The sequence below is a fragment of the Clostridium sp. genome (assembly GCF_016650035.1).
In the GTDB taxonomy this organism is placed as follows: Bacteria; Bacillota; Clostridia; order Clostridiales; family Clostridiaceae; genus Clostridium_AD.
This window is the reverse complement of sequence record NZ_JAENWM010000019.1, coordinates 1-50,647: the sequence shown is the minus strand read 5'-3', so window position 1 is coordinate 50,647 and position 50,647 is coordinate 1. Positions and strand designations below refer to the sequence as shown.

General features: G+C 32.5%; 48 protein-coding genes and 1 riboswitch. Of the genes, 45 read left to right on the top strand and 3 right to left on the bottom strand.

Features of this window, described 5'->3' with window-relative positions; all coding sequences use genetic code 11:
• The 7 genes from JJD95_RS06655 to cwlD all read left to right on the top strand — a co-directional run.
• A partial coding sequence (locus JJD95_RS06655; RefSeq protein WP_291641586.1) for an ATP-binding cassette domain-containing protein occupies window positions 1–538 on the top strand: 538 nt, incomplete at its 5' end.
• Between the two features lie 77 nt (window positions 539–615).
• Window positions 616–1,413 carry an energy-coupling factor transporter transmembrane protein EcfT gene (locus JJD95_RS06650; RefSeq protein WP_291641585.1) on the top strand — a complete coding sequence of 266 codons (798 nt, stop codon included), beginning with the start codon at window positions 616–618 and terminating at the stop codon, window positions 1,411–1,413.
• Between the two features lie 37 nt (window positions 1,414–1,450).
• Window positions 1,451–2,185, top strand: coding sequence for a tRNA pseudouridine(38-40) synthase TruA (gene truA / locus JJD95_RS06645; protein ID WP_291641584.1), 735 nt, complete (start codon window positions 1,451–1,453; stop codon window positions 2,183–2,185).
• Window positions 2,186–2,348: 163 nt separating this feature from the next.
• Window positions 2,349–2,783: a 50S ribosomal protein L13 gene (rplM, locus tag JJD95_RS06640; RefSeq protein ID WP_291641583.1), complete on the top strand. Its 435-nt coding sequence runs from the start codon at window positions 2,349–2,351 to the stop codon at window positions 2,781–2,783.
• Between the two features lie 24 nt (window positions 2,784–2,807).
• On the top strand, window positions 2,808–3,200 hold the full coding sequence (gene rpsI, locus JJD95_RS06635; RefSeq protein ID WP_291641582.1) for a 30S ribosomal protein S9: 393 nt from the start codon (window positions 2,808–2,810) through the stop codon (window positions 3,198–3,200).
• A 279-nt stretch (window positions 3,201–3,479) separates the two neighbouring features.
• Window positions 3,480–5,096 (top strand): Na/Pi cotransporter family protein, encoded by a 1,617-nt coding sequence (locus JJD95_RS06630; RefSeq protein ID WP_291641581.1) that lies wholly within the window; start codon window positions 3,480–3,482, stop codon window positions 5,094–5,096.
• A 180-nt stretch (window positions 5,097–5,276) separates the two neighbouring features.
• Window positions 5,277–6,002 (top strand): N-acetylmuramoyl-L-alanine amidase CwlD, encoded by a 726-nt coding sequence (cwlD, locus tag JJD95_RS06625; RefSeq protein ID WP_291641579.1) that lies wholly within the window; start codon window positions 5,277–5,279, stop codon window positions 6,000–6,002.
• A gap of 100 nt (window positions 6,003–6,102) precedes the next feature.
• On the opposite strand, the gene JJD95_RS06620 is transcribed toward cwlD, so the two are convergent.
• Window positions 6,103–6,882, bottom strand: a complete 780-nt coding sequence (locus JJD95_RS06620; protein ID WP_291641577.1) for a DUF3048 C-terminal domain-containing protein — start codon at window positions 6,880–6,882, stop codon at window positions 6,103–6,105.
• A 320-nt stretch (window positions 6,883–7,202) separates the two neighbouring features.
• Here JJD95_RS06620 and JJD95_RS06615 point away from each other — a divergent pair, with 320 nt between their 5' ends.
• The 18 genes from JJD95_RS06615 to JJD95_RS06530 all read left to right on the top strand — a co-directional run bounded on the left by JJD95_RS06615 (window position 7,203) and on the right by JJD95_RS06530 (window position 24,205).
• The gene (locus JJD95_RS06615) at window positions 7,203–8,141 is read left to right on the top strand and encodes a GntR family transcriptional regulator (protein WP_291641575.1); all 939 of its coding nucleotides are present in this window, start codon (window positions 7,203–7,205) and stop codon (window positions 8,139–8,141) included.
• A 33-nt stretch (window positions 8,142–8,174) separates the two neighbouring features.
• Window positions 8,175–8,588 (top strand): methylaspartate mutase subunit S, encoded by a 414-nt coding sequence (gene glmS, locus JJD95_RS06610; RefSeq protein WP_291641574.1) that lies wholly within the window; start codon window positions 8,175–8,177, stop codon window positions 8,586–8,588.
• 20 nt (window positions 8,589–8,608) lie between these two features.
• A complete protein-coding gene (gene glmL, locus JJD95_RS06605; RefSeq protein ID WP_291641572.1) occupies window positions 8,609–10,003 on the top strand; it encodes a methylaspartate mutase accessory protein GlmL in 1,395 nt (464 codons plus the stop codon).
• An 18-nt stretch (window positions 10,004–10,021) separates the two neighbouring features.
• Entirely contained in the window at window positions 10,022–11,479 is a 1,458-nt protein-coding gene (locus JJD95_RS06600; RefSeq protein ID WP_291641571.1) for a methylaspartate mutase subunit E, read from the top strand.
• 50 nt (window positions 11,480–11,529) lie between these two features.
• Window positions 11,530–12,771, top strand: coding sequence for a methylaspartate ammonia-lyase (locus JJD95_RS06595; RefSeq protein ID WP_291641569.1), 1,242 nt, complete (start codon window positions 11,530–11,532; stop codon window positions 12,769–12,771).
• Window positions 12,772–12,854: 83 nt separating this feature from the next.
• The gene (locus tag JJD95_RS06590) at window positions 12,855–13,697 is read left to right on the top strand and encodes a fumarate hydratase (protein ID WP_291641567.1); all 843 of its coding nucleotides are present in this window, start codon (window positions 12,855–12,857) and stop codon (window positions 13,695–13,697) included.
• Between the two features lie 73 nt (window positions 13,698–13,770).
• Window positions 13,771–14,328, top strand: coding sequence for a Fe-S-containing hydro-lyase (locus tag JJD95_RS06585; protein WP_291641565.1), 558 nt, complete (start codon window positions 13,771–13,773; stop codon window positions 14,326–14,328).
• 30 nt (window positions 14,329–14,358) lie between these two features.
• Window positions 14,359–14,622 carry a citrate lyase acyl carrier protein gene (gene citD, locus JJD95_RS06580; RefSeq protein WP_291641564.1) on the top strand — a complete coding sequence of 88 codons (264 nt, stop codon included), beginning with the start codon at window positions 14,359–14,361 and terminating at the stop codon, window positions 14,620–14,622.
• A 12-nt stretch (window positions 14,623–14,634) separates the two neighbouring features.
• On the top strand, window positions 14,635–15,507 hold the full coding sequence (locus JJD95_RS06575) for an aldolase/citrate lyase family protein (protein WP_291641563.1): 873 nt from the start codon (window positions 14,635–14,637) through the stop codon (window positions 15,505–15,507).
• Between the two features lie 53 nt (window positions 15,508–15,560).
• A complete protein-coding gene (citF, locus tag JJD95_RS06570) occupies window positions 15,561–17,099 on the top strand; it encodes a citrate lyase subunit alpha (RefSeq protein ID WP_291641562.1) in 1,539 nt (512 codons plus the stop codon).
• Window positions 17,100–17,283: 184 nt separating this feature from the next.
• Entirely contained in the window at window positions 17,284–18,327 is a 1,044-nt protein-coding gene (citC, locus tag JJD95_RS06565; RefSeq protein ID WP_291641561.1) for a [citrate (pro-3S)-lyase] ligase, read from the top strand.
• 6 nt (window positions 18,328–18,333) lie between these two features.
• Window positions 18,334–18,846, top strand: a complete 513-nt coding sequence (gene citX / locus JJD95_RS06560) for a citrate lyase holo-[acyl-carrier protein] synthase (RefSeq protein WP_291641559.1) — start codon at window positions 18,334–18,336, stop codon at window positions 18,844–18,846.
• Window positions 18,836–19,702 carry a triphosphoribosyl-dephospho-CoA synthase CitG gene (gene citG, locus JJD95_RS06555; RefSeq protein ID WP_291641558.1) on the top strand — a complete coding sequence of 289 codons (867 nt, stop codon included), beginning with the start codon at window positions 18,836–18,838 and terminating at the stop codon, window positions 19,700–19,702. Before citX ends, citG begins: the two co-directional genes overlap by 11 nt.
• Window positions 19,703–19,830: 128 nt before the next feature.
• Window positions 19,831–20,391: a sigma-70 family RNA polymerase sigma factor gene (locus JJD95_RS06550; RefSeq protein ID WP_291641557.1), complete on the top strand. Its 561-nt coding sequence runs from the start codon at window positions 19,831–19,833 to the stop codon at window positions 20,389–20,391.
• A complete protein-coding gene (locus JJD95_RS06545; protein WP_291641556.1) occupies window positions 20,381–21,382 on the top strand; it encodes a DUF4652 domain-containing protein in 1,002 nt (333 codons plus the stop codon). Before JJD95_RS06550 ends, JJD95_RS06545 begins: the two co-directional genes overlap by 11 nt.
• Before the next feature lie 135 nt (window positions 21,383–21,517).
• Window positions 21,518–22,765, top strand: coding sequence for a tetratricopeptide repeat protein (locus tag JJD95_RS06540; RefSeq protein WP_291641554.1), 1,248 nt, complete (start codon window positions 21,518–21,520; stop codon window positions 22,763–22,765).
• Between the two features lie 100 nt (window positions 22,766–22,865).
• Window positions 22,866–23,183 (top strand): thioredoxin, encoded by a 318-nt coding sequence (gene trxA, locus JJD95_RS06535; RefSeq protein ID WP_291641552.1) that lies wholly within the window; start codon window positions 22,866–22,868, stop codon window positions 23,181–23,183.
• Window positions 23,184–23,347: 164 nt separating this feature from the next.
• Window positions 23,348–24,205, top strand: a complete 858-nt coding sequence (locus JJD95_RS06530; RefSeq protein ID WP_291641551.1) for an NAD(P)/FAD-dependent oxidoreductase — start codon at window positions 23,348–23,350, stop codon at window positions 24,203–24,205.
• A gap of 89 nt (window positions 24,206–24,294) precedes the next feature.
• Here the strand turns inward: JJD95_RS06530 and JJD95_RS06525 are convergent, their stop codons facing one another.
• Together JJD95_RS06525 and JJD95_RS06520 are read right to left on the bottom strand one after the other, a co-directional pair.
• Window positions 24,295–24,816 (bottom strand): cell wall hydrolase, encoded by a 522-nt coding sequence (locus JJD95_RS06525; RefSeq protein ID WP_291641549.1) that lies wholly within the window; start codon window positions 24,814–24,816, stop codon window positions 24,295–24,297.
• A 34-nt stretch (window positions 24,817–24,850) separates the two neighbouring features.
• A riboswitch (cyclic di-AMP (ydaO/yuaA leader) is annotated at window positions 24,851–24,973 on the bottom strand.
• Between the two features lie 72 nt (window positions 24,974–25,045).
• On the bottom strand, window positions 25,046–26,074 hold the full coding sequence (locus JJD95_RS06520) for a hypothetical protein (RefSeq protein ID WP_291641548.1): 1,029 nt from the start codon (window positions 26,072–26,074) through the stop codon (window positions 25,046–25,048).
• A gap of 324 nt (window positions 26,075–26,398) precedes the next feature.
• On the opposite strand from JJD95_RS06520, the gene cdaA reads away from it, so the two are divergent.
• The 20 genes from cdaA to glmS (JJD95_RS06420) all read left to right on the top strand — a co-directional run bounded on the left by cdaA (window position 26,399) and on the right by glmS (JJD95_RS06420) (window position 49,062).
• The gene (gene cdaA, locus JJD95_RS06515; RefSeq protein WP_291641547.1) at window positions 26,399–27,247 is read left to right on the top strand and encodes a diadenylate cyclase CdaA; all 849 of its coding nucleotides are present in this window, start codon (window positions 26,399–26,401) and stop codon (window positions 27,245–27,247) included.
• A complete protein-coding gene (locus JJD95_RS06510) occupies window positions 27,217–28,473 on the top strand; it encodes a CdaR family protein (protein ID WP_291641545.1) in 1,257 nt (418 codons plus the stop codon). Before cdaA ends, JJD95_RS06510 begins: the two co-directional genes overlap by 31 nt.
• Entirely contained in the window at window positions 28,454–30,055 is a 1,602-nt protein-coding gene (locus tag JJD95_RS06505; RefSeq protein ID WP_291641543.1) for an NAD(P)/FAD-dependent oxidoreductase, read from the top strand. The genes JJD95_RS06510 and JJD95_RS06505 overlap by 20 nt, the downstream gene beginning before the upstream one ends.
• Window positions 30,056–30,095: 40 nt before the next feature.
• Window positions 30,096–31,181 carry a butyrate kinase gene (gene buk, locus JJD95_RS06500; protein WP_291641541.1) on the top strand — a complete coding sequence of 362 codons (1,086 nt, stop codon included), beginning with the start codon at window positions 30,096–30,098 and terminating at the stop codon, window positions 31,179–31,181.
• Between the two features lie 21 nt (window positions 31,182–31,202).
• Complete coding sequence (gene ptb / locus JJD95_RS06495; protein ID WP_291641539.1) at window positions 31,203–32,123, top strand: phosphate butyryltransferase; 921 nt, start codon at window positions 31,203–31,205, stop codon at window positions 32,121–32,123.
• 46 nt (window positions 32,124–32,169) lie between these two features.
• The gene (gene buk, locus JJD95_RS06490) at window positions 32,170–33,240 is read left to right on the top strand and encodes a butyrate kinase (RefSeq protein ID WP_291641537.1); all 1,071 of its coding nucleotides are present in this window, start codon (window positions 32,170–32,172) and stop codon (window positions 33,238–33,240) included.
• Between the two features lie 32 nt (window positions 33,241–33,272).
• Window positions 33,273–33,935 (top strand): ATP-binding protein, encoded by a 663-nt coding sequence (locus tag JJD95_RS06485; RefSeq protein WP_291641536.1) that lies wholly within the window; start codon window positions 33,273–33,275, stop codon window positions 33,933–33,935.
• A 112-nt stretch (window positions 33,936–34,047) separates the two neighbouring features.
• Window positions 34,048–34,257 (top strand): 4Fe-4S binding protein, encoded by a 210-nt coding sequence (locus JJD95_RS06480; RefSeq protein WP_291641534.1) that lies wholly within the window; start codon window positions 34,048–34,050, stop codon window positions 34,255–34,257.
• Window positions 34,258–34,276: 19 nt separating this feature from the next.
• The gene (locus tag JJD95_RS06475) at window positions 34,277–35,347 is read left to right on the top strand and encodes a 3-methyl-2-oxobutanoate dehydrogenase subunit VorB (protein WP_291641532.1); all 1,071 of its coding nucleotides are present in this window, start codon (window positions 34,277–34,279) and stop codon (window positions 35,345–35,347) included.
• Window positions 35,347–36,096 (top strand): thiamine pyrophosphate-dependent enzyme, encoded by a 750-nt coding sequence (locus JJD95_RS06470; RefSeq protein WP_291641530.1) that lies wholly within the window; start codon window positions 35,347–35,349, stop codon window positions 36,094–36,096. Before JJD95_RS06475 ends, JJD95_RS06470 begins: the two co-directional genes overlap by 1 nt.
• Before the next feature lies 1 nt (window position 36,097).
• The gene (locus tag JJD95_RS06465) at window positions 36,098–36,628 is read left to right on the top strand and encodes a 2-oxoacid:acceptor oxidoreductase family protein (RefSeq protein WP_291641528.1); all 531 of its coding nucleotides are present in this window, start codon (window positions 36,098–36,100) and stop codon (window positions 36,626–36,628) included.
• A gap of 673 nt (window positions 36,629–37,301) precedes the next feature.
• Window positions 37,302–37,670: a DUF2089 domain-containing protein gene (locus JJD95_RS06460; protein WP_291641526.1), complete on the top strand. Its 369-nt coding sequence runs from the start codon at window positions 37,302–37,304 to the stop codon at window positions 37,668–37,670.
• 48 nt (window positions 37,671–37,718) lie between these two features.
• On the top strand, window positions 37,719–38,123 hold the full coding sequence (locus JJD95_RS06455; RefSeq protein ID WP_291641524.1) for a hypothetical protein: 405 nt from the start codon (window positions 37,719–37,721) through the stop codon (window positions 38,121–38,123).
• Window positions 38,124–38,382: 259 nt separating this feature from the next.
• Window positions 38,383–39,732 (top strand): phosphoglucosamine mutase, encoded by a 1,350-nt coding sequence (gene glmM, locus JJD95_RS06450; protein ID WP_291641522.1) that lies wholly within the window; start codon window positions 38,383–38,385, stop codon window positions 39,730–39,732.
• A gap of 335 nt (window positions 39,733–40,067) precedes the next feature.
• Window positions 40,068–42,215, top strand: coding sequence for a transcription antiterminator (locus JJD95_RS06445; RefSeq protein WP_291641520.1), 2,148 nt, complete (start codon window positions 40,068–40,070; stop codon window positions 42,213–42,215).
• Window positions 42,205–44,088, top strand: a complete 1,884-nt coding sequence (locus JJD95_RS06440) for a PTS mannitol transporter subunit IICBA (RefSeq protein ID WP_291641519.1) — start codon at window positions 42,205–42,207, stop codon at window positions 44,086–44,088. Before JJD95_RS06445 ends, JJD95_RS06440 begins: the two co-directional genes overlap by 11 nt.
• Before the next feature lie 26 nt (window positions 44,089–44,114).
• Window positions 44,115–45,044, top strand: coding sequence for a 1-phosphofructokinase (pfkB, locus tag JJD95_RS06435; protein WP_291641517.1), 930 nt, complete (start codon window positions 44,115–44,117; stop codon window positions 45,042–45,044).
• A gap of 64 nt (window positions 45,045–45,108) precedes the next feature.
• Window positions 45,109–46,365, top strand: a complete 1,257-nt coding sequence (locus JJD95_RS06430; protein ID WP_291641516.1) for a zinc-binding dehydrogenase — start codon at window positions 45,109–45,111, stop codon at window positions 46,363–46,365.
• A 19-nt stretch (window positions 46,366–46,384) separates the two neighbouring features.
• Window positions 46,385–46,645 (top strand): HPr family phosphocarrier protein, encoded by a 261-nt coding sequence (locus tag JJD95_RS06425; RefSeq protein WP_291641514.1) that lies wholly within the window; start codon window positions 46,385–46,387, stop codon window positions 46,643–46,645.
• Window positions 46,646–47,235: 590 nt separating this feature from the next.
• Window positions 47,236–49,062: a glutamine--fructose-6-phosphate transaminase (isomerizing) gene (gene glmS, locus JJD95_RS06420; protein WP_291641513.1), complete on the top strand. Its 1,827-nt coding sequence runs from the start codon at window positions 47,236–47,238 to the stop codon at window positions 49,060–49,062.
• The last annotated feature ends 1,585 nt before the right edge of the window (window positions 49,063–50,647 follow it).

The window sequence follows — 50,647 nt, the reverse complement described above, 5'->3', positions numbered from 1 at the left end:
TTTTGGACCACACAATTTAGGTCTTGATAATGATGAAATAAATAAAAGAGTTCAAAGAGCTATGAAAATAGTAGGACTAGATTACGAAGAATACAAGGATAAATCACCTTTTGAAATAAGTGGTGGTCAAAAGAGAAGAGTCGCCATTGCAGGAGTAGTTGCTATGCAGCCAGCAATTTTAATTCTTGATGAACCAACAGCAGGACTTGACCCAAAAGGAAGAGATGATATATTAAGTAAAATTGTTCAGCTATACAAAGAGAATAATATGACTATAATTTTAGTGTCTCACAGTATGGAAGATGTTGCAAAGGTTGCAAACAGAATTATAGTAATGGACGAGGGAACTTGCATTCTAGATGGAACTCCCGCGAAGATATTTAAGGAAATACAAGTATTAGAAAATGTAGGGCTTGCAGTACCACAGGTTACCTATCTAATTAGAGAACTACGTAGCAAAGGATTCGATGTATCCGAGGATACATTTACTGTAGAAAAAGCTAAGCGAGAATTGCTTAGAATATTAAGGGCGGACTAGTATAAATTCTTTTATCCCAATAAGATGCCATTTATAACAGTAGTATTCGGGTCTTTCAACACATTGGAGGAATTTGTATGATTAAAGATATTACAATAGGTCAATATATGCCAGGAGATTCTTTTGTACATAAATTAGATCCAAGGTTTAAAATACTCATATCTCTACTATTTATTGTTAACCTATTTCTAGTAAATAATTTTTTAGGTTATCTATTTATATTTATATTTATTTTGTCAACCATAATGATAGCTAATTTATCTCCTAAATATATATACAAGGGGCTAAAGCCTATTTTTGTATTGTTACTTATTACAGCGATATTGAACATTTTTATGACTAGTGGAACTGAAGAAATTTGGAGATGGAAATTTATAACTGTATATAAAGAAGGTTTAATAATCGCAGCCTTTATGATAATTAGATTAGTGTTTTTAATTATTGGAACATCAATACTAACACTCACAACGTCTCCTATAGAGCTCACTGATGGTATAGAGAGACTGCTTAATCCATTTAAAAGAATAGGTGTGCCAGCCCATGAGCTTGCAATGATGATGACTATTGCACTTAGATTCATTCCTACTCTTATGGATGAGACTGATAAAATAATGAAAGCACAAATGGCAAGAGGTGCTGATTTCGAGTCTGGGAATTTAATAAGTCGAGCTAAAAGTTTAATTCCTATTTTAGTACCCTTGTTTATAAGCTCATTTAGACGAGCAGATGAACTTGCAATGGCTATGGAATCAAGGTGCTATAAAGGTGGAGAAGGAAGAACAAGAATGAAAGAGTTAAAGATAACAACAAAAGATTTTGTAGCAAGTTTTGCATTCGCAATTCTATTTGTTATTACTATTGTTAGCAGAACATAATATTCTGTTTCCTATAAATAGAAAAGGATGTGAAATCTTGAGAAATATAAAGATTATAATAGAATATGATGGAACTAATTATTCGGGTTGGCAAATACAAAAGAATGCCATAACTATTCAAGAAAAAGTAGAGATTGCTATTTACGAAATTACGCGGGAAGAAACTAAAATAATTGGTTCTAGTAGAACAGATGCAGGAGTTCATGCAAGGGGCTATACAGGTAACTTTTATACCAGTAGCATTATATCTGCGGAAAAGTTTAGAGGAGCTATTAATAGTAAACTTCCATTAGATATTGTAATTTTACATTGTTCTGAGGTTCCACATGAATTTCATGCAAGGTATGATTCTACAGGTAAAATCTATAGATACTCTATACTTAATAGGCGTGAGTCTATTGCAGTAGGACGCAATTACATATATAATCATAAAAGAATATTAGACCTAGGGGCCATGAAACTTGCTACGCAGTATTTTATGGGCACTCATGATTTTTCTGCATTTAGAAATCTAGGTAGTTCTGTGAAAACTTCTGTAAGAACTATCACAAGGCTAGATATTATAAAAAATGGAGATTTAATAGAAATATATATTGCCGCTGATGGTTTTTTATATAATATGGTTAGAATAATAGTAGGTGCACTAATTCGAGTTGGAGAAGGAAAAATCAAACCTGTTGAAATTAAAGATATAATCGAATCAAAGCAGAGAGCAAAGGCTGGAAAATCAGCACCGGCCTGCGGATTATGTTTAGAAGAGGTTTTTTATTAAATAAATCACTAAAAAGGGTAATATCCTGCGTAAAAGCATTGACACACCCGGTAGAATGTATTATACTTATTAATGTTTGTATATGTTATCGTGTAATAAGATCCACTAGCCCCGGATCTTTAGCATAGAAATTCAATTGTTAAAAGTTCAGGGAGGGAAAATAATGAAATCATACTTAGCAAAACCGTTAGAAGTAGAAAGAAATTGGTTCGTTGTAGACTTAGAAGGATTAGTTTTAGGAAGAGCAGCTAGTCAAATAGCTTCAATCCTCAGAGGAAAGCACAAACCAACATTTACACCAAGCGTTGATACAGGTGACTTTGTCATTGTAATAAATGCTGAAAAGATCGTTTTAACTGGTAAGAAATTAGACCAAAAAATGTTAAGACATCACTCTTTTTATCCAGGTGGATTAAAAGAAGTTCCATATAGAATAGCAATGGTTAAAAAACCAGAGTTTATATTTGAAGAGGCAGTAAGAAGAATGCTTCCAAAAGGACCATTAGGCCGTCAAACAATTAAAAAAATGACAGTTTATAGAGGACCAGAACATAAAAACCAGGCACAAAATCCACAAACACTAGTTCTTAAATACTAATCAACTTAGAGGGGAGGAAATATAATGGCAAAGGTTCAATATATAGGAACAGGAAGAAGAAAGAAATCAGTTGCTAGAGTTAGACTTATACCTGGAGAAGGTAAAATTGTTATAAATAAAAGAAACATAGAAAATTATTTTGGATTAGAAACTTTAATGCTTATAGTTAATCAACCACTAGTACTCACAGGAACTAAAGATAAATTTGATATTTTAGTAAATGTGCACGGTGGTGGATATACAGGTCAAGCTGGAGCAATAAGACACGGAATTTCTAGATCACTACTTAAAGCTGATGAAACTTTAAGACCAGAACTTAAAAAAGCAGGATTTTTAACAAGAGATCCAAGAATGAAAGAAAGAAAGAAATATGGTCTTAAAAAAGCAAGAAAAGCATCTCAATTCTCAAAGAGATAATAGTCTTGTACATAGGAAGGGATATACACTTGGAAAAGGCGTATATTCCTTTTTTTTTGTTTAGATTAATAAAATTAGCACATAAGCTCCTAATAGTAATACAATCAAAAAGTAAAGAGTTTCTATGTTATGTTTGTGTTAAGAATAATAAAGTTCATGTTAAATATGATATAAATCACTTAACATAGACTTTAAAGCTATAGTATTATATATACGTATTACTAGGACATTTGGGATAGATAAAAATACTCGCGATAGATAAAAATATGGAGGGGTTTTATGTATGTTATAAATATGATTATAGGTCTTTTTGGTGGACTGGGGTTATTCTTATATGGAATGAAACTTATGGGTGATGGTTTAGAAAATGCCTCAGGTGAAAAACTTAAGAAGATATTTGAAAAAATAACATCTAATCCAGTCAAAGGGGTAGCTACAGGAGCTATAATAACAACGGTTATCCAAAGTAGTAGTGCAACCACGGTAATGGTAGTAGGTTTTGTTAATGCAGGGCTTATGAATCTTTATCAAGCTGCAGCGGTTATTATGGGAGCTAATATTGGAACTACTGTAACAGCACAATTAATTGCATTTAAGCTTGATGCTGTAATACCAATATTTTTAGGTATAGGATCTTTAACAATACTATTTTCAAAAGGTAAGAAATCTAGGGAAATAGGTAATATTATATTAGGTTTTGGTATTTTATTTCTAGGCATGGAATTAATGAAGAATACTATGGCCCCACTAGCAGAGTCTTCAGCATTTACAACTTTAATAATGAAATTAGAAGGTAATGCTTTATTAGGAATATTAACAGGTGCTTTGATGACAGCGGTGATTCAAAGTTCTTCCGCATCGACTGGTATTTTGGTGGCATTAGCCTCTACAGGAGCGCTTCCACTTGCTGTAGCAGTGCCGATTTTATTTGGTAATAATATAGGTACATGTATAACAGCTTTATTATCAAGCATAGGAACTTCAAGAACTGCTAAAAAAGCAGCTCTAATACATATAATGTTTAATATATTTGGCACGATAATTTTTATACCATTAATGCATCCTCTAATACAATTTGTACAGTCCATATCTCTAGGTGGAGCTTCAGATGTAAAAAGACAAATAGCAAATGCTCATACTATATTTAACATAGCAAATACAATAATTATGGTTCCATTTATAAGATATTTTGTTTTCCTTGTTAATAAAATAATACCTGGAGAAGATGAGGTTCAAACAATGGGTGTTAAGTATATAGATGACAGATTACTAGAAACACCAGTTATTGCAGTTGGTCAAACTACAAAAGAGGTTGTTAGAATGGCTAATTTAGCAAAAGATAATGTAAAGCTTGCTATGATGTGTTTTGTAAATAATGATGAAAAGAAGTTAAAAACTGTTTATAAAAATGAAAAATTAATAAATTTACTTGAAGATGAAATTACTTCATATTTGGTAAAACTTTCTACGATTCAATTGTCAGAACAACAAACTATAATAGTAACCTCTATGTTTAATGTTGTAAATGATATAGAGCGTATAGGAGACCATGCTGAAAACATAGCAGACTTGACTAGTGAAAAGCTTCAAAAGAATTTAAAGTTCTCTGAAGAGGCTTTAGATGAGCTAGATGGAATGTATAAATACGTGGTGAATGCACTAGAGTTTAGTATTGAAAGTTTTGAAAATAATGATATTAAAAAAGCAGAATCTATGGTTGCAATAGAAAATAGGATTGATAGCTTAGAAAAAGAGCTAAGAGCTTCGCATATAAGAAGATTAAATAATCATTCCTGCGGTGCAACGGTTGGGACTATGTTCCTAGACCTCATAAGCAATTTTGAGAGAATAGGAGATCATTCAACCAATATAGCTGAAGTAGTATTATACAAATAAGACAATTTAATATATAAATAAAAACACCAACTAATTTTTTAGTTGGTGTTTTTATTGTGCCTTGAAACGTGTACTTAAATTTATTTATTCCCATTACACTTGAGTATTCATATAAATAATAATAAATCATGTGTAACTTGAATAAAATTAATGATAGCAATAAATAAAAGGGTGGGTAGATTGAAATATAGAAACAATAAATTAACAGCTGTTGTGGTAGTAATTATTATAGCGATGGCAAGCTTTATAGGTGTAAATATAAATCTTTCAAAAGAAACTATGTATACTAACAGGAGAGTACAAACAGGTATTAAAAAAATACTCATTGATGCTGGTCATGGAGGGATGGATGGTGGAACAAGCTCTAAAAATGGTACTGTAGAAAAGAATATAAATTTAAGCATAGCAACAAAACTTAAAGTTTATTTGCAAAAATCCGGTTATGAGGTAGTAATGACAAGAGAGGATGACACAGGACTTTATTTAAATAGTGGAACAATAAGAGGTAAATATATTGAAGACTTAATTAACAGGTGTAATTTGAAGGAATCTACTAGTTGTGATATGTTTATCAGCATTCATTTAAATTATTTTACTCAGAGTAAATATTATGGGGCGCAAGTATGGTATTCGGATTATAAGGACAGTGTGATATTAGCGGGGGTAATTCAGAAGAACCTTAGGGAGGATTTAGATGGTAGCAATAAGAGAGTGCAAAAACCTGCTAAAAATGCTTATAGGATATTAAGAGAAAATGACAATATGCCAAGTGTGATTGTGGAGTGTGGATTTTTATCAAATTACGAAGAGGAACAAAAATTAAAATCTGATATATATCAAGAAAAGATAGCAGAATCCATAAGTAAATCCGTAGGGGAATTTTATATTAATGGAACTACTGAGTAAATAATTAAATAATATCTATAGTAAAAACACATATTATGTTAATAATATGTGTTTTATTTTGAATTGAACTTTATATATAGTGCCAATTTGTAGCGTGGTATTAATCGTAAGCCACAGAGCGGTCTTTATTAACAAAAATCCACCATGTTGCACCGGGATTCAGCAAAACTTCACCACCTGTTTCAGTTTTAAGACTTATTTCAGAATATTTTTGCCTAGACCATTTAATTTGTGAAACCTTTCCACCACGAAAAAGTAGTCCGTCACCGTAATTTTCAGAGAGAGTTAAAGTTTCGTCATTAGTAATGTTACCATTAATAAATTGTACTATAACATTAGAAAGCTTTACGGGGGTATTATTATCTTTATCCACTTGAAGTCCTCTATAATGATAATATTCTCCATTTTCATATAAAAAATTTGAGGAGGCATCATCATTAAAAGTTATAAAGATTGAAGTTGCATTACTGCCACTAGTGGGGGTTATTAAAGTATCTTTTGAAAAATTAAATTTCGGAAGATACGAATTAGAATATTCTTCTAAGGTAACTCTGGAACTTATATTTTTAGCTTCATCTTCGTTAAATATAGCTTTATAAGTAATCCCATAAGAGTTACTTAGGAATTCAAGAACTACATCTGCACTACTAAGGCCCACACTAAAGGGGTCATTATTAGTGTTGGTGTAAGTTGCTATTTTTGAAGGTTTATCAGTGTAATCATTATAGACTTTCTCCGCATTATATTTTGATAAAGTTAATTCATCATCTGCCTTTAAATTAGGATTATTTCTAATGATTGTATAAATAAATAATGAAAGAGTTAGCACTAAAATAGAACTTAAAATATATATAATAACAGAGAAATTTTTATTTGCCATATGGGCCCCCTTTGCATCTATATACTATTTTAATATTATTAATTTAAAATTATAACCATAAAATCAAAACCTTATAACAAAACTTTTCATAAAAAAATCAAAAGATTATCATTATAGATTGAAATTGAATTATGTGTAAGGATAAGCTAGATAATGAAGCTTAATTCACTTATAACACTAAAGACAGTTACAAACACTCTATAAGGGATATTGATGTGCATTGGACCGCATGGTACTATATATATGAATGGATTAGTCCATTAATCCAATTTGCTTAGGAGGGGGTTTCTATTAATATCGAATTAGATAAAAAAAGTGGAGTGCCACTTTATATTCAAGTTAGAAAACAGATTAGAAATGAAATAAAAAAAGGGGTTCTAAGCGTTGGAACAAAAATGCCTACAGAACGTGAATTGTCTCAAAGGTTAAAAGTAAGTAGAAATACTGTAAGTGCAGCATATAATGACTTGGAACAAGATGGGGCACTTAAATCTTATCAAGGTAAGGGAACCTTTGTAGTTGAAGAAACTGATGTCTTAGAAAAGCAAGACATAAAAAATAAGATATTGAAATTTGTTGATTTAGGAATAGAGCAAGCTTTTGAAACTGGAATGAATCCAGAAGAGTTCTTAGACTTAGTAACTCAAAGGATAAATGAAAAAAAAGAAATTATGGACAAAATCGAAGTAGTATATATAGAGTGCAATATAGAACAATCTAGAGCGTTTAGTAAGCAACTTAGTATTAATAGCAATATGAACGTAGTTGCCTTAACCATCACTGATCTAATACAGATGAATGAAGAATCGAAAGAAAAGATTAAATCTGCTGAGTTTATAATAACTACTTTTAATCATATTAATGAGGTTGCAAATTTAACGATTGGTCTTAACAAAGAAATATTAGGAGTTGCTATAACTCCAGATTTGCAACCGATAGTTAAAATTGCTAGATATGGTAACAGTACAAAGTTTGGATTTGTATGTATATCTAAAGAATTTATGATTAAAATAAAAGGAGCATTAGAAAAAGCTGGATTATCCGAAATTCAAATAGAATACTCCAACACGAGTGAGCATAATGAACTTGAAGATTTAATACAAAGATCGGATGTAATGATAGTATCCCCAGGTAGATATAATGATGTTAAAAGTTTAAATTCTAGTAATAAAGAAATAATCAAATTTTTATATAGTCTAGATGATGGCTCAGTAAAAGCGCTTAAATCAAAGATTATTGAGATAAAATTCAAAAAATAATTTATTAAAAATCATTTAGGAGGCTTTTTATAAATGGAAAAAAAGACTTTAATTCTAGGAGTAATAGGATCAGATTGTCACGCTGTTGGTAATAAGATTTTAGATTATGCTTTAACGGAAGCGGGTTTCAATGTTATAAACATAGGGGTTCTTTGTCCACAAGAAGATTTTATAAATGCAGCTGTAGAAACTAATGCAGACGCTATAGTGGTATCTTCATTATACGGACATGGAGAAATAGATTGCAGAGGCATGAGAGATAAATGTGATGAAGCGGGACTAAAAGGTATATTGTTACTTGTTGGTGGAAACATAGTAGTGGGAAAACAAAATTGGGAAGAAGTTTACAAGAAATTTATCTCAATGGGATTTGATGGAGTATATCCACCAGGTACTACACTTGAAACTACAATACATGATTTAAAAGAAGCATTAGGTTTATTATAAAATAGTTGGGAGTGATATAGGTGGATGCGTATTTACTTATAGATTTTGGTAGTACATATACAAAGTTAACTGCAGTAGACATAGAAAAAGAAGAAATAATTGCTACTGCTAAGGATATAACTACAATTGATGACGATATAATGATAGGCGTTGAAAAGGCCTATTCAAAAATTGAACAAATTTTAAAAGATAAAAATGTTAATTTTATTAACAAATTGGCATGCTCCTCAGCTGCGGGTGGACTTAAAATGATAGCTATTGGACTAGTGCCAGATTTAACTGCAGAAGCTGCTAAAAGAGCGGCCCTTGGAGCTGGTGCTAGAGTATTAAAAGTATATAGCTATGAACTAACACTTGCTGAAATTCAGGAAATTAAAAATTCGGATTTAGACATTTTATTGCTTGCAGGTGGAACTAATGGCGGCAACAAGGAATGTATTATACATAATGCTAAAATGTTAGCCAAAAATGATGTTAAATTGCCAATCGTTGTAGCAGGAAATAAAGTAGCAACTGATGAGATACGACAAATATTTACTGATGCTAAAATGTATTTCAGTATTACAGAAAATGTAATGCCTAAATTGAATGAACTAAATGTAGAACCGGCCAGAGAAGAGATTAGAAAAGTCTTTATGGAAAAAATAGTAGAGGCTAAAGGGCTAAGTAATGCAGAGAAATTTGTAAAGGGCATTTTGATGCCAACACCAGCAGCGGTTCTAAAGGCAGCAAGATATCTAAGCACTGGTAGTGACGAAGAAAGTGGACTAGGTGATTTAATAATTATTGACATTGGGGGGGCTACCACAGATGTACATTCAATTGCAGTTGGTGAACCTACTAAGGCTGGCGTCAATGTACGCGGCCTTGAAGAACCTTTTGCTAAAAGGACAGTTGAAGGTGATCTTGGTATGAGATATTCAGCAGTTTCATTAAGAGAAGCAGCTGGTAGCAGAAAAATGAGAAAATATTTAGGAGACACAGAAAGAAAAATTGATATAGATGAAAATTGTAAATATAGAATAGAACATATAATGATGATTCCAGAAACTGTGGAACAAATTCATTTTGATGAAGCTATGGCAAAAGTAGCAACTGAAATATCTATGGAACGTCATGTAGGTACTATTGAAAGTGCATATACACCTATGGGAGCTATGTATACTCAAATAGGAAAAGACCTTATGGATGTAAAATACGTCATTGGTACAGGTGGGGTACTAGTACACAGTGAGAATCCAAAAGATATTTTAAAAGCAGGAGCATTTGATGTATCAAACCCAATGTATTTAAAGCCAGTTGATTCAATGTATTTTATAGATAAAACTTATATATTATCCGCTATGGGGTTATTGTGTGAAGACTATCCAGATAAAGCTGTTCGAATTATGAAAAAATATTTAGTCAAAGTATAATCACTAGGAGGAATACCAATGGAATTAAAAAATCGAAAATGGACTAATGATGAGTTCTTTGAGGTTAGAAAAGAAGTATTAAACCAATGGCCAACGGGAAAAGAAGTAGATTTAGACGAGGCTATAGAATACAATAATCAAATTCCTGGTCACAAAAACTTTGCAAAAAAATTAATAAAAGCTAAAGAAGAGGGAATGACATTAGCACAGCCAAGAGCTGGTGTTGCGTTAGTTGATACGCATATCGAACTTCTAAACTTCTTAGAGCAAGTAGGCGGAGCAGATTTACTACCGACAACAATAGATAGTTATACAAGACAGAACAGATATGATGAATGTGAAATTGGGATTAAAGAAAGTAGAAAAGTAGGAAGGTCACTTTTAAATGGATTTCCAGGAGTTAATCATGGAGTTAAAGGTTGTAGAAAAGTTTTTGAAGCAGTAAATGTTCCATTAGAAGCAAGACATGGGACTCCAGATGGAAGATTACTCGCTGAAATTACCCATGCTTCAGGGTGGACTTCAAATGAAGGTGGCGGTATTTCTTACAATATACCATATGCTAAAAATGCAACTTTATCAAAATCAATTTTAGATTGGCAGTATTGTGATAGACTTGTTGGATTTTACGAAGAAAATGGAATATCAATAAACAGAGAACCATTTGGACCTTTAACTGGGACATTAGTTCCACCTAGTACATCAAATGCCGTTGCGATAATTGAATCATTACTTGCAGCTGAACAAGGAGTTAAAAACATTACAGTTGGATATGGTCAGTGTGGAAACTTAATACAAGACGTAGCGGCTATAAGAGCTTTAGAGCAGCAATGCGATGAATACTTAAAAGCTAGTGGATATAAAGATATATATATAACAACAGTAATGCATCAATGGATGGGAGGATTCCCAGCTGATGAAGCAAAAGCATATGGAGTAATATCTACGGGAGCAGCAACTGCTGCACTTGCAGGAGCAACAAAGGTAATAGTTAAAACTACTCATGAAGCTATAGGAATTCCTACTAAAGAAGCTAATGCTCAAGGGATAAAAGCTACAAAGATGACTTTAAACTTATTACAAGGTCAAAAAATGCCTATGTCTCCAGAACTTAAAACAGAGATAGAAGTAATAAAAGCTGAAACAAAGTGTATGATAGACAAGATATATGAAATAGGTAAAGGCGACCTTGCTATAGGATCAGTTAAAGGATTTGCTATGGGAATAATTGATGTACCATTTGCACCAAGTAAATATAATGCTGGTAAAATGATGCCTGCAAGAGACAATAATGGAGCAATAAGATACTTAAAATTTGGTAACGTTCCATTTACACAAGAACTTATAAATTTCAATACTAGGAAACTTTCAGAGAGAGCCAATTTTGAAAATAGAGAAGTAAGTTTTCAAATGACTATAGATGATATATTTGCAGTAGGAAAAGGAGTACTTATAGGAAGACCGGAGAAAAAATAATCAAATGATTAATATCACATTACAAATTTATATAAGGATAGGTGTAGAATATGAAAATTATTGATGTAGTATGTTCAACTGGAAGCACAGGATTTTATTTTGACGATCAAAGGGCTATAAAAGCTGGAGCAGAACATGATGGCTTCGCATATGTTGGTAAACCAGCAACAGAAGGATTTAAATCAATTAGACAAGCTGGAGAATCAATATCAGTAATGATTATACTTGAAGATGGACAGGTCGCTTATGGAGATTGTGCAGCAGTACAATATTCAGGAGCTGGCGGACGTGATCCATTATTCCTTGCAAGTGATTTTATGCCGATTTTAGAAAAAGAAATAATTCCAAAATTAATAGGTAGAGAACTAAATAGCTTTAAAGAAATGGCAGAAGAATTTGACCATATGTTAGTTAATGGTAAAAGACTTCATACAGCAATGAGATACGGAATAACTCAAGCTATACTAGACGCTGTAGCAAAAGCTAATAAAGTAACTATGGCAGAAATCGTACGTGATGAGTATAAAACTGGGGTAGACATTAAGAGAATTCCAATTTTCACACAATCAGGCGATGATAGATATAATAGTGCAGATAAAATGATTATAAAAGGCGTAGATGTAATGCCTCACGCACTTATAAATAACGTAGAAGAGAAATTAGGACTTAAGGGAGAAAAATTACTTGCTTATGTGCAGTGGTTAAGAGCTAGAGTAATAAAACTCCGAACTGATGAAAATTATAGCCCGGTATTCCACATAGATGTTTATGGAACTATAGGTCTTGCGTTTAACAATGATGTAAAAGCTATGGGTGATTATATAGCAACACTTGAAGAAGCAGCTAAGCCTTTCAAATTAAGAATAGAAGGACCAATGGATGTTGAGCATAGAGAAAAACAAGTTGATGCATTAGCTGCACTAACAGCTGAACTTGATAATAGAAAAATAAATGTAGAACTTGTTGCGGATGAATGGTGTAATACATACGACGATGTAGTGCTATTTGCAGATAAAAAATCAGGTCACATGCTCCAAATAAAATCTCCAGATTTAGGTGGAGTTAACAATATAATTGAATCAGTGTTATATTGTAAAAAATTAAAAGTAGGAGCATACGTTGGTGGAACATGTAACGAAACTAACAGATCTGCAGAAGTTTGCACAAACATAGCTATGGGTTGTGGAGCAGATCAATGTCTTGCTAAACCAGGTATGGGCGTAGATGAAGGTTATATGATAGTTAACAACGAAATGAATAGAGTTGTAGCTCTAGTTAATAGAAAGAAATAAATGAAACAAAAATCTGGGAGGTTACATTAAGGCGGTTTATTTAAACTGCCTTTTCCCATATTGAAATAAAAAGGAGAGTAATAATGAGAGAAATAAATGTATCTGAAATAACAAAAACTATTAAGAAATTATGTATAGATGCTAATTACGATCTTCCAGAAGAGATGAAAAATGGAATAATAAAATCTAGAAAAAATGAAACATGGGATATAGCTAAAGGTGTTTTAGATAAGATTTTGGTAAATGCAGATATAGCAGCAACTGAAAGAATGCCAATGTGCCAAGATACTGGAATGACTTGTGTTTTTATAGAGATTGGGCAAGATGTTCATATAATAGGCGGTAGTCTAGAGGACGCAATTAATAGTGGTGTAGCATCAGGATATGAAGAGGGTTATTTAAGAAAGTCAGTAGTTAAAGACCCCATCAATAGAGTGAATACAAACGATAACACTCCAGCGGTTATATATTATGATATAGTTGTAGGAGAAAAATTCAAAATAACTGTAGCTCCAAAGGGTTTTGGTTCGGAAAATATGAGCCAAATTAAAATGTTAAAACCTTCAGATGGGCTTAAAGGTGTTAAAGAATTTATTATAAAAGTAGTAAAAGAAGCTGGTCCTAACCCATGTCCACCAATAGTTGTAGGAGTAGGGATAGGTGGAACGTTTGATAAGGCGGCGAATCTTGCTAAAAAAGCAGCAGTTAGAGAAATTGATAAAGCAAATCCAAATCCTTACTATGCAGATCTTGAAAAAGAACTTATAGAAGAAATAAATAAGCTAGGTATAGGACCTCAAGGATTTGGAGGAAAAACAACAGCGTTAGGTGTTAATATTGAAACTTATCCAACCCATATAGCTGGTTTACCTGTGGCAGTAAATATAAACTGTCATGCTGCAAGGCATGCAAAAGCAGAGTTATAGCACCATAGGTGATAAGCAGCACCATAGGTGATGAAGCACCATAGGTGATAACATAATAAGGAGGGAAAACGTTATGGAAAAAAGAATAACTACGCCACTTACAAAAGATGTGATTAAAGATTTAAAAGCTGGAGATAGTGTGCTATTATCTGGTGTTATATTTACGGCTAGAGATGCAGCTCATAAAAGAATAGTTGAGCTTATTGATAAAGGAGAAAAACTTCCTATAGATGTTAAGGATGCAGTTATATATTATGTTGGACCAACTCCTGCAAAACCAGGAAATGCATTAGGATCGGCAGGCCCAACTACTAGCTATAGAATGGATGCTTATGCACCACAGCTTTTAGAAAAGGGCTTAAAAGGAATGATAGGTAAGGGACTCAGATCACAAGAAGTTGTAGATTCCATGATTAAAAACGGTGCGGTGTATTTTGCAGCTATTGGTGGAGCAGGAGCTCTAATAGGCAAATGTGTGAAAAAAGCAGAAATAGTAACTTATGAGGATTTAGGATCTGAAGCTATAAGACGACTTGAAGTTGAGGATTTACCTATAGTTGTAATAATAGATAGTGAAGGTAACAATTTATATGAACTGGGACAAAACGCTTATTTAGAAAGTATAAAATAAATATAACTGAAATTAGTGTGAGGTGATACCATGGAAATAAATAAACCATCCAAAGCTGGAACAATGGAATCTAACGATATATATGTAATGCTAATGCCAAATCCTAAGGGCGGTATTGAAATAAATCTTCAAAGTATTGTTATGAAACAGTTTGGAGAAGAAATAGAAAGAGTAATGCTAGAGGGATTTAAAGAACTTGGAGTAGAAAATGTTATAGTAACTGCACAAGATAAAGGTGCATTAAATTATACAATAAAAGCTAGAATAGAAACTGCCATAAAAAGGGCTCAGTAAGAGGTGATTAATATGAAAAAGTTAAGAAGAACAATGCTTTTTATGCCTGGAAATAATCCAGGAATGCTTCAGAATGCAGGGATTTTAGGTGCAGACTCAATTATATTAGATTTAGAGGATGCTGTAAGTATAACAGAAAAGGATAGCGCTAGAATCTTGGCACGAGAAGCAATAAAAATAGTAGATTATAGTAACGTAGAACTAGTAGTAAGGGTAAATCCATTTACTACCGAATATGCAAGTGAAGATATTAATGTAATTGCAAGAGTGAAGCCTGACGCACTAATGATACCAAAGGCTACAGAAGAAGAACTTATAGCTATAGATGAAATGCTTATAAAAATTGAAGTGGAAGAAGGATTCCAAAAGGGAAGTATAAAATTAATTCCCATAGTAGAAACAGCTTACGGCCTGGAGAATGTTTATAGCATAATAAAATCCTGTGATAGAATAGTAGCGATTTTACTTGGAGGAGAGGATTTGACTTCAGATTTAGGTATTGTGAGAACAAAAGAAGGCGAAGAAGTTTTCTATGCAAGAAATAGAGTAGCAGTTGCATGCAGAGCTATGAAGGTGGATTCTATAGATACACCATTTACAGATACCAATGATTTCGAGGGTTTAGAAAAAGACACTAGGAAAGCTAAAAGTTTAGGTCTTACAGGTAAAGCTGCCATAAATCCAAGACAAATTTACACCATTCGCGATGTATATGCGCCAACAACAGAAGAAATAAAATACGCAAAGAGGGTCCTTGAATCTATGGAAGAGGCAGAAAGTGAAGGAAAGGGAGTATTCTCCTTAGATGGTAAGATGATAGATGCACCAGTTATAAATAGAGCTAAAAATACAGTAGAACTTGCAAAGCTTTTAGGTCTTGTATAAGAGTATCTTTAAAAATTGTGAGTTTTGCTACTAAGTTAGTTGAGGTGATATTAATGAAAAATATATTAGGAAGAGAAATACCCGAATACATAGAAGGCTATGGCACGGTGACTCCTTTTGAAGGTGCATTTAAGCATAATGGCGTGAAAGTAAAAAGGGAAGTAAAAGTAAATTCAGTAACTCCTATGGGCAAGAAAGTTTTAAATGATATAGAGGAAGTTTTAGATAAGGTAGAAATTAAAGATGGGATGACTGTATCTTTTCATCATCATTTAAGAAACGGTGACTACGTACTAAATCTAGTTCTAGAAGCTATTGCAAGTAGAGGTATAAAAAACATTGCTGTTGCAATAAGTTCTATTTTCCCAAATCATACACCACTTATTCAGCACATAAAAAATGGTGTAGTTACTAAAATATATACAAATTATATGTCAGGTCCTGTGGCACAGGAGATTTCAAGAGGATTATTAAAAACACCAGTAATAATGCATACACATGGTGGACGCTCTAGGGCAATAGAAAGCGGCGATTTACATATAGATGTAGCTTTCATTGCATCGCCTACAGCAGACACTTATGGAAACATTAATGGCTTGTATGGTAAGTCAGCTTGCGGAGCGCTAGGCTATGCAGTATCAGATGCCCAGTGTGCAGACAGGGTTGTAGCAATAACTGATAATTTAGTGCCCTACCCAACTTGTCCAATAGAAATTAATCAGATATATGTAGATTATGTAGTGAAAGTAGATTCAATTGGCGATCCAGCTGGAATAGTATCTGGAACTACACAAATTACTAATGATCCGGTAGGAATTAAAATAGCTAAAATGGCATCCGATGTTATGGTAGCAACAGGTCTTGTTAAAGATGAGATGTCTTTCCAAACAGGTGCAGGTGGAATTTCTTTAGCTGTAGCTGCAGAACTTAGAATCTATATGAAAAAGAATGGCATAAAAGGAAGCTTTGCGTCAGGCGGAATAACTGGATATATTGTGGATATGTTTGAAGAGGGATTGTTCAGAAGTTTATTTGATGTACAGTGTTTTGATTTACAGGCAGTGAAGTCTTATGCAAGTACTCATAAACATCAGAGAATGTCTGCTTCAATGTATGGAAATCCGGATAACAAAGGTGCAGTTGTAAACAACCTGGACATAGTTATCTTAGGTGCTACAGAAATAGATACTAATTATAATGTTAATGTAACTACAGGATCAGATGGCGCTATTATGGGGGGCTCAGGTGGCCATAGTGATACAGCAGCAGGGGCTAAGCTTACAATAATTGTTACGCAACTCACGAAAGCGAGACTTCCAATTATAGTGGATAAAGTAACTACTATAACAACTCCAGGAGAGAGCATTGATGTTATTGTAACAGAAAGAGGAATAGCGGTTAATCCAAGAAGACAGGATATAATCGAAAAATTAAAGAAAACAAATCTTCCAATAATGACTATTGAAGAGCTGAAAGAAATAGCTGAAAATATGACAGGTAAACCAAAGGCAATTGAGCTTTCAGATCAAATAGTTGCAGTTATAGAGTACAGAGATGGTTCTGTAATTGATGTAGTTAGAAGACCATTATAAAACTTTATAAGGACTTATAAGGTAAAGCTGAAAATAATGATTTTCAGCTTTATTTCATTTTATCTTTAAAAGAACAGTAATGGTATATTAGCTTTTAGTCAATAATGAATATATAATAGGTTAAAGACATAAATGAAATATAATATATTAGTTATTATTAGCAATTAACGTAAGGAGGCTCCCTATGTATGAACTTAACGTTGAAAGAATTAATTTGAAAGATAAAGATAGAGTTAAAGAAGTAAAAGATTTTTTACTAAAGTTCAACCTAAAATTTGATGATAACGCAGATTATACTATAGTTATTAGGCAAAACGATGAAATTAAAGCCACTTGTTCTAAGGCTAAAAACGTTTTTAAGTGTTTTGCAGTATCGGATGATTTAAGAGGAGCAGGAGTATCCGCTATGCTTATGGGAGCAATATCGGATAGGCTTTTTGAGGAAGAAATCTATCATAGTTTTATTTTTACAAAGGTAGGAAACATAGATATATTTTCATCACTTGGGTACAAACTCATACAGAAAGTAGAAAATGTAGCTCTCCTTGAGAGTGGAATATATGATATAAGAAGATATTTAGAGGATATACAAGTGGAATATAGCATTGATAAGACCACTGAAAAAGCAGCTATAGTTATGAATTGTAATCCATTTACTTTAGGACACAAGTATTTAATAGAAGAAGCTGCATCTAAAAGTAAAGAGGTACTAGTATTTATAGTAGAAGAAGATAAATCATCATTTCCATTTAATTATAGATACGATATGGTTAAAAAAGGTGTTTCTCATCTTCCTAATGTGAAGGTAATAAAAGGTGGCGAATATATAATTTCAGCGGCTACTTTCCCATCCTATTTTTTAAGAGTGGAAGATGAAAGACTAAAGGCATATACAACACTTGATGCAACGATTTTCGGAAGATATTTTTGTGAAAGGTTAAATATAACAAAAAGATTTATAGGAGAAGAGCCTTATTGTAAAGTTACAAATGCTTATAATAACGCTTTAAAGAAAATACTACCTGCTTATGGGGTTGAGGTTGTAGAAGTAAAGAGAAAAGCTTTGATGGGTGATATTATAAGTGCTTCAAAGGTTAGAAAATTAATCAAAGAAGATAAAATATCAGAAATTGAAAATATAGTTCCTAGTTCAACATGGAAATTTTTAAATACTAAAGTAGGAAAGGAGATAATGGGGGAAATAAGGTCTAGCGATTCTCCACATTAATATAATATGTATACAGCAGAAGATATATTTTTAGAGAGAGAAAGAAGAATTGAATATCAAGAAAAATTACTGGAACAATTTAAAATGCCTCTATTGGTTATAAGGGTTAACTATCCGGGTATAAAAAAAGATAATAGCTTTACGCAAGGTATAATAAAAATTATAGAACTTGTAATTTGTGAAACTTTTTGTGAGTCTATTCATAATAAAATAATTACTACAACGGCAGAAGGTCCGCTTGTGATTATGTCTATAAACAAAAGTGCGAGAGATATTAAATTAATTACGCTGGGTATAGAAGAAAAGCACCCTTTAGGAAGATGTGTAGATATAGATGTATATGACGTGCAAGGCTTAGGTATTAGCCGTAGTGATTTCGGTTTAGGTATGAGAAAATGTTTTTTATGTGATGACATAGCTCATAATTGCGTAAGAAGTGAAAAACATAGCAAAAAAGAAGTGGAAGAATTCATTAAAATAAGATTCACAGAATATATGGAGAAAGTTTATGAAAAATAAATATATAATAACAGAAGAAGCTTTTGTTATAGCAGGGTATGCAATAGAGGCGATGCTATATGAAGTGGCTGCATATCCGTCGCCAGGATTAGTATCCTCTATATCAAAAGGAGCTCATAGGGATATGGACCATTACTGTTTTATTAAAAGCACCTCTATTCTAAGTAAGTATATGGTTTTATTTGCTGAAGAGGGGTACTCAGATAAAACTCCTAAAGAGATATTTATGGCCATTAGAAATATAGGAATAGAAGCAGAAAATGAAATGTTTAAAGCAACAAAGGGTGTAAACACTCATAAAGGCATGATTTTTCTTTTGGGTATAAGCTGCGCAGCTGTGACCAAAGCTATTTATGAAAAGAAAAATTTCAGTGAAATACAAGGATTAATAAAAGAGATGACTAGAGGGCTTGTTCAAGATGAACTATTCTATATGAATAAAGATAAAGCGACAAGCTATGGAGAAAAATTATTTGTAGAATATAAGATAGAGGGAATAAGGGGTCAAGTAGAAAGAGGTATTCCCCTTGTTTTTGACTACGCTACTGGGGTGTATAAAGAAAATAAATCCCTAAATTTAAATGATAGGTTAATTCATACGCTTATATCCATTATGCAGCATTGTGAGGATTCTAATGTTCTCCACAGACATTCAATGATAACATTAAAAGAAGTACAACAAAAGGCAGTTAACATAATTTCTTTAGGCGGAATGACCACAGACTGCGGGAAAGACGCAATCGAGGGTCTTGATAGTGAATTTATAGAACAAAATATAAGCCCAGGAGGATCAGCAGATCTCTTGGCTGTAACAGTATTTTTTAATTCCATAGAGGAATATTTAAGTGATAAATAACAAATGTGTATTATTTATGTGGATAAACTAATTTTAATATCTAAACTGGGGATAACTTTATCACTATTAATTTTTTGAAACGTATATAAAGTAGAAATAAAATATATTTTAGGGAGCGAGGAATAAAAGTGCAGGAGGACTCAAATCTAATTCAAAGTATATTAGACGGAAATATTGATAGTTTTAATATATTAGTTAATAAATATGAATCTATAGTTTTAAAATTTATTTATAATATGATAAAAGATAAAGAAGCAGCAGAGGATATAACTCAAGAATCATTTATTACCATATATAACAAGCTATATCTTTATGATAAAAACCATAAGTTTTTAAATTGGCTGCTTCAAATTTCTAAAAATAAATGTATTGATTACATACGTAAATATAAAAGAGTTTATGAGTCGAACATAGAAGATATACCAAACGTTACATCAAGAGAGATGTCACCAGAACAAGCAGCAGAATTTAAAGAAACTAAAGGATATGTAGAAGCTTACTTAAGTAGTTTGAGTGAAATAGATAGGCAAATATTAATCATAAGATATTTGCAAAATCTAACATTTCACGATCTAGCTGAAATTTTAGAAATTACAGAATCTAACGTAAAGCGTAGATATTATAAGAGTAGACAAAATTTCAAAACTTTCATTTCTAAAGTGGAAAGGGGTGTAAACAATGAATTGTAATATATTTAAAAAGAGATTAGAGGACTATGTATTAGGAAATATTTCAAATGATCTTAAGATTGCATTAGAGAATCACATGGATGGATGTGAGAGCTGCAGGATGATGTATGAAGAAGAGTCTAGTATAGATTCATCATTTAAGATGGCTCTAGCAATAGAGGGTATTGAGTTTAACAGTTCAAGAACGAATATAATTAATGCTATAGATAAAAATAGATATAGTAAAAAGACATCAAATAAGGTCTTATATAATTTTAAAAGATATAAGAACAAGTATTTATCTTATGCAGCGGCAGTTATAGCTATGATAGCATTCATTCCAATGCTTCTAAATAATTTTTATGGAGGATCCTATAAGAGTGAAGACGCTATTCAAAATAAAGTAGCTATGTATAAAGCAGAAGAGAGAAGCGGTGAGGGGACTAGTATGGAAGAAAGCATCCAAGATATTACCAAAGAAGATAATCCTCCAATGGAATTTAAGAGTATAGTAGTTTCAACTAAGGAACTTCCAACTTATGAGATGGTTTGGGAAAACTCTTTAGACGGTAAAAAATCTGCGGTTATAGATACAATGAAAGAACAAGATGTAGATTTTGGAATTCATGCAATTTATGTTAAAGATATAAAAACTAATGAAATAGTCAAATATGAAGTTATTAATGATTCGCTGTCTACAACAAGAAATATAGAATGGTGGGATAATGAGAATTTAATAGTTGTGACAGGTTTTGCATATGGCACTGTAGCTAAAGGTTCTGACGTATATAGTTTAGAGGTTAATACAGGCGAATTTACTACATTATATCAAGTTAAAGATCAAAAACAACAAATAGTTACTGCGGAAAAAGTTAAGAATGATTTAATACTTCAATTGTTAATATATGAGGACGATAACTATAATATTTCTCATAAAGCTGTGGGTAAGATGACCTTGCTAGAACCTTCTAAACCAGTAGATATGCAAATTGTAAGTGAAGAGAAAAAATAAGTTCATCCTCTTAGACAGAAAGAAAATTATTTTAGAATTAGTCAGCGAAGTGAATGAAATTGTAATAATATATACTTTTCTAATTTATGTTATAATTAGAATAAGCATAAATATTAGAAAATAAAAGGTGAAAACATGGATAAATCAGGAAAAATATATGTGAAAGCAATGAATAAATATAATGATGGTTATATAGACAGATCATTAGCTCTTTGCGAAAAGTGTATTTCTGTAAATATTACAAATGCTGCAGCTTTGAATTTGAGGGGTATTTTATATTATCTAAAAGGTGACTTAGAAAACGCTAAAAGAATGTGGAATATAAATTATAAAAGAAACCATGATGAAGTATCAAAAAAATATCTAAAGGATAGTATAAAAGATGTGGAAAAATTACATATGTACTACAATGCATTGGATTTAATAGTAGAGTTTAATATATCCGGCGCTCTAGATATACTAAAACAATGTGAAAATAGCCACTTTAATTTTATAAACGTGAATAATAGTATTAGCCTTTGCTACATAAAGCGTGGGGAATATGATAAAGCACTACAGCATATAAATGAAGTTTTAAAAGTAGATAAAAAAAATATGAAGGCTATTACAAACAAAAAAACATTAATAAAATATGGTAACATAAAAAGAGAGATAAATTATAAAAAGAGTTTTATAATTGCTGGCAGTATACTTTTAGCTATAACTATTTTTCTCCTAGGTAAAACATATTGGTATAAGTTGCGGAGTGCTTCCATGACTGTTTCAACAACTGATATGAAACAAGGTCAACCAAAATTAAAACTAAATAAGAATAAAGATAAAGAAGAAAGTGTAAGTGTAATAAAAACAGTAACGGAGGAAAAATTTCCAAAAGAGCAATTTGTGGAGAGTATAAAAAATAATAATATGGAGAAAATAATTGAATGTGTAAACTTGTGGAAAGATGCGAAGGATGCTAATTTAGCAATTAATGATAAACTACTCATGGTAGAAGGGGAAGAAATTATTAAAAAGGATGGAATAGCATATTTTTATGAAAAAGGTATGAGCTATATGCATAGTGAAAAATATACTGAGGCGCAGAAATATTTTTTATATGCTCTGCCTTATTCTAAAGACAATTATTTGAATCAGCATATTATTTATATGTTAGCATTATGTTACAAATATAATTCGGACTTCGAAAATGCTATTAAGTACTATGAACTTACTCTAAATAAGTTTCCTAGTGGAAGTTACACTGAAGAAGTGTTATATAATCTTATTCTTATAAATAAAGATGTAGATTTAAATAAAGCAAAAAATTATGCGAAAAAACTGATGAAACAATTTCCAAGTTCAGGGTATAATAACAGTATAGTTAAAAATATTATAGATTCATAAAAAAACAAACCGAATCATGTTGACTAGTCACAAAATAAGGTATACAATAATAGTATAGAACATACCCGGCAGGGGTAGTATAAAAATTGGAGGTAAGAATATGATTAAAGAAGTTAATGACAATAATTTTAATGAAGAAATTACAAAATCAGATAGCATTGTGGTAGTAGATTTTTGGGCACCTTGGTGTGGACCTTGTAAAATGTTAAGTCCTGTAATTGAAGAATTAGCAAAGGAAATGGGCAAAGAAGTTAAATTTGCAAAAATAAATGTTGATGATAGCCCAATGATATCATCAAAGTATAAAATTGCAAGTATTCCAACTGTTATGGTTTTTAGTAAAGATAAAATAAAAGATACTATGGTAGGATTTAGACCTAAAGCAGATATAAAGAAGATAATTCAAAGACATTTATAAAATCTGTACATTAATGTTATGTTATTAAATTAAATGTTTAAAGATAGTTATTTAAATTTTATAATTTAAATAACTATCTTTGTTTTATTTATTATAAGTTAAATATGAGTAATAACAGTTAATAATTGTTATTTACCCGCAAAGAGTGACGAGGAGGAAAAATAATGAGTGAAAGATATGACATTGCTATAATAGGAACAGGTCCAGCAGGGCTTGAAGCAGCAATCAATGCTAAAATTAGAAACAAAAAAATAATACTTTTTGGGAATAAAGAGCTTAGTTCTAAACTTGTAAAAGCGCCAAGAGTAAATAACTTTTTAGGCTTTTATAACATTACAGGAAATGAACTTAAAAATCAGTTTGCATCTCATATTAAAGCTATGGGGATAAGTATTATACCTGAGAGAATAAATAACGTTTATGCTATGGGAGAGTATTTTGCACTGATGGTAAATGATAAGATTTATGAAGCTAAATCAATAATTTTAGCTACGGGCATAGAATACAGCAAACCATTAAAAGGGGAAGAGAAATTTTTAGGAAGTGGGGTAGGGTACTGTGCTACTTGTGATGCTCCATTATATAAGGGGAAAACAGTAGTTATAGTTGGATATAACAAAGAAAGTGAAGAAGAAACTAATTACGTAAGCGAACTTACTTCTAAAACATATTATATTCCTATGTACAAAGGTGAATATAATTTAAACCCTAATGTAGAGATAATAAAACACAAGCCAGTAGAAATAGTTGGTGACGACAGAGTAACTAAGATAATTTTAGACCATGGTGAAATAATTACAGATGGAGTTTTCATGCTAAGAGATAGCCTATCCCCAGATAATTTAGTACCAGGCCTTCAAATAGAAGATGGACATATAAAAGTAGACAGAAACATGAAAACCAATATAGAAGGATGCTATGCTGCAGGAGATTGTGTTGGTAAACCATATCAGTATATTAAGGCTGCAGGTGAAGGTTTGGTAGCAGCCCTTAGCTCAGTTTCATATTTAGACAAGAAATAAAAACAGGCAGCTAACCCTTGTTAGCTCTAACAGGGTTAGCTCTAACAAGGGTTAGCTGCCTAGACTGTAGTCAAATACTACAGTCATTTTTATTTGACGACAAAAAATACATGGTTTCCTATAGTTTTTATATTGGCCTTTTTTATATCCTTCATCCACGTAGAAGTAGCTATTTTAGGATTATAAAAGAAAACAGCCTGATAGGTAGGATCTTTACCTTTTAATGCATCTAATACTGCGGTGTAACTAGAAGAATCAGGAATGATATTCGCCTTACCACCGTGAAATACCTTCCCGTCTTTAACACAAGAAAAGGCATTCTTCTGATAAATAACACCAGAAATTGATTTTGGAAAACCAATATGGTTAGCGCGATTTAGTATAACAGAAGCTACAGCAAGTTTCCCACTATAAGATTCCCCACAGCTTTCGGCATATACCACTTGGGCCATTAAATAAACATCATCGTCAGTAACATAAATTGAGCCGTTTGCATCGTTAAACACAGCTACTGCCTCTATTTGTTCATTATATAGGTTCTTAGCTTCTGAACCCGGTTGATTTAAAGACGCTCCATTTACACTTAAACTAGGTAATATTGTTAGTAACATTAAAATACAGGACAAAAAAGCAAGTTTTTTAATACAATCCTCTCCTTTTGCCTACGGAGTTAGCTGACGGGTTCGGAAAAGGTCTAACCTACACTAATAGTGATTCACCCCAAATGATTGGTTCCTCCGCGTTTTTTTACTTAGGCTAATAGTAGTGTTACCAACAGTGTAAAAAAAATACACTATTTTTTAAAACATTGATATAAAAACCCGATATAGTAATATATAGTTATTTATAATTTCGAAGGTCTGTACAGACTTTAATAAAATTATTATAGGAATTTTCTACTTCAACAAATTTTGCATTAGATGAATCATAGAGTGGATCTAATGTAGTTGAATCTACCCCCATACTTAAGGTTTGAATCTTTTCATTTGTTAAAGCTAGTTTGAAATCAGATAAATAGCTTTCATATATCTGGAATAGTGGTCGGAAGGTTTCATAAGTAGGAATAGCTGGGCTTGGTACAGAAAAATTTTTATTGAATTTAGTATTTAAACTATTTAATTTTGTAGAATTATCCTGAATCAGCGACAAAAGTTCATTATATTGCATTTCGTTTTTTCTAACTTTTATTGCATAGGAGTAATAATTAGTTTTAATATCTGAAAAATCCTTGGTCAAGATATCGATTTTATTTATAAAATCTTGAACTTGTAGGTATTTAATATCTGCTTCTTTTTTTATCATGAAGGCACTGTAACTGTAATTAAGGAGGTTATCAATAAATGATAGTGAAGTTTGAGGTAGTGTTATTTTAGTGTCAGCGATATTTATAGTTGTGTAAAAATCTATGCAATCATCCCTATAGGTTTTAAGGTTTTCTATAGAAACGTCTACGTCACTACTAGAAGGGTTACTTAAAATAACTAGAGCCCGTCTATACATTAATAGGTTATTATCTAAGCCAAACATAAGGTTTTCATATTGATTTTCGTATTTAGATGCAGGTTCTGAAGCCCACAATTGGGCCCTAAGAGTAGATAAACTTTCAATAATATTAGGTAGCTTTTCTTTTGCATAATCAACATCTATTGTTTGGTTACTATTAAATGTAGCTATAGTTTTATTAACTTTGGTTATATCATTCATGTTATTTAGTAAGGAATCTTCGTAAGAATTGTATACCTTATTTATAGACGTATAGTAACTAGTTGCAAAAATACCTATGGAGACTATGACAATAGATAAAAAAAGTATAATTCTAAATTTTTTCCTACTCCGATGGGCATTTACAATATGTTTTTCTTCATTCACAAAAACTCACTCCTTTGTTATTCGTTTTATAAAATTTGGTGTAAAATCATATCCTTTTATGTTAGTGTATATAAACCCATAGTATTCTTATGTAGTTATAGTATGTATTAAAATAGTATATACTATATTCTAGATAATATAGTAAATTAATTTGATTAAAGTTAGTTTATGTAAAATCATATTATATTATTCCTAAAAATGTAATAGACTTACTGTTAATATAAGATGTATTGTTATAATAAAATTAACTTATAATATGTACAATAAAGCAACTGTATAGTGTATAATTGTAAATAGGAGTTATAGCAGGAGGTTGTGAGATTTATGGAAGTAATTAAGTTAATGTTAAGTACAATTAAGAATATAAGTATATTTTCAATTTTAGATATATTAGCGGTGGCGTTCATATTCTATAAAAGTTACATGTTAATTAAAGAGACAAGGGCTGAACAATTATTAAAAGGAATAGTCCTTATATTTTTACTTATTCCAATAAGCCAATTGCTTAATTTGACGGTATTAAATTGGATATTAGTTAAGACAATAACAATTGGTGTTTTGACTATTGTTATAATTTTCCAACCAGAAATAAGAAGAGCTTTAGAACACATCGGAAGAACAGCATTTATAGATAAACACGTATTTGCGGACGAAGAGACAATGGATAGGGTTATAACTGAAATAGTTAATGCTGTTGAGAATTTAGCGAAAGATAGAACAGGAGCTCTAATAGTAATAGAACAAAGAACAGGTATTGGGGAAATAATTAAAACGGGTACTATCTTAGATTCTGTAATATCTGCAGCATTATTAGAAAATATATTTGTAGTAAACACCCCTCTTCACGACGGGGCTACAATAATTAGAAATGATAGAATAATAGCGGCAGGTTGCTTTCTTCCCTTAACAAATAATGAAAAAATAAGCAAGAAGCTAGGAACAAGGCATAGAGCGGCAATAGGAATAACGGAAACTTCAGATGCTTTAACCATAATAGTATCAGAAGAAACAGGGAATGTATCACTAGCAGTTAATGGGAGACTTGTAAGAAACTACGACAGGGATAAGCTTAAGAGAATACTTGTTCAAATAATAAAGAGCAGACAGAGTAAAAAATTAACTATAAAGGAGAGAGTAAAGTCATGGATAAAGGCGGAAAACAAGAATTTATAATTAGAGTATGCTGTATAATAGCTGCCTTTGTACTATGGCTTTTTGTAACAAGTACAGAAAATCCGATGTCTGATTACAAGATTAAAAATATACCTGTGCAGCTTGTTAATATGGAGACGTTATCCGATTCGAATTTAATCATAGAGCCAGGACAAGATTTAAACATAGACCTAAGTATTAAAGGCGCTAATACTAGCATACTTCTAGATAAGAAAGCAGAAGATTTTACAGTGGTGGCAGATTTAAGTGCATATGCGCTTAAAGTAGGCGAACAAAAAATTCCTATCGAAATAAGACGAAGTCCTGATAATATAACCGTGTTAAACAGTGATAGTCTTTTTATAAAAGTAAGTGTAGATAAACTCATTGAAACTAAGCTACCTATAAAATTCAATATAAGTGGAGAGCCAAAACAAAGTTTTTATGCATCTGAACCAAAATTATCACAAGAGGATGCTACAGTTATAGGCGGTTCAAAGTATGTAAATACAGTAAAAGAATTAGTCATATCAGAGAATATACAAGAATCTGATAGCGACATTATAAAAAGCTACAAGATAACGCCTGTAGACTCAAATGGTAAAGAAATAAATGAAGTTACTGTAAATCCTTCTAACATAGACGTTACCATTCCTATAAGAAAGACTAAAGCTGTAGGTATAGAAGTAAAAACTATAGGAAAATTAAACACAAGCTTGATTCTAGGGAGTATAAAAGTGCTGCCAGAAAGATTTAGTGTAACAGGAAGTGCAGATGCGCTTAATAATATAGAAAGTTTAAATACGGAACCCATTGATTTAAGTAAAGTAAGTAAAACAACTACAATAGACGCAAAAGTGACTATGCCTAACGGGTTAAGTTTGGTTAGTAATACTAGTGATGCTCTAGTTAAGGTTGAAATAAATGTGATAAAAGTAGTGCAAAAGAGTATAAGTATTGAAACTAAAAATGTTAACTTAGACACAAATTATGAAGTTAGCCCTTTAAATATCAAGAGTAAATTAGTTGTTTCAGCGCCTGAAACAGTTATCAATTCTTTAGATTTAAGTAAATTTAGCGCCACAGTAGATTTAATTAATTTGGTTGAAGGGGAACACACGATTATCGTAGTAGTGACCATGCCAGAGGGGGTAAATCTTATATCACAGACCCCAGATAAAATATTAGTAACTATTACAAAGAAACAAACGGAGGTACCTGTAAATAATGACAATACAAGTGAATAATATAGTTTTAGATATAGATGAAAACATAGAGGATGTTAAAATAAAGGCAGCAAGAAAAATGAGAGTATCTGAAAATGCAATAAAAGAATTCAGAATAGATAAAGAATCCATAGATGCTAGGAAGAAAAATAATATTAAGTTTAATTATTCTGTACTTATTAAAATGGATAATGAAATAAAGGTAGTTGCATCCGCAGATGATAAGGATGTTAAACTACAAAAAATTATATATGATTCTGAGTTTGAATTTGGAACTGCTTCTATGAATCATAGACCTGTAATAGTAGGAATGGGACCAGCAGGTATGTTTGCTGGCCTTCTTATGGCACAAAAGGGATATAAACCACTAATTATAGAAAGAGGTGAACAGGTAGAGCGTAGGACAAATAGTATAAATAAGTTTTGGACTAGGGCAGTATTAAATACAGAATCAAATGTGCAATTTGGCGAAGGGGGAGCTGGAACATTTTCAGATGGAAAGTTAACCACAAGAATAAAAGATACTAGATGTGATTACATATTAGAGGAATTTGTTAAGGCTGGGGCTCCTGCTGAAATATTATATATGGGAAAACCTCACATAGGTACGGATATACTAAAAGAAGTTGTGAAAAATATAAGAGAAACTATTATTAAGCTAGGTGGAGAAGTAAGATTTAATAGTAAACTTGTGGATATAAAAATTAAAGATAAAAAGATAAAGTGCATAGTAGTGAATGAAGAAGAAATACCCTGTGATAATTTAATATTAGCACCGGGGCACAGCTCAAGGGATACGTATGAAATGTTATATGAAAAAGGTATTTTCATGTCAAGTAAGCCATTTGCAGTTGGAGTTAGAATAGAACATCCACAAGATATGATTAATGAAAATCAATATGGAAAATATGCAAACCACGAAAGATTAAGTGCAGCAGATTACAAACTTACGTATACAAGTGTAAAATTAGGTAGATCAGTATATAGTTTTTGTATGTGCCCCGGCGGAGAAGTAGTAGGGGCTTCATCGGAGCAGGGACACCTTGTAATAAATGGTATGAGCGAATATAAGAGAGATAAGCACAATGCAAACTCTGCACTTGTGGTATCTGTAGGACCTAAAGATTTTGAGTCTAACAGTCCACTATCTGGTATAGAATTTCAAAGGCATTATGAAGCACTAGCTTACACTATTGGAGGTTCAAATTATAACGCTCCAGTACAATTAGTTAGCGATTTTCTTAAAGGAAATGTAAGTAGTAAACTTGGAAGTGTAAAACCAAGCTATAAACCGGGCTATAAATTTGCTGATCTTACTGAGTGTTTGCCTGGCTTTGTAACAGATGCTATAAAAGAGGCATTGCCTAAATTTGATCATAAAATAAATGGCTTTGCAGGAGACGATGGAGTTATGACCGGTATTGAAACAAGAACGTCAGCCCCCGTAAGAATCGATAGAAATGAGAAACTCCAAAGCATATCTCTAGAAGGGTTATATCCTGCAGGAGAAGGAGCAGGATATGCCGGTGGAATAATTTCTGCAGCGGTGGATGGATTAAAGGTTGCAGAGTGTATAATGAAAGAGTGGAAACATATTAAATAAAGTTTATTAACTATTGCATAAAAATAAGGGAGATGTTTAAATGAGTACAAAAGGATATATATTAGTAGTTAATCCCGGTTCTACATCAACTAAACTATCAATATTTAAAAATGAGGACCTTATAGTAACATCAAATTTAACCCATAGCTCGAGTGACATTAAAAAATTTGAGAAAATTTATGACCAAAAGGACATGAGAACTAAACTGATTCTAGATTGGTTAGAGGAAGAAAATATAGCCCTTGAAGATTTAATAGCAGTAGTTGGTAGAGGAGGACTGCTAAGACCAATGCCTGGTGGTACATATACAATATCTCAAAAGATGTTAGAAGATTTAGAAATAGGATTTCAGGCTGAGCATGCTTCTAACTTAGGTGGGGTGATAGCACATGAAATCGCAAAAAAAGTTAATATACTAGCATTAATAGTAGACCCTGTAGCAGTAGATGAAATAGTGGACGTTGCAAGAATATCGGGACTTCCAGAGATTGAAAGACGTTCCTTGGTTCATGCACTAAATATAAAAGCAGTAACAAGGAGAGTTTGCACTAAACTAAATAAAAGTTTTGAAAATAGTACTTATGTAGTTGCACATATTGGTGGAGGTATCTCTGTGTCTCCAGTTAAAAACGGGAGGATTTTAGACGTGAATAACGCCAATGAAGAAGGTCCTTTTTCACCTGAGCGAACAGGAGGACTTCCAGTAGGAGATTTAGCTAAACTTGCTTTCAGTGGGAAATATACTCTAAAAGAGTTAAAGAAAAAGATAACAGGGGAAGGTGGCCTTGTAGCTTATCTAGATACTAACGATGGAAGAGTTGTTGATAAGATGATAGACGAGGGGAATGCTAAAGCAGAGCTTGTACTTAAAGCCATGGCATACCAAATAGCTAAAGAAATAGGTGCTATGGCAACAGTGGTTAGTGGGAAAATAGATGCTATAATTCTTACAGGAGGACTTGCTCATAACAAGAGGCTTACTACGTGGATAAGTGACATGGTGTGCTTTATAGCCCCAGTAGAATTAGTGCCAGGAGAGGATGAAATGTTAGCTTTAGCTCAGGGTGCTCTGAGAATAATCAATGGAGAAGAGAAAGCAAAAGTATATGAGGAAGAAATAAACTAGTTAAAAAAGGAGCGTAATAAAATGAGTAAAAATTTGAGTGAAGTATTAAACGCAGTAAAGGCCATAGGAATGAAAACTGTAGTAGTAGCTGTTGCACAAGACCTACCAGTACTTGAAGCGGTACGAGATGCTAAGGAAAATGGTATAGCAAATGCAATACTGGTAGGAGACAAAGAAAAAATAATATCAATTGCAAGCAGTATAGGTATGAATATAGACGAATTTGAAATTATAGATGAGAAAAACGTTAACAGCGCGTCTCTTGCTGCAGTTAAGCTTGTATCACAAGGCAGAGCTGATATGCTTATGAAAGGCCTTGTGGATACGGCTACCTTTTTAAGAGCAGTACTCAACAAAGAAGTAGGACTTAGAACTGGAAAACAAATGTCTCACGTAGCGGTATTTGAAGTGCCAGGGTATGATAGATTATTATTCTTAACTGACGCTGCTTTTAATATGTATCCAGAACTAAAAGAAAAAATAGATATAATAAATAATTCCGTAACAGTTGCAAAAGCATGTGGTATTGAGATTCCTAAAGTTGCAGCAGTTTGCGCAGTAGAAGTTGTAAATACAAGTATGCAAGCTACACTAGACGCAGCAATGCTTTCAAAGATGAGTGATAGAGGTCAAATAAAGGGTTGCATTGTTGATGGACCACTAGGGTTAGATAATGCATTATCAGAAGAAGCTGCAAGACATAAAAAAATTGAAGGCCCAGTAGCAGGTAAAGCGGACATTCTTTTAATGGCAAATATTGAAGCGGGCAATGCTCTATATAAATGCTTAACGTATACTACGGAAGCTAAAAGTGGAGGACTACTCGTAGGTACTTCTGCTCCAGTTATAGTAACTTCTAGGGCAGATACTCCTGAAACAAAGTTAAACTCTATAGCACTTGCATCATTAGTTGCAGAATATAATAAAGTTATTGAGGAATAATAAATAACTTACTTACTTGTTATTTATTGCCAAAAGGAGGAACAATATGTCATATAAATTATTAATGATTAATCCAGGTTCAACTTCTACTAAAATAGGTGTATATGAAGATGAAAAAGAAGTTTTAGTAGTGACATTAAGACATTCAATAGAAGAAATAGGGAAATATAAAAGTATATTTGAACAGTTTAATTTCAGAAAAGAAGTTATATTAAATGCACTTAAAGAAAAAAACTTTGATATAAGCACCTTGGACGCCATAGTAGGAAGAGGTGGACTTCTAAAACCTATTGAAGGTGGTACATATGCTGTAAATGAAGCTATGCTTAATGATTTAAAAGTTGGAGTGTTAGGTCAGCATGCTTCAAATTTAGGTGGAATAATTGCAAACGAAATCGCTAAATCTTTAGATATACCAGCATTTATAGTTGACCCAGTAGTTGTGGATGAAATGATGGATGTGGCTAGAATATCAGGCATGCCAGAGATAGAAAGAATAAGTGTTTTCCATGCGCTTAATCAAAAGGCAGTGGCTAAAAAGTATGCAAAAGAAAATAATAAAAAATACGAAGAAGTAAATCTAATAGTAGCTCATATGGGTGGTGGGATTTCAGTAGGAGCTCACAAGGCAGGAAAGGTTATTGACGTGAATAATGCACTAGATGGAGAGGGCCCATTTTCACCAGAAAGATCTGGTGGACTTCCAGCAGGTGATTTAGTTAAAATGTGCTTTAGTGGAAAATATACAATAGAGGACATTAAGAAAAAGATAAATGGGAAAGGCGGATTAGTTGCTTATCTTAATACCAATGATGCTAAAGAAGTACTGGATAAAGCAGAAGCAGGCGATGAAAAATGCAAATTAATTTCTGAGGCTATGGCATATCAAGTTGCGAAGGAAATTGGAAAATGCGCAGCAGTTCTTAAAGGCGAAGTAGATGCTATAATTTTAACCGGTGGAATAGCTTATGGAAAGTCTACGGTAAGTTACGTAAAAGAGAGAGTTGAATTTATATGTCCCGTAGTAGTTTACCCAGGTGAAGATGAACTACTAGCGTTAGCTCAGGGAGGGCTCAGAGTCTTAAGTGGCGAAGAAAAGGCGAAAGAGTATAAATAAATAAATAAATAAGTGGAAGGATGAGTGATGGCATGAGTAGGATTAGAGTCTTTACAGGTCATTTTGGTTCTGGAAAAACTGAAATAGCAATAAATTATGCAATAAATCTTGCAAAAGAAGGTAAAAAAGTTGTAATAGTTGATTTAGATATAGTAAATCCTTATTTTTGTGTAAGAGATGTAAGAAAACAATTAGAGGATCAGGGAATAAGAGTTATAGCATCAAATCCAGAGCTAGTGAATGCAGAACTTATGGTAGTTCCGGCAGAAATAAGAGCTGCGTTTAATGATAAAAGCTATGAGGTAGTAATAGATGTAGGCGGAGATGACTCAGGCTCAATAGCTCTTGGTCAGTACAATAAGTATTTTAAAGAAGAAGCTTATGATATGTTTTTTGTTATAAATACCAATAGACCATTTACACAAGAACCTGTAGTAATTGTAGAATATATAAAAGCGATAGAAAAGGCCTCAAGGCTTACTGTAACGCATTTAATCTCTAATACTAATTTGTCTTATGAAACTGTACCTGAGCATATAATTTATGGAGATAAGGTAGTGGCAAAGCTGTCCAAAGAATTAAATATACCACATGAATATACCGTTTGTAGTAAGGATTTAGTGGGAGAATTGAAGGGAAAATTGCAAGGTGACATATTTGGGATTGATATACATATGTTACCGCCTTGGAGATAGAAAGAATATAGTCAATTAAATAACAATGTTGACAGTTTAAGCTTCAAGGGGTAAGATAAAGAAGTAAACGTTTTTATTCTATATAAACAGAATTTTTAAAGGAGGTCTGAACATGCCAAGAGTGAATTTTCGAGAAGATAGATGTAAAGGGTGTGGACTTTGCATAAATGTATGTCCTAAAAAAATAATAAGTTTTTCAAAAGGATTAAACATAAAAGGATATCATCCAGCCACAGTTACAGAGGAAAAGATGAAAGAATGCATAGGTTGTGCATCTTGCGCAAAAATGTGTCCTGATTGTGTAATAACAGTTGAAAAGTAAAGAATAGGAGGATGTACTTATGAGTGGAAAAGTGTTAATGAAAGGTAATGAAGCGATAGGAGAAGCGGCTATTAGAGCTAACTGTCTCGGCTTTTTTGGATATCCAATAACACCTCAAACAGAGATATCTGCATATTTATCAAGAAAAATGTGTAAAATTGGAAGAGTTTTCTTACAAGCAGAAAGCGAAGTTGCAGCTATAAATATGGTGTACGGTGCTGCAGGTACAGGAGCAAGGTGCATGACATCTTCAAGTTCACCAGGAATAAGTTTAAAAGCAGAGGGAATATCATACATAGCAGGAGCTGAGCTTCCTTGCGTTATTGTAAATATAGTTAGAGGTGGTCCAGGGCTTGGTAGTATTCAACCAGCTCAATCAGACTATTTTCAAGCAACAAAAGGTGGAGCACATGGCGATTTTAATATGCCTGTATATGCACCTGCATCAGTACAAGAAATGGTTGATTTAGTTCAAGATGCATTTGATACTGCAGATATGTACAGGACTCCTGTAATGGTAATGGGAGATGGAATGCTTGGACAAATGATGGAGCCAGTTGAGTTCAAAGAAAGAAAGCCAAAGGTATTACCAGAAAAAACTTGGGCATCAAATGGTCTAAAAGGTAGAGCAAAGCATAATGTTATAAATTCACTTTATCTTCAATCAGAAGATTTAGAAAAGCATAACGAAAAATTACAAGCAAAATATGTAGAGATAAAGAAAAATGAAACAAGATATGAATTATATAAATGTGATGAAGAAGTTGATTTAATAATGGTTGCATATGGAACTACATCAAGAATATGCAAAAATGTTATTAAAATGGCTGAAGAAGAAGGTATAAAACTAGGACTTATAAGACCAATTACACTTTGGCCTTTCCCATTAGAAGCTTTTGAAAAAACAATAGATTCTACTAAACATGGATACATATCAGTAGAAATGAGTTGTGGACAAATGGTTGAAGATGTTAGATTATCTGTTGAAGGAAGAAAGCCAGTAGATTTCTACGGAAGATCAGGCGGAATGGTTCCTACTCCAGAAGATATATTAGATAAAGTTAGAGAAATAGTAGGAGGTGCAAAATAATGGCAATAGTATTTAAACCAACTAAAGCATTATTAGATGTTCCTACTCATTATTGTCCAGGATGTACTCATGGATTAATTCATAGATTAGTAGGAGAAGTACTCGAAGAACTAGATATAATAGATAAAACAATAGGAGTGGCACCAGTTGGATGTTCAGTTTTAGCATATGACTATTTTGCTTGTGATATGTTTGAAGCTGCTCATGGAAGAGCACCAGCAGTTGCTACAGGAATAAAAAGAACTAATCCTGATGCTGTAGTATTTACATATCAAGGAGATGGAGATCTTGCAGCAATAGGTACGGCTGAAATAGTACATGCTGCAACTCGTGGAGAAAATATAGTTACTATATTCGTGAATAACTGTATTTATGGTATGACAGGTGGTCAAATGGCTCCAACTACACTTCCAGGTCAAATAACAGAAACTACACCTTATGGAAGAGATGTAAAAGTGCAAGGACACCCTATTAGAGTATCAGAGATGTTATCAACTTTAGATGGGGCTTGTTATGTAGAAAGAGTATCAGTAGATAATGTTCCTAATGTTAATAAAACTAAAAAAGCAATTAAAAAAGCTTTCCAAAATGCAATTGATGGAAAAGGATTCTCGATGGTAGAAGTACTATCAATATGCCCAACTAATTGGGGATTATCACCTGAGGAGTCTATGGTATGGCTCAGAAATAATATGATGCCATTTTATACTCTTGGAGTTAAAAAAGATACAACTGCGGAGGTGGAATAAAATGGGTATGCAACAAATGATATTTGCAGGGTTTGGTGGTCAAGGTACACTTTCCATGGGAAAATTTTTAGCATATGCAGGTATGGATGCTGACATGAATGTTTCATGGTTACCATCATATGGGCCAGAAATGCGTGGAGGTACTGCTAACTGTGCGGTTATACTTTCTGATGAATTAGTAGGTTCTCCAATAGTTACAGCGCCCAATACACTTGTAGTTATGAATAGACCTTCCCTTGATAAATTTGAAGATAGCTTAGTTAAAGGTGGATTATTACTGATGGATTCAGATCTTGTAGACAGAATGCCAACTAGAGATGATATCGAAGTAATAAGCATTCCAGCTCAAACAGAAGCTATGAAAATTGGAAGCAAACAAATTGCTAATATGGTACTTCTAGGAGCAATAGTAAAGAAAACTGGAATAGTATCAATGGAAGCAATAATCGCTGCTTTAAAAGATCATGGTAAAGAAAAATTCTTTGAAATAAATAAAAAGGCTCTGGAAGTAGGAGCTTCATACGTTAAATAGAAAATAAAAGAGTATGTATTACTACACCTTCATTCGCTTCGCTAAGTAATTCTACACGAATTTTAATGGAGTATGCTAAAAATTATAACTCGCTATCGCTCAAACATGTAATTTTATTAACGCATACTCCATTAAAATCAGTGTGAATTACTAAGGCTTGCTCAATGAAGGCTACGTAATACATACTCTTTTTTGCGTATTAAAACATTAGAGGAGTGCTAAAAATTACAACTCGCTATCGCTCAAACATGTAATTTTATGGGCGTATTACTCCATTAAAATCAGTGTGAATTACTAAGGCTTGCTCAATGAAGGCTACGTAATACATACTCTTTTGCATCTTTAAATAAGTTTAAAAAGTTCATGCTAAGTTCATATTGGGATTTTATAATACTTTCATAATCTAAATTTATGGAGGTATTATTTATAGGGCTAAGAATAAAAAGAAAAGGGGTTTAGTAATAGTAGCAATGGTCACGCCAAATCTTATATCACAAAATTAAATATATTGAATATACTAGAAGTGATGTAATAATATTAAAATATTAATAATATTAATATTTTAATTAAGATAATCAATATATATATAGAAAATATTAAAATATATTGATTTATATATTGATTATTTTAATAAATGGTAATATAATGGATATAAACAAAGGTGGTGGTATAAATGACCTATAAAATATTGTGCAAATGTCCAGTATGTAGCTCTAAATTAAAAGCAACAAGACTTAAATGTGATGAATGTAATACAGTGGTGGAAAATGAATTTGAATTATCAAAATTTGATTACTTGAATAATGAACAGCTATATTTTATTGAAATATTTTTAAAGTCTAGAGGAAATATTAAAGATGTAGAAAAAGAACTTGGCATATCATACCCAACCGTTAGAGCAAAGCTTGACGAGGTTATTACAGCAATGGGGTATAATGTTATAAAGCAAAAACCTTCCGTTGATAAAAAGGATGTAATAGATATGTTGGAAAAAGGTGAAATAACTGCTGATGAAGCATTAATCATGTTAAATGGTAAATAATGAAGCTGTATATTTAGAGCTCCCAGCTTTAGAAAAGGAGGAAATATAATGAATGAAGAGATGTTAAAGATATTGAAAATGGTCCAAGAGGGTAAAATTGATTCAGATAAAGCTATGCAGCTTATAGAAGCTCTAAAGGGAGAAATTAAAGAACCATTTACTTTAGAAAAAACAGTATATAATACGAGTAGTAAGAAGAAACCCAAAATGCTAAAAATAAGAATAAGATCTACAGAGAATGACATTTTAAATATTACTCTGCCGTTAAAATTTGTTAGTGGGATGATAAGAACCTTTGGGAGGATTCCAAGCCTAAATGTAGATGGTATGGAAGGTGTAGACATAGATGAAATGACTCAATCAATATTAGAAGCTATAGACGCTGGAATGGATGGAAAGATAGTAGATATAAAAAGCGGAAACGGAGATATAATTGAGGTTGTTATAGAATAGTGATAAGAGCCAACCAAACTGATTCAGTTTGGTTATTTTTTTGCAATGAAAATAGCAAAACACTAGTGCTTTTTTACAAAAACTCGTTATTGTAGTATAATTATTATTGTGGATTATTTAGGCAATAGCTTTGTGAAGTGTGAAAATAGACTAATATGAAAAAATAGATAAATTTAGGTTCCAAAAGTAAAATAATAGTTATTTCGCTTTTGGATGCCCTGAAATAACTCTATAAAATATTGAGAAAGAGGTAGAAGATATGAGTAGAATGTTCGGGACAGATGGAGTACGTGGTATAGCAAATACAGAATTAACAGGTGAGCTTGCATATAAACTCGGAAGATCAGGAGCTTTTGTGTTAACACAAGCAGCTCATAAACCTAAAATAATAGTAGGAATGGATACAAGAGTTTCAGGAGATATGTTAGAATCCGCATTAGTAGCAGGGATTTTATCTGTAGGGGCTGAGGCTATATGCCTTGGAGTGATTCCAACACCTGCCATAGCATATTTAACTAGAGAATATGGAGCAGATGCAGGGATAGTTATTTCAGCGTCTCACAACACAGTAGAATATAACGGAATAAAGTTTTTTAATAGTCAAGGTTTCAAATTATCTGATGAACTAGAAGATACAATACAAGCAGTTATAGAATGTGATTTTGAAGGAGTACCATCACCAATAGCAGGAGATTTAGGTAAAAAAACAGTTACGAAAAATGCTACAGAGGATTATATAGAATTTGCTAAATCCACTATTGCAGGAGACTTAAAAGGACTTAAAATAGCACTAGATTGTGCTAATGGAGCTGCTTATATTACTTCCGTAAAGGCTGTAAGAGAACTTGGAGCAGAGGTTTTAGTTATTAACAATGATCCAGATGGTATAAATATAAATAAAGATTGTGGATCTACTCATCCTGAGCATTTAATGGCTTTTGTTAAAGAAAATCATTGTGATTTAGGACTAGCTTTTGATGGTGATGCAGATAGGTGTTTAGCTGTAGATGAAAAAGGAAATCTTGTAAATGGAGATTTTATGATTGCTATTTGTGCCAAGCACTTAAAAGATATGGGTAAATTAACTAAAGATGCAGTAGTAGTAACAGTTATGAGTAATTTGGGCCTTGATATTGCAATGAAGAGTGAAAATATAACTACAGTGAAAACTAAAGTAGGAGATAGATATGTACTTGAAAAAATGAAAGAAGAAGGTTATAGCCTAGGTGGGGAGCAGTCTGGTCACGTAATTTTCCTGGATTTTAATACTACAGGTGATGGGCTCGTATCAGGAATTCAATTAGCCACTGTAATTAAGGAATCTGGAAAGAAATTATCAGAACTTGCAGCAATGATGACAGAACTTCCACAAATATTAGTTAATGCAACAGTGCCTAATGATAAAAAGGATATACATGAAACTGATAGTGAAATAGCAGAAGAAATTAAAAAAATGGAAGCAAAACTGAATGGCTGTGGAAGAGTACTTATTAGGCCTTCAGGTACAGAACCATTAGTTAGGGTAATGCTAGAAGGTAAAGTTCAATGTGAATTAAATGAAATGGCACATGCTCTTGCGAAAATGATTCAAGAAAAAGCAAATAAATAGGTTCCAAAATGAATTTTTTAAACTCTAAAATAACGTATGAATTTCGTATTTATGAAATTCATACGTTATTTTTTATTTTGAGTAAATATATAATTATGGATACCGAATGAAAATCTTGCTGAATTGATACTGCTATAGAGGATATACTATAATCGGTGAGAAATATCTATACAGAGATAATTCTCACTGGATTTTAAACTGTATCACAATAATGTCATTAATGGTTAATGACAAATTAGATTATCTTTGAGTTGAATACAATGTTTATACAGCATATAATTAAAATATAGATTTTAAATATATAAAAATGTCATCAATAAGTAAGGAGGTGGATTATGAGAGATGTTGTAATAACGTCCCGTGTAAAAGAAATACTTCGTTTGTTAATTGGAGCAGATCTAGCTAATTTCATTACTGTAAACGATATAGCGAAAAAGTTAGACTTGAGTTCAAGGACAATACTTAGAGAGATGCCTCAAGTAGAAAAATGGTTAAAATACAATCATTTCAAATTTATAAAAAAACCTGGAGTAGGACTTTTGATAAATGAAAATTTAGAAGGTAAGAATAGACTACAGCTGTTATTGGATGGATATTATGTAGAGAAGCATTATAAGCCCGAAGAAAGACAGTATTTAATAATTAGTGAGCTTATACAAATGAAAGAGCCTGTAAAATTGTATTATTTCACATCAATATTTGGGGTTACTGAAGGAACGCTCAGTAATGATCTAGATAAAGTGCAGGAGTGGTTTGAAAAGCATAATTTGAAGCTTGTTAGAAAACCGGGTCTTGGAGTATACATTGAGGGGAAAGAAAAAGAATTTCGGCAGGCGCTTATAAGTTTATTATATGAAAATCTAGATGAAAATCAATTATTACAAATCATAAAGGATAATGTGGGCAGCAGTGAATTTAGTAAGGGTAGGATTGAAATCAATACTAGAAATAGATTACTAAATTTAATAGATAAAAGTGTAATTAAAGAATTAGAAAAGTCAGTATATAAAGTGGAAGAAAGAATGAAGTTGAAATTGGCTGATAGTGCATATGTAGGTCTTATAGTTCATTTAGCAATTGCGATTCAGCGTATAAAAAACAATGAAAGAATAAGTATAGATCCACTATTTCTATCAGAACTGAAAAAAACAACTGAGTATGGGATAGCAGAAGGGTTAGCAACTGATATTTCAAATAATTTCAATTTGGAAATACCTGAAGATGAAATTGGATATATAACTATGCATTTAAAAGGTTCAAAGATGCAGGCAAATATTAAATATGAAGAAAAGCATATGATGGGAAAATATGAACTTATAAAAATAGCTAAGAAAATGATTGCTATTGCAGAACTTGAAACGCAGTGCTCACTTCTACAAAATAAAAATTTGCTCATGGGTCTGGTAAATCATTTAGAACCAGTAATTAGTCGTCTGAAAATGAATTTAGACATACGAAACCCCTTGCTAACTAAAATTAAAGAAGCCTACCCGAAGGTATATGAAACTAGTAGGAAGTGTTGTGTGGTTTTACGGGAACTATTAGACGTTGAAATACCTGAATCAGAGATAGGATATATTGCAATGCATTTAGGGGCGGCAATACAAAATGAAGATAAATTAGAGCATCGTATTTATAGGATTGCCGTTGCTTGTGCAAGTGGCATAGGCACATCGAGACTACTTGCTACAAGACTTCAAAGGGAATTTAAAAACATTCAGGTTATAGATATAATTTCAACCATTAATATTAAGGATGAGTGGCTAAAAGAAGAAGGAATAGAATTAATTATATCTACTGTAACAATTGATATTCCTTTTAAAAATGTTATCGTCAATCCACTACTTTTAGAAGAAGATAAGATTAAAATTCAAACAGTTTTAGGTGAAATAAAAGATAACATCTATATTAAGACGGTAAAGGCAAGTAACCATGATAATTTAAAGGAAAATATTATGACCCTTATGGAATATGGTGGAGCATTTATAGAGATTATGAATAACCTTTATTTTGATGAAGATGACACTATAAATAGTAAGTTAGGTTTAATAGAGAAAATAAGTAAAGTTTATGGAAATACTATATCGCAGCAAAGCAGTTTGCAGGACAAATTAATAGAGAGAGAGAAATTGGGAACTACTATTTTAAATGGCCATGGTATTATTTTGCTACATTGTCGTTCTGAAGTAGTAAATAAGCTTCAAATAGGAGTTATCCGTCTTAAAAATATAATTCAGTCAGTGGATGAACAGGGTGAAGATATAGAGACAGCTTTAATAATGCTAGCACCTTTAGAAATTAAGCAGACTTATTTAGAGGTAATAAGTGAAATTAGCAAAGCTCTAGTAGAAGTTCCTGAATTTGTATTGTCGTTAAAGGATGGAAATAAGGATCAAATAATCACGCAGGTAAATAGGATATTTGGAGATTTTTATTATAAAATGAGTAAATTATTTCAGGAGGGTGAGAATAATGGAAGCTAAAACTGAAACAAAAACAGAATTAAAGGAAAAAGTACAGAGCTTTGGACGTTTTCTAAGCGGTATGGTAATGCCTAATATTGGAGCATTTATTGCATGGGGGTTAATTACGGCACTATTCATTCCAACAGGATGGATACCTAATGAAAAACTTGCTGCATTAGTAGATCCAATGATTAAATATCTATTACCACTATTAATAGCATATACTGGAGGGAAAATAGTAGCAGGCAGTAGAGGTGGAGTAATAGGTTCAATAGCAGCTATGGGTGTAATTGTAGGAGCTGACATACCTATGTTTATCGGCGCTATGATAATGGGTCCAATGGGCGGATTTGCTATTAAGAAGTTTGATAAATCCATGGTCGGAAAAATTCCAGCTGGTTTTGAAATGTTAATAAATAATTTTTCAGCCGGAATAATTGGTATGCTACTAGCACTCCTTGCATTTCTTGGAATTGGACCGTTGGTACTTGGTCTAACAAATATACTAAAAGCAGGACTGGGAGCAATAGTAGATGCAGGCTTATTACCATTAACATCTATTTTTATTGAGCCAGCTAAAATATTATTTTTAAATAATGCTATAAATCATGGAATACTCTCACCTATAGGAATACAAGAAGCAAAGGAAGTAGGGAAGTCAGTAATCTTCCTTCTAGAAACAAATCCAGGCCCGGGCCTCGGAATACTTTTGGCCTACTGGACATTTGCAAAGGGAATAGCAAAAGAATCTGCTCCGTCAGCAATAATCATTCACTTTTTAGGCGGAATACATGAAATATACTTCCCTTATGTTTTAATGAAACCAATACTTATACTCGCAGTAATTGGTGGTGGAGCAAGTGGAATATTCACATTTGGACTATTTAATGCAGGACTTGTAGCAATAGCGTCACCAGGAAGTATATTTGCATTAATGGCTATGGCACCTAAAGGTGGACTTTTAGGTATTTTTGCAGGAGTAGCTGTATCAACAGTGGTATCCTTCTTAATAGCAGGATTCTTTATTAAAGGGTCTAAGGATTCAGAAGGCGACGATTTAGAAAAAGCGAAGACATCAGTAAAGGAATTAAAAGGAACTAAAAAAACTGAGCAAGAAGTAAAAATATTTAACAAAACAGAAATAAAGAAAATTGTATTTGCATGTGACGCTGGTATGGGATCAAGTGCTATGGGAGCATCTACATTAAGAAACAAGCTAAAAAAAGCAGGTATAAATATAGAAGTAATAAACTGTGCCGTAAATGATATACCAGGAGATGCACAGATTGTTGTTACACATGAGAGTCTAGCAGCTAGAGCTAAAGCATCAGGACCAGTAGCTGAATATATATCGGTAAAAGATTTTCTTAAAAATAATGCCTTTGAACAGATTCTTCTAATACTTGAATCTTCAGAAGTAAAAGAATCTGCTAATATGGAAAGTGACTTGCCAAAGCAAAACACCGTATTAAAAAGAGAAAGCGTTAAGGTTCATTTGAAATCTACAGATAAATATGAGGCGATAAAATTAGCAGGACGTCTTTTAGTAGATGGAGGATATGTTAATGAGGAATATATTGAAGCTATGATTGAAAGAGAAAATGATCTTACAACCTATATCGGTCAGGGTGTTGCAATTCCTCATGGAGTTGGCACTGCAAAGGAAAATATAATTAAATCTGGGATAGTTGTGCTCCAGTACCCCCAGGGAATATCATTTGATGGAGATTTAGCCTATATTGTAGTAGGAATTGCTGGAGTAGGAAATGAGCATTTGAGTATTTTGTCTAATTTAGCAAATGTTATTGAAGATGCGGATGAAGATACTTTAGATAAGATACGAAATACTGATGATATAGAATATTTATATGAAACTTTTACAAAACAGTAAAATAAACAAAAAAGAAGAGGTGTAATATGATTATAACCGTTACATTAAATCCAGCTGTAGATAAAACAGTGGAAGTGGATAACTGTACAATAAATAGTGTTAACAGAGTATCTTCTATAAAATTAGATGCTGGTGGAAAAGGCATTAATGTTTCAAAAGTAGTAAAGAGCCTAAATGGAGAAAGTATTGCACTAGGCGTACTTGCTGGTAAAACAGGAGAGTTTATTAAAGACTACTTAGATACTGAAAAGATTAAAAATGATTTTGTTTTTGTCACCGGAGAAACTCGTACTAATATAAAGATTGTTGATAAAGTTAAAAATACAAATACTGATATTAACGAGTCTGGTAATAATGTTTCTGAGGACGATATTAAAATAATTAAAGAAAAGGTATTTAATCTTGCTAAAAGTGATGACATATTAGTATTGTCTGGGAGTGTACCACAAAGTGTAGAAAAAAACATTTATGAACTATGGATAAGAGAGGCAAGTGGGCTAGGAGTTAAAACCATTTTGGATGCAGATGGAGAACTACTAAAGAACGGCATTAAATCAGGACCATATTTAATTAAACCCAATATACATGAATTAGAAAAATTGTTTGATGTAAAAATTAATGGGATTAATGAAACCATAAGACTTTGCACCGGTATATTTGATTATGGCGTTAAAGTGATCGCTGTATCGCTAGGATCCGAGGGTGCGCTATTTATGAACAGGGAAAAAACAATACATGCACGCGGCATAAAGGTTAAAGTAAAAAGTACAGTAGGGGCGGGAGATTCAATGGTTGCAGGATTAGCTTTTGCTCTAGATAAAGGTTACTCATTTGAAAGATCAGTTACGCTATCAGTAGCTGCAGCAACAGCTGGAGTTATGACAGAGGGTACCACTGCAGGAAGTCTTAACGATATATTAGACATTGAGAAACAAGTAGTCTGTGAGTATTTATAGTACTTGGAGGAATTAATCAGTGCACAAGTGGGTGCACTAGATATTATAGAAAGGTGGAATTATTATGAAAACTAAAGCAGTAAGATTATATGATAAAAGTTTATTAAAAATGGAGGAATTTGAACTTCCAGAAATTAAAGATGACGAAATACTTGTAAAAGTTATAACAGATAGTATTTGTATGTCTACGTACAAAGCAGCTATCTTAGGTAAAGAACATAAGAGAGTTCCAAATGATATTGATGTTAATCCAGTTATCGTTGGTCATGAATTTGCAGGTGAAATTGTGCAGGTAGGACCTAAGTGGAGCAGTAAGTTTGAAGTAGGTGAAAAATTTGCAATACAACCTGCACTAAATTATAAAGGAAGTATGGCATCGCCAGGTTACTCTTACAAATACTTTGGAGGGGCAGCGACCTATACTATAATACCTCAAGAAGTAATGGAACTTGGATGTCTTTTAAATTATGAGGGAGAATCATTCTATGAGGCTTCTCTATCTGAACCAATGTCATGTATAATTGGGGCATACCACGCTTCATATCACACTATAGTAGGTAAATATGAGCATAATATGGGAATAGTTGAAGGCGGTAAAATGGCACTTCTTGCAGCAGCAGGCCCTATGGGATTTGGAGCAATAGATTATGCACTTCACTGTGACAGAAGACCAGGTATGCTTGTTGTCTCTGATATTGATGATAAAAAATTGGAACGTGCTGAATCAATATTCACAAAAGAAGAAGCGAAAAAATGCGGAGTTGAACTTATTTTTGTAAATACAAAAAACTTAGAGAATCCAACTGAATATTTAAGAGCCTTAACTGGAGATACTGGCTTTGATGATGTATTTGTTTATACACCAATAAGTTCAGTAGTTGAACTTGGAGATAGTATACTTGGAAGAGATGGTTGCCTTAACTTCTTCGCAGGCCCTACAGATAATAAATTCTCAGCAAAATTTAATTTTTACAACGTACATTATACTTCTGCACATATAGTAGGAACAAGTGGAGGAAATACTAATGATATGATTGAATCATTACAGATGTCAGCTGCAAAAATAATAAACCCAGCTGTTATGATTACTCATATAGGAGGACTTGACAGCGTTTCCAAAGCAACTCTAGATCTACCTAAAATACCTGGAGGCAAAAAGTTAATCTATACAAATATTGAAATGGAATTAACAGATATCCAGGATTTTGATGAAAAAGGAAAAACAAGTCCACTATTTGCTGGACTCGCTAAAATAGTAAACAGTAATAATGGATTATGGTGTCTTGAAGCAGAAAGATTTTTATTAGCTAATTATAAATAAGAGTGGGGGTGTATTAATTATGATAGAAAAAAATATAACAATAGTAAATAATACAGGAATACATGCAAGACCAGCATCACAACTTGTTAAATTAATAAATACCTTCAAAAGTGATGTGAAAATCGTGAGTGGAAATAAAACAGCTAACGCTAAAAGTATAATAAACATTATGTCAATGGGATTAATACAGGGTTCAGAAATAACTGTTAGAATCGATGGAGAAGATGAAAAGGCAGCTATGGAAGGTATTTCAAATTTCATATTAAACTTAAAAGAATAAAATATAAGTAAAGAGATTATATAAGCAGAATACATAAATAATCATTATGTGATTTTATGTATCCTGCGTTTTTTTTAATAATAAACTTTTGTTGTCTTTTTTTAAACTAAGCACATATAATGATAGAGACTAAATTGATACAAACTGTTAAGAATCACTAAAAACATTGACATTGTGCTAAGTTAAAAATATAATGAATTGTGACAAAAGAATACATTTGATGTGAAAGAGGTGATGATAATTAGACAAAATATAGATATTAATTAGAAAAATAAAAGCGCCAGAACTTTAGTTTAAGTACTTGAGTTGACGAGGATGGGGAGTATCGAAATCTTCGGCGGATGCCCCACGGTAGCGCACTACCGTTAACGGTTGATAAAAGCAAAAAGTGATTTTTGTAACAATATCAATCTGGTGTTAAAACCTTAATAAATAGTCACGGCACCTTTAAGTGCTGAATTAGTTAGTATATTTCAATGGATTATTTTTTGTTCATTAAAAATATGCTTAATTAAACAGCGCATTTATGCTATGAGCATCATCTAAAGATGATGCATTGTCTAAAAATTAAATTTGAGAGGAAGATGTATATGTGCGGAATAGTTGGATATTATGGAAATAGAGAGGCTTCACCAATTATGGTAGAAGGTCTTAGTAAATTGGAATATAGAGGTTATGATTCAGCAGGAATCGCAGTTATAGATGATGGAACACTAAGAGTAACTAAGTGTATGGGAAGACTAGCAAATTTAGAAGCTCAATTGTTAGAAAATCCACTTAGTGGAAAAGTGGGTATAGGTCATACTAGATGGGCTACTCATGGTAAGCCATCAGATGAAAATTCTCATCCACATACAAATGAAAAAGGAACTATTAGTGTAGTTCATAATGGAATTATAGAGAATTATATCCGTTTAAGAGAATGGTTAATGTCAAAGGGATATAAATTTACATCAGAAACTGATACGGAAGTAATACCACACCTTATAGATTTTTATTTTGAAGGTGACATTGTTGAGGCTGTAATGAAAGCTACTACTAAAATGGAAGGCAGTTATGCCATAGCTGTAATATCCAGCAATGAACCGGATAAATTAGTAGCAGTAAGAAAAGATAGCCCATTAATAGTAGGACTTGGAAAAAAAGAATTTTTTATTGCTTCAGATATACCAGCAGTTTTAAATCATACAAGAGAAGTATATTTATTAGAAGATAATGAATTTGTTGTTATTTCTACTGATGGAATAAAACTAATAAATACTGAAGGCGAAACTATAAAGAAAGAAGTGTTCCATGTAACTTGGGATGCAGAAGCAGCTGAAAAAGGTGGATTTGAGCACTTTATGATAAAAGAAATCCACGAACAGCCAAAGGCAATTAGGGACACAATGAGTTCAAGAATAGTTCTTGGAGAACCAATATCATTAGATAAAATAAATATAACTAAAGAACAAATTAAAAACTTAAATAAAATATATATAGTAGCTTGCGGAACTGCATACCACGCAGGAGCTGTAGGTAAATATGTAATAGAAAAACTTGCAAGAATACCAGTAGAACTAGATATAGCTTCTGAGTTTAAATATAGAGACCCAATAATGGACAAGAACACACTTATGATAGTTGTTAGTCAATCAGGAGAAACTGCCGACACTATGTCAGCTTTAAGACTTGCAAAGGAAAAAGGCGCAAGAGTTATAGCTGTAACAAATGTTGTAGGTAGTGCGGCTTCAAGAGAAGCAGATGATGTACTATATACTTGGGCAGGTCCAGAAATAGCAGTTGCATCTACTAAAGCTTATGTAACTCAGCTTATAGCAATGTATATAATAGCATTATTCTTTGCTCAAAATAAAGAAACGATGAGCTTAGACGAAATTGAAGAAATTAAAATAGCTATGCTAGAACTTCCAGAAAAAGCAGAAGAAGTTCTTAAAAATAAAGAAACTGTACAAAAATTCACTGCAAAAAATTATATGCACAAAGATATGTTCTTCATAGGACGTGGACTTGACTATGCAGTTGCAATGGAAGGTTCATTAAAACTTAAGGAAATATCATATATTCATTCTGAGGCTTATCCAGCTGGTGAGTTAAAGCATGGAACTATGGCACTTATGGAAGAGGGAACTATCGTTATAGCAATAGCTACTCAAGAAGAGCTATATGGCAAGATGATAAGCAATATAAAAGAAGTAACTACTAGGGGAGCAAAAGTATTTGCTTTCACACCAGAAGGTCATACTGAAATTGAAGAATCAGTTTTTTCAGCAACTTATATACCAAAAGTAATAGATTTATTAACACCAGTAATTTCGGTAATTCCACTACAATTATTGTCATATTACATGGCAATCCAAAAAGGTTGCGACGTTGATAAGCCAAGGAATTTGGCAAAATCTGTAACTGTAGAATAGTGTAATAGGGGGTTAACCCTACTGTTGTATCCTACTAATAATGTCGTTTCATTCATAAAAAACTCGTATCATTCATAAAAAAGTCGTGTTAGAAGTCAGGGATTTTTAATCAGAAATTGATTAGATCTTCCTGGCTTTTTTGCGTAGCAAAAGAGAAGGTCTTAGGTTTATGGATCAAGCAAAAACGTACTGGAGTACACCTGAAAATAGAATTTTAAATAGACTTTCATATAGAATTTTAATTATAAAGTACCTGCGTCTACCCCTAAAAATACAGAAAATAAATAGATTATTAAACAGATTTCCCAATAGAAAATAACTGACAACTATAGAAGAATCAATGGTTAACAGAAAACGAGAAAAAAAGAAGGGGGGGGGAGGAATAAAAATAGCCGTAGGCTGCGGAATAAAAGAAGATAGATGAAATACGCAGCCTACGGCTTAATGAGATTGAAGGAATTTTAGAAAAAGAATTAGAAAAAGGACACTAGAAAATGTGATCCTTGACCCTTAAACCTTGAACCATATTGATTCAGCAACACGACTTTATTATGATTCTCACACGACTTTTTTATGATTTTTTGACCCTCTAACTGGAAAAACAATGGGAAAAATAGAGGGGATTTTAACACGACTTTATTCGGAAGGAAATTATGGGAAAAGTGGGTAAGGGTTGGGGTTGGTGGATTGTGCAGGGCGAGGGGCAACACGAATTTGTTTCGAGTATACAACTGTTGTGGGTTATAATTATTGTTGTCACAAATTATAATTAATAATGTCATAATGAAAATACTATAGTTTGTCATACAACATTTATTAATGATAATTAGTAGTATTAACAATTAAACTTACGATAAGGAAATAATATTAAAAGTCAGGAGTTTTTAATCTAAATGATTAAAAACTTTTGACTTTTTTTATTATATGTGAAATACAATAAAGTATTTCCATGAACAAAGAGTTATGTTTAATCTTTATTTGAATTTTCATATTAAACACTAGTAATGTAGTTGTACACAAACAAAAGAGAAGGATACTAAACAAAATAATTGTATACTGGACATTAATGTTGTATTCTAAACGAAATAGTTGGAAACTAACACTATAGCATAAAGATTCACTAAAACTTATAATTATATACTGATACAACACTAAAAATATCGTGTCATTAATAAAAAAACCAATCAAAAGTAGGAGTCTTTAATCATAAAATGATTAGAAGTTCCTGCTTTTTTATATTTTAAAACAAGTGTGAGTTATAACTATTGTTATAACTCACAGTGAATACATTTGAATTCCCTAATTATGTTTAGGGTCATTTAACTTATAGTAAATTAATTTAAAAGATTGAAACTTTTGTGTTTTGAAGGATATTAAACATATTTGTAGAATAATGGTATTATAGGAAGCAAAATTGCATATTCTCAGTATGTCTATAATGGGAAGTGTGCGCCTTGTTTCCGAACAATCTATATAGAAATATATAATAAAATCGGACTACTAGTGAAAGAAAAAAAGCAAGTAGAACTCGTCATTTGAATCGGCAGGGGAAGTACCTGCCTGACCCCGTGTGAGGGGTTACAAA

Excerpts from the sequence above, each read along its gene's own strand:
- JJD95_RS06545 (WP_291641556.1), top strand. The coding sequence starts at position 20,381 with ATGAATTGTAATATATTTAAAAAGAGATTAGAGGACTATGTATTAGGA.
- JJD95_RS06510 (WP_291641545.1), top strand. The coding sequence starts at position 27,217 with ATGGATAAAGGCGGAAAACAAGAATTTATAATTAGAGTATGCTGTATA.
- JJD95_RS06525 (WP_291641549.1), bottom strand. The coding sequence starts at position 24,816 with ATGTTACTAACAATATTACCTAGTTTAAGTGTAAATGGAGCGTCTTTA.
- citC (WP_291641561.1), top strand. The coding sequence starts at position 17,284 with ATGTATGAACTTAACGTTGAAAGAATTAATTTGAAAGATAAAGATAGA.
- glmS (WP_291641513.1), top strand. The coding sequence starts at position 47,236 with ATGTGCGGAATAGTTGGATATTATGGAAATAGAGAGGCTTCACCAATT.
- rplM (WP_291641583.1), top strand. The coding sequence starts at position 2,349 with ATGAAATCATACTTAGCAAAACCGTTAGAAGTAGAAAGAAATTGGTTC.
- citF (WP_291641562.1), top strand. The coding sequence starts at position 15,561 with ATGAAAAATATATTAGGAAGAGAAATACCCGAATACATAGAAGGCTAT.
- JJD95_RS06590 (WP_291641567.1), top strand. The coding sequence starts at position 12,855 with ATGAGAGAAATAAATGTATCTGAAATAACAAAAACTATTAAGAAATTA.
- JJD95_RS06485 (WP_291641536.1), top strand. The coding sequence starts at position 33,273 with ATGAGTAGGATTAGAGTCTTTACAGGTCATTTTGGTTCTGGAAAAACT.
- JJD95_RS06430 (WP_291641516.1), top strand. The coding sequence starts at position 45,109 with ATGAAAACTAAAGCAGTAAGATTATATGATAAAAGTTTATTAAAAATG.
- citD (WP_291641564.1), top strand. The coding sequence starts at position 14,359 with ATGGAAATAAATAAACCATCCAAAGCTGGAACAATGGAATCTAACGAT.
- buk (WP_291641537.1), top strand. The coding sequence starts at position 32,170 with ATGTCATATAAATTATTAATGATTAATCCAGGTTCAACTTCTACTAAA.
- JJD95_RS06585 (WP_291641565.1), top strand. The coding sequence starts at position 13,771 with ATGGAAAAAAGAATAACTACGCCACTTACAAAAGATGTGATTAAAGAT.
- trxA (WP_291641552.1), top strand. The coding sequence starts at position 22,866 with ATGATTAAAGAAGTTAATGACAATAATTTTAATGAAGAAATTACAAAA.
- JJD95_RS06440 (WP_291641519.1), top strand. The coding sequence starts at position 42,205 with ATGGAAGCTAAAACTGAAACAAAAACAGAATTAAAGGAAAAAGTACAG.
- JJD95_RS06620 (WP_291641577.1), bottom strand. The coding sequence starts at position 6,882 with ATGGCAAATAAAAATTTCTCTGTTATTATATATATTTTAAGTTCTATT.
- JJD95_RS06575 (WP_291641563.1), top strand. The coding sequence starts at position 14,635 with ATGAAAAAGTTAAGAAGAACAATGCTTTTTATGCCTGGAAATAATCCA.
- JJD95_RS06460 (WP_291641526.1), top strand. The coding sequence starts at position 37,302 with ATGACCTATAAAATATTGTGCAAATGTCCAGTATGTAGCTCTAAATTA.
- JJD95_RS06630 (WP_291641581.1), top strand. The coding sequence starts at position 3,480 with ATGTATGTTATAAATATGATTATAGGTCTTTTTGGTGGACTGGGGTTA.
- JJD95_RS06455 (WP_291641524.1), top strand. The coding sequence starts at position 37,719 with ATGAATGAAGAGATGTTAAAGATATTGAAAATGGTCCAAGAGGGTAAA.
- citX (WP_291641559.1), top strand. The coding sequence starts at position 18,334 with ATGTATACAGCAGAAGATATATTTTTAGAGAGAGAAAGAAGAATTGAA.
- JJD95_RS06530 (WP_291641551.1), top strand. The coding sequence starts at position 23,348 with ATGAGTGAAAGATATGACATTGCTATAATAGGAACAGGTCCAGCAGGG.
- JJD95_RS06595 (WP_291641569.1), top strand. The coding sequence starts at position 11,530 with ATGAAAATTATTGATGTAGTATGTTCAACTGGAAGCACAGGATTTTAT.
- rpsI (WP_291641582.1), top strand. The coding sequence starts at position 2,808 with ATGGCAAAGGTTCAATATATAGGAACAGGAAGAAGAAAGAAATCAGTT.
- JJD95_RS06445 (WP_291641520.1), top strand. The coding sequence starts at position 40,068 with ATGAGAGATGTTGTAATAACGTCCCGTGTAAAAGAAATACTTCGTTTG.
- JJD95_RS06465 (WP_291641528.1), top strand. The coding sequence starts at position 36,098 with ATGGGTATGCAACAAATGATATTTGCAGGGTTTGGTGGTCAAGGTACA.
- cdaA (WP_291641547.1), top strand. The coding sequence starts at position 26,399 with ATGGAAGTAATTAAGTTAATGTTAAGTACAATTAAGAATATAAGTATA.
- JJD95_RS06600 (WP_291641571.1), top strand. The coding sequence starts at position 10,022 with ATGGAATTAAAAAATCGAAAATGGACTAATGATGAGTTCTTTGAGGTT.
- JJD95_RS06650 (WP_291641585.1), top strand. The coding sequence starts at position 616 with ATGATTAAAGATATTACAATAGGTCAATATATGCCAGGAGATTCTTTT.
- JJD95_RS06470 (WP_291641530.1), top strand. The coding sequence starts at position 35,347 with ATGGCAATAGTATTTAAACCAACTAAAGCATTATTAGATGTTCCTACT.
- JJD95_RS06505 (WP_291641543.1), top strand. The coding sequence starts at position 28,454 with ATGACAATACAAGTGAATAATATAGTTTTAGATATAGATGAAAACATA.
- JJD95_RS06540 (WP_291641554.1), top strand. The coding sequence starts at position 21,518 with ATGGATAAATCAGGAAAAATATATGTGAAAGCAATGAATAAATATAAT.
- pfkB (WP_291641517.1), top strand. The coding sequence starts at position 44,115 with ATGATTATAACCGTTACATTAAATCCAGCTGTAGATAAAACAGTGGAA.
- buk (WP_291641541.1), top strand. The coding sequence starts at position 30,096 with ATGAGTACAAAAGGATATATATTAGTAGTTAATCCCGGTTCTACATCA.
- ptb (WP_291641539.1), top strand. The coding sequence starts at position 31,203 with ATGAGTAAAAATTTGAGTGAAGTATTAAACGCAGTAAAGGCCATAGGA.
- glmS (WP_291641574.1), top strand. The coding sequence starts at position 8,175 with ATGGAAAAAAAGACTTTAATTCTAGGAGTAATAGGATCAGATTGTCAC.
- JJD95_RS06480 (WP_291641534.1), top strand. The coding sequence starts at position 34,048 with ATGCCAAGAGTGAATTTTCGAGAAGATAGATGTAAAGGGTGTGGACTT.
- JJD95_RS06475 (WP_291641532.1), top strand. The coding sequence starts at position 34,277 with ATGAGTGGAAAAGTGTTAATGAAAGGTAATGAAGCGATAGGAGAAGCG.
- citG (WP_291641558.1), top strand. The coding sequence starts at position 18,836 with ATGAAAAATAAATATATAATAACAGAAGAAGCTTTTGTTATAGCAGGG.
- glmM (WP_291641522.1), top strand. The coding sequence starts at position 38,383 with ATGAGTAGAATGTTCGGGACAGATGGAGTACGTGGTATAGCAAATACA.
- JJD95_RS06425 (WP_291641514.1), top strand. The coding sequence starts at position 46,385 with ATGATAGAAAAAAATATAACAATAGTAAATAATACAGGAATACATGCA.